The organism is Enterovibrio qingdaonensis (assembly GCF_028683135.1).
Lineage (GTDB): Bacteria > Pseudomonadota > Gammaproteobacteria > Enterobacterales > Vibrionaceae > Enterovibrio > Enterovibrio qingdaonensis.
This window is the reverse complement of the sequence record NZ_JAJUBB010000009.1, coordinates 57,672-115,342: the sequence shown is the minus strand read 5'-3', so window position 1 is coordinate 115,342 and position 57,671 is coordinate 57,672. Positions and strand designations below refer to the sequence as shown.

Below are 57,671 nucleotides of genomic sequence, written 5' to 3'. Positions count from 1 at the left end.
CAATGTTTGTTCGTTTTCGAACGTTGCCCACTCCCATGCTTCTTGATCTGCAAGTACTGCTCTCAGAAGCTGGTTGTTTAACGCATGACCTGACTTATAAGCGCGCATTTCACCAATAATGTTGTGTCCACACATGTATAGGTCACCAATGGCATCCAATACTTTATGCTTCACCAATTCATTGTCGTAACGCAGGCCTTCTTCATTCAGGATGCGGTAATCGTCCAACACAATTGCACAGTCAAAGCTGCCGCCAAGGCACAGATTACGTGATTGAAGATATTCAATATCACGCATAAAGCCAAAAGTACGTGCGCGGCTGATATCTTTGATAAACGACTTCGATGAGAAGTCTAACACCAGATTCTGCTGCTCTGATTCAATCGCTGGGTGATTAAAGTCGATAGCGAAATCCAAGCGGAAACCGTCGTAAGGTAACAACTCAGCCCACTTGTCGCCGTCTTCGATGCGAACAGGTTTCTTAATACGAACAAAACGTTTTGCCGCATTAAGAGTCTCAATCCCCGCAGATTGCAGCAGATAAATAAATGGACTAGCACTGCCGTCCATAATTGGAATTTCTGGTGCATCAACTTCAACGATGACGTTGTCGATACCCATACCCGCAAGCGCAGCATTTAAGTGCTCAACGGTAGAGATACGAACGCCTTCGTCGTTTACCAATGCAGTACACAGCATAGTATCGCGAACAGAAGCTGGATCCGCAGGGAAGTCAACTGGCGGATTGAGGTCTGTACGGCGATAGATTACGCCAGTGTTAGCAGCTGCCGGGCGCAGGATCAACGTGACCTTACGGCCAGAGTGCAAGCCGACTCCGGTCGTTTGAACAATAGTTTTTAATGTTCGTTGTCTAATCATCTGCCATTCCCAACTAAAATTTTTTGCGCCCCAAATCACCCATTACGGTGTCACAAAGGGCAAAACGGGCAGCATGATAACATGCTGCTGCTCACAAACCAAGCACCGCCTAGATTAGTCCGCCTGCTTACGCAGGAAGGCTGGGATATCTAAGTAGTCTTGTTCTTGCTTCGGCTTAGGCGCAACGTTCGTCTGTGGCTGAGCTACCTGTTCTGCTGGGCGTCCAGCCGGCACATTCGTTGCCGCCTTAGGTGCTTCTTGCAAAGGTTGTGCCTTATTTTCCACTGGTGCTGGCTTTTGAGAACCAGGAACCAGGGTAATATCCGGCTTACGCTCATTACCAATACCAGTCGCTACAATCGTCACTCGCAACTCTTCAGACATCTCTGGGTCCATAGACGTTCCGATAACAACTGTCGCATTGTCAGACGCAAACGCTTTTATAGTGTTACCCACAGTTTCGAATTCATCCAGTCTCATATCGAAACCAGCTGTAATATTTACGAGAACACCACGTGCACCTGCCAGATCAATGTCTTCCAACAGTGGGCTGGAGATCGCCATTTCTGCCGCTTCTTCAGCACGATCTTCGCCAGTTGCTACACCGCTACCCATCATCGCGTGACCCATTTCAGACATCACAGTACGGACGTCCGCAAAGTCGACGTTGATAAGGCCAGGGCGAGTGATCAGCTCAGCAATACCCTGAACAGCGTTACGCAATACGTCATTCGCCTTAGCAAATGCGTCTAGCAGCGTAATGCCGCGACCCAGAACCTTCAGCAACTTCTCGTTCGGGATAGTGATCAGGGAATCAACATGCTTAGAAAGCTCTTCGATACCCTGCTCAGCAAATACCATGCGCTTCTTACCTTCGAAGCTAAATGGTTTGGTAACCACCGCCACAGTAAGAATACCCAGCTCTTTCGCAATCTCAGCGATAACAGGAGCTGCACCAGTACCGGTACCACCGCCCATACCCGCTGCGATAAATACCATATCGGCACCTTCGAGCTCAGCTTTAATTGCTTCGCGATCTTCCATCGCAGATTCGCGACCTACTTGTGGGTTTGCACCCGCACCTAGGCCTTTGGTGATATCACCACCGATTTGAATAACAGTGCTAACTGCCGTCTTACGCAGAGCTTGAGCGTCAGTGTTGACGGTGATGAATTCCACCCCTTCAATTGACTCTCGTACCATGTGTTCGACTGCATTACCACCGCCGCCGCCAACACCAACGACTTTAATTACCGCATCGTTGGACATTTCCATCATCGGTTCAAACATGTGTTCTCTCCGTCTTTCCTGTTCGCATCAGGTTTAAAATTCTTTCTTGATCCAGCCACTAAGCTTACTGAACATTCCGGATACAGTGCGCTTAGGTTCTGGCTCGCTCGTTTCGTTTAATAGGTTATCTTTGCCATAATGCAGCAAACCAACCGCAGTCGCATGGATAGGTGTATTGACATAATCTGTCAGCCCCGTGACGCCCTCTGGGAGTCCCACACGAACTTGGTTCTGGAATACGCGCTCAGCACATTCCACTAACCCTTGCATTTGTGCCGCACCACCAGTCAGGACAACACCTGCCGCTAATTGGTGCTTAACGCCTTGTGCACGTAGGCGTTCCTGAACTCGCTCCAGCTCTTGTTGAACTAACCCCAACAATTCACTGCAGCGCGGCTCAATAACTTCCGCCAACGTCTGTCGTTGTAAGCTTCGCGAAGGGCGACCACCTACACTTGGGACATTGACTTTTGCATCTTTGTTAACCAGTTCACTCAGTGCGCAGCCATGTCTGACCTTGATCTTCTCTGCATCACTTAATGGCGTGCCAAAGGCATACGCGATATCACTGGTAACGACATTGCCGGCATAAGGAATAACCGCTGCGTGACGAAGCGCGCCTCCTGTCCATACTGCAATGTCCATGGTTCCGCCGCCGATATCGACGACACAAACACCTAATTCTCTCTCATCGGCAGTTATAACTGCATGGCTAGCAGCCAGCCCAGAGAAAATCAACTGATCAACTTTCAGGCCACAACGTTCAACCGCTTTTTCTATATTTCTGGCGGTATCATTGTGACACGTAATCAGGTGAACACTGGCCTCCATTCGGACACCCGACAATCCTACAGGGTTTTTGATCCCCTCTTGATAGTCGATCTTGTACTCTTGTGGAATTACATGGAGTACGCGTTGCTCATCACTGATTTTCACGGATTTCGCCGTGTGGATCACCATATCTACGTCGTCTTGCGTGACTTCTTCGTCAGAGATGGTACCCATGCCTCGTTCGGTTTGGCAGTGAATATGCTTGCCCGACAGCGATAAAAATACTGAGCGTATCTTGTAATCTGACATCAATTCAGCGTCATTTATCGCACGCTGAACCGATTTCACGACAGACTCGAGATCGTTCACACCACCTTTATCCATCCCCTGAGATGGAGTGGTGCCAACGCCCAAAATATTGACGGCGCCGTCTGGCAGTACTTCACTGACGACCACCGACACTTTAGAAGTACCGATGTCCAACCCTACAATCAAAGGTCTGTCAGTTGTCTGTTTCATCCCACCTACTCTCAGGTTTACTCTTTACTGGCTTGATCAGGAGCTTTCCAGCCCACCGCAGCACCAGTGTCATAGCGCAAATCCACGTATTGAATTGTTCGACCTGTTGCGTCAATGTCTTTAATCAACCCAACAAACCGCTTTAATCTTTCATTTCTGGACTCTCGCCCTAACTCGATACGAACACCATCTCGAGTGACTATTCGCCACGATCGGCGTTCATTGAGCGCGAGTGCAGCGATTTTGTACTCTGTCGGGGCCAAGATATCTCTAAGCTCCCGCCAAACTTCTAATACTTCTTCTTCACTACCTTCAGGGCCGTGAAGCGACACCAAGTGCTGTTCTTTCACGTCCTCAGGGTTGGCACCAAAGACAACACCATGGGAGTCTAAAAGCCGCGACCCATTCCAGACCGCCTCAGGATGGTATTCAGTCACATCAACTTTCAATGTATCTGGCCATTGCTTTCGAATCGCAACGTTCGCAACCCAAGGCAGAGATGCAACGGCACCATGAATGGTGTCTACATCCTGCAACATAAAACTCTTCAACGTACCTAGAGTTAATACTGCGTTTCTGACGTCTGAGGGCGTCACATGTTGTAAGTCACCCTGTACAACAATCTGGGACAGAGGGAGCTGTTGCTCATCCCCCATCCACGTCAGCACTCGGAGCATTGACCAAAAGATAGCTAGAATGACAAATACCAAAAACACCAGCCCCCCCCAATGCGATTTCAACATTGAAGGTTGAGCCGGTAATTCTTCTGCCGTCATTTGCGTCATATCTGGCAATTGCCTCGCTCTTGATGGGCAACCTGCCGCTTTGCTCATTCCAAAGCCGACCGATTATAACGGTCAGTTTGACAGGTCACCAACCCTTCTTAACACAGAAGTGATGAAGCTGAGATCAAATACATGCAAAACCACCAAAAACAGGTTAAAAGTTAGACATCAACCAGTTAAGGTGTGCTGCAAGCCCACTCTGATTTCTAGCTTTGCTCACTCAATGCTTTTCTATCCAATTTCAATTCCGCCAGTTTTCTGGCCACTTTTCCTATGTCACCAGCACCTTGAGTCAACACCAAATCACCTGGTTGAATCACGGCTTCAAGTGCCGCAGGTAGTGCGTCCACATCAGGCACAAAAATCGGATCAATTTTTCCACGGCTGCGAATAGTGCGACATAAGCTGCGACCATCCGCACCCGCGATTGGTACTTCACCCGCTGAATACACATCCAGCATCAGCAGCACATCAACATGCTCAAGCACATTGGCAAAATCATCATACAAATCACGTGTACGACTGTATCGGTGCGGTTGGAATACCATAACCAAACGGTTATCAGGCCAACCTGCGCGAGCCGCCTGAATGGTTACGTCGACTTCACTTGGGTGATGTCCGTAATCATCCACCAGCAACACTTCACCATCATCAACGGGGAACAGGCCCAGTTGGTCAAAGCGACGGCCAGTACCTTCAAAACTTGCTAGTGCACGCAAAATGGCATCGTCTTCAACACCATCTTCTGTTGCAACAGCAACTGCCGCTGTTGCGTTCAGGGCGTTATGACGGCCAGGTATATTAAGTTCGATGTGCAGCTCAGGCTTATCTTTACGCAAAATAGTGAAGATGCCTTTCTGGCCTTCTTGGCGGTAGTCTTTCAACTGAACATCAGCATCATCAGCAAAACCATAGGTAATTACCTGACGACAGATTGTGGGGATAAGCTCTCGCACCACAGGATCGTCAATACACATCACCGCCTGACCATAGAAAGGCAGTTTGTGTAGAAAATCGATAAAGGTCTGCTTCAATTTGCCAAAGTCGCCGCCATACGTATCCATATGATCAGCTTCAATGTTGGTCACAATCGCTACCATCGGTTGAAGATGAAGGAACGATGCATCGCTCTCATCAGCTTCCGCGATCAGGTAACGGCTGCACCCCAAACGCGCATTGGTACCTGCACTTTTCACCAAGCCGCCATTGACGAAAGTAGGATCTAATCCTGCTTCTTGATAAATCAATGTAGCCAGTGCGGTTGTCGTGGTTTTACCATGCGTTCCCGCAACGGCGATTCCATGACGGTAGCGCATCAATTCAGCCAGCATTTCCGCACGGCGAACGACAGGTGTGCGCGCAGACTTAGCGGCGACAAGCTCTGGGTTGTCTTGCTTTATCGCTGTGGACACCACAACAACGCTTGCGCCATCGACGTTTGCTTCAGCGTGCCCAATGAAAACCTTGGCGCCTTTGCTTTCTAAACGTTGAGTGACGGCATTCTCAGACAAATCTGAGCCTGTAACTTCGTAGCCTTCATTCAGCAGAACTTCAGCAATACCACACATACCAGCCCCGCCGATCCCCACAAAGTGGATACGCTTCACACGACGCATTTCTGGCACCATGGTGCGAATTTTTTCTAACTGATGACTATCAAACTTGCCCATCACTCTCTTCTCTTAATTTGCGACTTCTTTGATGACATCTGCCACGCGCACTGCGGCATCTTTGATGCCCGCTTTTCGTGCTGCTTCTGACATCGCAGTCAAAGACGTTGAATTTTGTTTTTCTAGAATCTCTGCCAGCTTTTGTGCTGTCAGGTCTGGCTGTTCCAGCATCACGGCGGCACCGTTATCTACCAGGTGCTCTGCATTCAGTGCTTGTTGACGATCTTTGTGCATGAAAGGCACGAAGATCGCGGGAACGCCCGCCACAGACACTTCTGAAACTGTGAGTGCGCCCGAACGACAAATCAGCATATCTGCCCATTGGTAAGCAGCCGCGACATCATCGATAAACTCTGTCACCTCGACGCAATCTACACCAGCTGATTGATATCTCGCCTGCGTATCATCTTTTGCGCCTTTGCCCGCTTGGTGTCTGACAACAATCGGACGTTTTACCAATGCAATGGCTTCCGGCACGGTATGGTTCAGAATTCTCGCCCCTTGGCTTCCGCCCATCACCAATACCTTTAGTGGCTCGCCATCTTGATAAGCGGGAGCCTGTGGCAGTTCACACACATCTTTTCGAACTGGGTTACCCACCACTTCTTTATCTGCAAATGCACCAGGGAATGCCTGCAACACGCGTTTGGCAATCTTTGCCAACCAACTGTTGGTCAAACCTGCCACGGCATTCTGTTCGTGCAACACGACAGGGACGCCACATAACCATGCAGCTAATCCACCAGGGCCACTGACGTACCCACCCATACCGAGCACAGCGTCGGGTTTCCACTGCTTGATGTATTTTCTCGCTTGAATGACGGCGTTCAATATCATCCAAGGGGCAAGCAGTTTACGCGCAAACCCTGCACCACGCAGCCCTTTTACATGAATAAAATCGATCTCAATACCATGTTTTGGCACGAGTTCCGCTTCCATACGGTCTGCAGTACCCAGCCAGCGAATTTCCCAGCCTTGTTGCTGTAGCTCTTGTGCAACAGCAAGCCCTGGAAAAACATGGCCACCGGTTCCGCCAGCCATGACAAGGAGTCTTTTATTCTTTTGTTCTTTTTCGTTTTTCATGAGACACAATTCGCTGATGCGCTTGCGCGGTTTCTAATCGATATTCATGATCGATTCTCAACAGAAGCGCAACCGCAGTAGACATAACAAACAAACTTGAACCGCCGTAACTTACAAGCGGCAATGTCAGACCTTTCGTCGGCATGATACCTGCGGCGGCACCGACATTGACCAAGGCCTGAAACGCAAACCAAATACCGATACCAAACGCAAGATAGCCACCAAATAGCTGATCATTCTCAAGGCATCGTTTGCCGATAAAAAGCGCACGGAATACCAGTGCAAACACCATTAATAGAACCAGAGTTACGCCGATCAAACCTAACTCTTCGGCCAAAACGGCAACAACAAAGTCGGTATGCGCTTCTGGCAGGTATTCCAATTTCTGAATGGAATTACCTAGCCCCTGCCCAAACCAATCACCACGACCAAATGCCATAAGAGATTGCGTTAGCTGATAGCCTTTACCAAAAGGGTCATCCCACGGGTCTAAGAATGAGGTCACACGCGCTACGCGGTATGGCTCTGCTAGAATCAGTGCGCCCACTAACCCCAGCCCAGTTGCGAGCAACGCACCGAATTGCCACAACTTAGCACCCGCAATAAACAGCATGCCGACGGTTGTCACAAACATCACAATGACCGACCCCAGATCCGGCTGAGCCAGAAGCAAGACTGCTATCACCACCAGCACGGCAAGCGGCTTAAAAAAGCCACGGAAGCTTTCTCGTACTTCACCCTGACGACGCACCAAGTAACCAGAGATGAATAAGAATAGAGAGAGTTTTGCCACTTCTGCTGGCTGGAGGTTAATCACGCCCAATGGTAGCCAACGCACCGCGCCATTCACCGAACGGCCCACAAACAGAACGGCAAACAACAGAAACAAAGAGACAAGTAGCATTGGGATGCTTAATTGCTGCCAGCGTGACAGCGGAATTTGCATCGCGAATCCCGCGAGAATGATCGCGCCAAACAGGTAAATTCCCTGTCGCATTGCAAAGTAGAACGGCTGATCAACCAAGCGTGTCGACACGGGTATTGATGCTGACGACACCATTATCAGGCCGACCATCATCAACCCAAAAGAGAGCCATACCAGTTGACGGTCATACAAAGCGGTTGGCGCAGGCTTCGTCGCCCAACGCCAGACATTGATGTCTTCCCACTTGATTCCCATCATCCTGAGATACTCTCCTCTGAATGACGTGCAGTGATTTCTCGTGCATAACCTGCAAAGGTGTCGCCGCGCACCATGAAATTGGGGAACTGGTCAAAGCTCGCACACGCAGGAGAAAGCAACACCATATCTCCTTCCTTCGACGTTTCGGCAGCGATATCCATGGCTTGCTGCATGGTCTCAACAACAATCGGTTCAGCGACTAACGCTGTAAACGCATGTCCGTCGCGACCATAGCAATAAAGTGCAACATCAAGCTTATCCAATACGGGCTTAAGCGAGGAAAACTCCGCGCCTTTGCCGTCACCGCCGACAAGTAAATGTAATTTACCCGCAAGTTGCAGGCCATCAAGCGCGGCTAGGGTACTTGCAGGGTTGGTGGCTTTCGAGTCATTCACCCAAAGCACGCCATCGTGTTTAATTACTTGCTGACAGCGATGAGGTAAGCCCGTGTATTCACGCATTGCTGCACGTTGTGCATTGCGAGAAATGCCAGCAGCATCAGCCAATGCCATGGCAGCGAGACAGTTTGCAACGTTATGGCGGCCAACTAGGGCAATCTCAGAAACTGCCATCACTTGCTCACCGTTTGCAGTCAGCCACTCTTCACCATCACGGCGAGTGAGTGTGTAGTCACCTTCAGCAAAACCAAAGCTTATCGCTTTTACTGAAGTTTGAGCTTTCGTTTGCAGATCATCGTGGTTCCAGACCGCCAATTGGGTCTGTTCGAATATACGCAGTTTTGCTTGGCGGTAGTCTTCCATTCCGTCGTAACGATCCATGTGATCTTCAGACAGGTTCAGAAATACCGCCGCCACCATGTCCAGCGATGAGGTGGTTTCCAATTGGAAGCTGGAAAGTTCAAGGACATACAGATCATGGTCATTCGCTAACATGTCCAGTGCAGCAAAGCCAATGTTGCCACCAACACCGACATTAACGCCGTCAGCTTTTGCCATTTCACCAACAAGGCTCGTTACCGTACTCTTGCCGTTTGAACCAGTAATACCGATGACGGGTTTAGAGACATCACGAGCGAACAGTTCTATGTCACCGACAATCTCAATACCTTGCTCTGATGCTGCACGAAGTTCAGGAGTGGCAAGCGCAACCCCCGGACTGGCAACAATCTGGTCAGCAGTTAGTAACCACTCCATATTCCAGCCGCCAGCATGCAGGGCAACGTTTGCAGGAAGCTGTTCAGCACCCGGCGGGTTAGTACGGGTATCAATCACACGGATGGTCGCGCCGTCGGCTTTTTTTACAAGGTGCTTAACGACGGAGAGCCCGGTCATACCGAGCCCTATTACCACAATGTTTTTTGTTGCGGCTACCGTGTTCATCTAGCGCACCTTCAAGGTAGCCAGTCCGGCAAGAACCAGCATCAGCGTAATGATCCAGAATCGCACGATAACGCGCGGCTCCGGCCAACCTTTTAACTCATAGTGATGGTGTATCGGAGCCATGCGGAAAATACGTTGTCCGCGTAGCTTGTAAGAACCTACCTGCAGAATCACTGACAGGGTTTCCATTACGAATACACCACCCATGATCACTAGCAAAAACTCCTGACGCACCAGCACAGCAATCGTGCCCAGTGCTCCGCCAAGTGCCAGCGAGCCTACATCGCCCATAAAGACTTGAGCCGGATAAGTATTGAACCAGAGGAAACCAAGACCAGCCCCCACAATGGCTGCACAGACGACCACCAGCTCATCCGCGTCTTTGATGTACGGGATGTGCAGGTACTCAGCGAAGTTCACGTTACCCGTTGCCCATGCGATAAACGCAAAACCGCTGGCAACCATCACGGTAGGCATAATGGCAAGGCCATCTAGTCCGTCCGTGAGGTTAACGGCATTACTGGTACCGACAATGACAAAATAAGTGAAGACGACGTAGAACAAACCAAGTTGCGGCATCACGTCTTTAAAGAAAGGAACGACAAGTTGCGTGGCTGCGGTATCTTTACCGTGTGCATACAGCGCAAACGCCACAATCAGCGCAATGGCTGACTGCCAGAAGTACTTCCAGCGCGCGATGAGACCATCCGTGTTCTTTCGGACCACTTTACGGTAATCATCGACAAAGCCGATTGCACCATAGCCCAAGGTCACGAATAGCACCGCCCAAACGTAAGGGTTCGATAAATCCGCCCAAAGCAATACGGTCACAGTGATCGCAGTCAGGATCATAATGCCGCCCATGGTAGGCGTACCGCGCTTGCTGAAATGAGATTCAGGACCTTCGTTACGAACAACTTGACCAATTTGCAGCATTTGAAGGCGTGCAATAAGGCGAGGGCCCATCCAAAGGGAAAGTAAAAGTGCGGTTAGGACACTCAAGATCGCACGAAACGTCAGGTAATCGAACAGACGGAAGAAGGAAAACTGTTGCGTCAGAAGATCTGATAGCCAATCTAGCATTTTGCTGCCTCCTCGATGGCTGATACCACTTCCCACATTTTCATTCCGTTGGCACCTTTGACCAGCACGGATACTTCAGGTTTTGTTTTCATGAGTTCTACTACATGCGCAATGAGCGCGTCTTTTTGCTCGAAATGTTGACCACCACACTGCGCACTAATCACAGTGCTGGCCGGTCCATGAGTAATAACAGTCTGAATGGATGCATTAGCAAGGTGATCTGCCACTTCTTGATGCACAGAGGCAGAGTGTTCCCCCATCTCGGCCATATCAGCAAGCACAATCACTTTTTCACCGTCAAAACCGTCTAGTAGATCAACTGCAGCCTTCATTGCCGCCAGACTGGCGTTATAGCTGTCATCAATCAATCGTAGGTTTGGACGAGGGAAACTAATGGCACCACGCCCTTTAACAGGTGCCACGGATGCCAGCCCTTCCATAACGTCATCGGCGGTAATTCCGTCGATATTCATCGCAGTCATCGCCGCCAATACCGCATTCGCGACGTTGTGTTCACCAGGAAGACTTAGCGAAACAGGAAACTCACCATCTGGCGTTACCAGCGTAAATGCATAGCAGCCAGACTCAAGCTGTTGAATATTCTTTGCATGAAAATCAGCAGGCACGTCGCTCACCGTCATGGTCTGAACACGCTTATCCGCCAATACCGATGTCCATGCATCGCCACCGTTGCTGTCCAAATTCACAATGGCGATGGAACCTGGAGCAAGTCCTTCGTATATTTCGCCTTTCGCCTTTGCCACACCCGCTAAAGAGCCGAACCCTTCAAGGTGCGCTGCGGCTAAGTTTGTTACCAACGCAATGTCTGGTTTCACAAGTTGTGTGGTATATGCAATTTCGCCAATATGATTCGCACCTAGCTCCATCACAGCGAAATCATCCGATGGCTGTAAACGAAGCAGCGTCAGAGGCACACCGATATCGTTATTAAAATTGCCTGCGGTATAAAGGGTTTGTCCTTTGCGCGACAAAATGGCGGCTAGCATTTCTTTGACAGTGGTTTTGCCACAGCTGCCAGTAAGGGCAATGGTCTTCACATTACACTGCGATTTTACCCACGCACCGAGTTGTCCGAGTGCGAACGTGGTGTTTTCCACCACTAATTGAGGCAAGTCGATGTCTACAGGCTTAGAAATAAGCACTGCGGATGCACCATTGTTTTTCGCTGTTTCGACGAAATCATGCGCATCAAAACGCTCGCCAACTAACGCCACAAACAAAGCACCGTCACCCAACGTCCTTGTGTCCGTTGAAACGGCATCAATCGTGACATCTTTACCGACAAGATCTGCCTTTAATACGTCGCGCAATGTCGTTAATGAAACTGGAATCATACCTCTCCCTCCAGCAGTGCTTGTACGGTTTCACGATCTGAATAGTGAACCGTGCCGGAAGCAAGAACCTGATAATCTTCATGCCCTTTACCTGCGACCAATATCACATCGTTTGTCGATGCATTCTCAAAGGCATAACGGCAAGCTTCAGCGCGATCATGCAAGACGATGGCGTCATTCGGATGCGCCATTCCTTTCAGCATGTCCTCAACGATGGTCACTGGAGATTCTGAACGCGGATTATCATCAGTCAAAATAGCGTTGTCCGAAAGGCGTTCAGCAATTTCAGCCATCATTGGGCGTTTGCCGCTATCGCGATCGCCACCACAACCGAAAATGCACCAAAGTTTTGAGTCACAATGGCGGCGCAATGCAAGAAGAGCCTTCTCTAGCGCATCGGGGGTGTGAGCATAATCCACCACCATCATAGGTTTGTCAGGGTGATGAAAAACTTCCATACGACCAATAACGGCTTGAAGTTGTGATGCCGAAGCTATCAATGCTTCTTTGTCGTACCCCAACCCCAGTAGGGTTGCTAGGCTCAATAGCAGGTTCATGACATTAAACTCACCGACAAGCGGTGCTGTAAATTGCCCTGTCCCCCAATCAGAATCAAACGCGATGCTCACGCCACTGGTCGCATAGTCAACGTGAGTCAACCAAAGCTTACGTCCCTGATGTGAAGCTACATCGGCTGCGGACATCGACACCGCAATGGCTTCTGGCATGCTGCGTAACCACTCTGCACCAACACTGTCGTCTGCATTGATCACGGACACAGGCGTTCCATAATGGGTAAATAGGCGCAGTTTTGCTTCGGCGTAGGCTTCCATGGTGCCGTGATAATCAAGATGGTCACGACTAAGGTTGGTAAAAATGGCTGCGTCGAATGCAACCGCTTTCACGCGATCTTGAACTAAACCGTGGGAAGAAACTTCCATTGCAACATGAGAGGCACCTGCCGCATGAAATCGCGCAAGCTGCTCTTGAATGTCCACTGCGCTCCCTGTGGTATTAAGAGCGGGTTCAAGAGACGCTAAAAATCCGTTGCCCGTGGTGCCCATCACTGCCGCTTTACCATCAAGCAAATCAATCCACTGCGCCACAAGCTGGCTGATGGTTGTTTTACCGTTCGTCCCGGTCACACCAATCACGGTCATTGCCTGGCTCGGTTGCTGAAAATAGCGCGCAGATATTTCAGAAAGCGTGGATTTCAAATGCGGAAACGCAATAACAGGCACATTGCCATGTATTTCAACTCCGAACTTACCATTGGTATCGCCATCGTCGGCAATAACGGCAGCAGCACCAGCTGCAATCGCGTCAGGAATAAATCGACGCGCATCTAATGCGTGCCCTTGGATGGCCACGAAAACATCTCCAGTCTGAATATGGCGATTGTCCAATTTCAGGCCTGAGATAACGACATCCTGCTCAAGGTGATACCAGGGTGCCAATAGATTTTTAAGACTTGTATTCGGCATCAGTTCTGCCTGTTTGTATTAGCAAGTTGTAACTGGGACTGCTCCGCATCCGGTGCAATATTCAAAATCTGTAACGCGCTTTTCATCACTTCAGAAAAGACGGGGGCCGCAACTTGGCCGCCGTAATATTTGTCACCTTGTGGTTCGTTGATCACAACCACCAAGGCAATACGTGGATCGCTAATAGGCGCAATTCCCGCTGTGTATCCAATGTATTCATCACCGTAGCCACCCGCCACAGCGACTTTCGCCGTACCTGTCTTTGCACCGACTCGATATCCTGGCACTGCAGCACGATGGGCACTGCCACCTTTTTCGGTCACAGACTCCAACATATCGAGCAGCTTGCGTGTATTTTCACGTGAAGCAACTTGCTTGCCCGGTACAACCGCTTCTGTTTTCAAAATGGAAAGTGGTCGGTTGATCCCAAGGCTACCCAGAGTGGCGTAAGCACGCGCTAACTGCGCAGGCGTAATCGATAATCCGTAACCAAAGGCCAGCGTCGCACGCTCAAAGTCAGACCAACGTCGACGGTTGGGATATAAACCAAAAGACTCGCCAATCAGGTTTACACCCGTGGCATCACCAATGCCAAAACTGCTGTAAAGCCCCAACAACGCATCAACTGGCATAGATAGAGACAACTTACTTACGCCAATGTTGCTGGATTTTTTGAGAATTTTCCGAAGGTCTGCTTTGCCAACCTTAGAGACATCACGAACACGTGCACCACCAATCGACATAATGCCGTTGCCGGTATCAATAATCGTGTGTTCATCAGCGACGCCGTTTTCCAATGCAGCAAGTACAACGAGAGGCTTAATGGTAGAACCGGGTTCAAACACATCAGTGATGGCGCGGTTACGCATTTTGAAACTTTTAAGATCCGAGCGATTATTCGGGTTGTAGGACGGCGCGTTAACCATTGCAAGCACTTCGCCGGTCCGCACATCCACCATGACCAGTGAGCCTGAGGTAGCACGGTAATCAGCGACAGCTTGTTTTATCGCACGGTATGAAATCGCCTGCAGACGCTGATCAATACTCAGCTCTAGCGGTTTCCCTTCTTCTTTCGCTTCCAAAGAGATATTTTCAACAACTCGGCCATATCGGTCTTTTCGAACAGTACGTCGTCCAGGCTCACCACTGAGCCAACCGTCGTAACCGCGCTCGATGCCTTCCAAGCCGCGTCCGTCGATACCTGTCACGCCAACTAAGTGAGCACTAACCTCACCGGTAGGATAAAAACGACGAGATTCATCGTTAAGGCCAATCCCCGGCAGTTTTAGGCTTTTTACGTACTCAGACATAGCTGGGCCGACTTGTCGCTGAAGGTAGATAAAGCGCTTTTTCTTGTTCTTTTCTATGCGAGCCAGCATCTCTTTGCGGTCGAGACCGAGTACATCTGCCAAGGCGTACCAGCGATCTGTTTCCGCCAATCCGCCGTTTTTAAACACAGTAACGGGGTCAACGTAAACAGCTTGAACAGGCACGCTAACCGCTAAGGGTTCACCATTTCGATCAGAGATCATGCCACGGGCAGATGGGAGGGCTTTGACTCGGACTGAACGCAAATCGCCTTCGTAACGAAGGCGATCAGGTTCGATCACTTGAATGTAGGCAGCACGAGCGATGAGGCCGAAAAGTGCCAAAGAAATAAAGATACAAACCGTAACGAAGCGCCATTTGATAAACGTTGGCACCTGCTTTATCGCCCGAGGATTTTTAGGTTTGTTTTTTCCCTTAAACACTATTGGCTCACTATGATTTCACGTTTGTTGTCGGGACGAATCATATCTTGATCCCGCCTCGCCATTTCTTCGACGCGGCTATGCTCCGACAGGGCATGCTCTTCCAAAATTTGGTTTCGCCACTCAACATCAAGGCGCTCGCGTTCAATAAGCAGCCTGTCTTGCAATGCAATAACAGACCGCGTTTGCTGAGTGATATAAACGACCGCAAGGGCAGATAACAACACCAGAACCAATAAAATCAGCGGGGCTCGACCAATGGAGGTCAAATCCCGAATAATCTGTTTAGTTAGCCCTGGCGTCTGATCCATTAGTCACCCAGTTTTTCTGCAACACGCAGTACTGAGCTGCGAGAACGCGTATTATCAGTCACTTCCAAATCGCTTGGCTTTAACGCTTTGCCGACAGGCTTCATATTGGCACTGCCAAGTGCACGAATTTGATCTTCAGTCAGCGGCACACCACGAGGCACGTCTGGCCCCTTGCTTTGTTTGCGGATAAAACGCTTAACTAAACGATCTTCCAGTGAGTGGAAGCTGATGATAGAAAGACGACCACCAGGAGCCAACACATTCAGTGCCCCTTGCATCGCCGTTTCAATTTCTTCCAGTTCACTGTTGATATAGATACGAATCGCTTGGAAACTGCGGGTCGCTGGGTGTTTTTTCTTGTCACGAGACGGGGATGCATTGGCGATAAGATTTGCCAACTGCAAGGTACGCGTCAACGGCTCTTTGGTCTCGTCTTCACGGTGAGCAACAATGGCACGCGCGATGCGCTTCGCAAATCGCTCTTCACCAAACTCTCGTAATACCCACGAGATATCATCAGCATCGGCTTCCATCAGCCATTGAGACGCTGGAATGCCTGATGTTGGATCCATACGCATATCTAACGGGCCGTCACGCATGAAGCTGAAACCGCGCTCTGGGTCATCAAGTTGAGGGGATGACACACCAAGATCAAGCAATACGCCATCAATCTTGCCGCTTAAGCCGCGCTCTTCGATGTATTCTTGGACGCCCGAAAATGGGCCGTGGATGATATTGAATCTTGGGTCATTGATCTTGGCGGCTTCTGCAATTGCTTGTGGGTCGCGGTCAATACCGTATAAACGGCCATTTTCGCCCAATCGAGACAAAATTTCGCGCGAGTGACCACCACGGCCAAAGGTGCCATCAACGTAAATGCCATCGGGTTTAAGGGCTAAGCCTTCGATAGATTCATGGAGAAGGACGGAAATGTGTGAGAACTGCTCTGACATAATCTTGGGTACCTATAGCGAGAAGTTACTGAGCCGTTCGCTCAATGCTTCTGCTGATTCCGCTTGAAGTTGAATATCTTGATCGATCTGTTGCTGCCATTTATCGCTGTTCCACAATTCAAATTTATTTAATTGTCCAACTAACATGGCTTTCCCACTCAGCCCCGCGTAATCGCGCAACGTTGGAGAAATCAAAAGTCGACCTTGTCCGTCCATCTCACACTCAAAGGCGTGACCCAAAAGCAATCTCTGCAATCGACGCTCTGCCGGGTTGAGGCTAGATAGGCGGGAAAGTTTGGCTTCAATGCGCTCCCATTCGGGCAATGGATAAACAAGCAGGCATGGTAACTGATGATCAATGGTGCATACAAACACGCCATCACACAGCGCATCGAGTTCTTCTCGATATCGCTTTGGTAATGCCACTCGACCTTTGGTGTCGAGTGAGATCGCGCTGACGCCCCTCAACATGCCACTGACTCCCCCTTTATCCCAAAATTAACCACTTTCTTCCACTATTTCCCACTTAGAAGTGTACGTAGCAGGCAAAAAGAAAGTCAAGCTAGGCAAAGAGATGATAATGCTCACAATTTCGTGAACAGCATTCTAGATCAAAGGCTTGCCCGCCAATTATCGGCGCTGTTTTTTTAACCAAACGCCATTCTTTTTAAGAATGGCTCTCGGCATACCAGAAAAACTTCTTAGAAAAGTCGGAGAGGGAGACCAAAAAAGTCGTTGTGGTATGCCCCAAATAAAGAAGGCGAGCAAAATGCTCGCCTTCTTCAAGGTGTTTGGTGAGTTGGCCTATAAGCCGGGTTCTGTACCGTAAAACGGTGGTAACCATTCGTCTAGGCCTGCAATCGCTCACAGGCTCAAGCAACCTACCCGTTCCCAACGCGGGCCGCGCCAAAGGGAACCTATTTGGTCTTGCTCCGGGTGGAGTTTACCGTGCCACGAACTGTTGCCAGTCGCGCGGTGCGCTCTTACCGCACCCTTTCACCCTTACCTGATCTCCGAAGAGCCATCGGCGGTTTGCTCTCTGTTGCACTGGTCGTAGGCTTGCGCCCCCCAGGCGTTACCTGGCACCCTGCCCTGTGGAGCCCGGACTTTCCTCCCCCTCGTCAGTCTCCCAAAGGACATCAACGAAGCAGCGGTTACCCGGCCAACTCAGGCGGCGGATTATATAGAACTCCCCGCCAGGGATCCAGCGCAAACTCGAGATCTTATTGATCTAAACTCTCTAAGCCCCACTTATACAGCGCATTTTTTTTGACACCGTATAATTCCGCAGCAATTGCTGCTGCTTTTTTCAGCGGCAACTCTTTTGATAGCAGCGTGACAGCTTTTGTCGCTTCAGGTGGCAGATCGTCTTTTTCAGCACGATGCCCAGCAATCAGCAGCACCATTTCACCACGAACACGGTTGCTGTCTTCGTTAAGCCAAGGGATCAACTCTCCCAGTGGAGCACCATGAATAGTCTCATAGGTTTTCGTTAACTCACGCGCCAGTACAACTTGGCGGTCTTCGCCTAGCACTGCCAGCATATCTTCCAGTGTATCGAGTATGCGGTGCGGTGATTCATAAAAAATCATGGTGCGCGGGTCGCTGGCAACTTCCATGAACTTATCACGGCGACCTTTGCTTTTTGGCGGAAGAAACCCTTCAAAACTGAAACGATCGGAGGGAAGCCCCGAGGCACTCAATGCTGTAATAACGGCGCAAGGCCCTGGAAGTGGTACAACTTTTACACCCGCCTGACGACAACGCGTCACAAGGTGGTACCCTGGATCCGATATCAACGGCGTGCCCGCATCAGAAACCAACGCAATAGTCTGCCCACTGACCAATTTTTCGATCAACATATCCGCTTTTTGTTGCTCGTTATGGTCGTGCAAAGCAAAAGTTCGGGTCGTGATGCCAAAATGGGACAACAGTCTACCCGTATGACGGGTATCCTCGGCAGCGATGATGTCAACATGCTGCAAAATCTCTAGCGCACGTTGAGTGATATCACCAAGGTTTCCGATCGGTGTCGGTACGATATATAAAGTTGAGACGTCAACCATGGTTGAAGTTTCATCAGTCATTTGTTTCACAACCCTTCGGCGATTAATATAGAGGGCAACAAGTTACGGACAGAAGATGTTCATGCGTAAAATAACCCATAAGTGCAAAAGTGTATCACGACTTCTCTCACCAATCGCGCTGGCTTTGGTGCTTTCTGCATGTCAGACAACGCCTCCAGCGGAGCAAGGTCCTCAGTATGACATCACCGCACCTGCTCGAGAGTCATCAACCTACTATCTGCTTCAGGCAGAAACGTCGACAGGCGAAGAGAAAGCAGACTGGTTTTTGCTTGCGCTGAAAGCGTTAATCGAAGAAAACCAATTTGCGCAGGCAGATGTATTGGTTGGTCGATTAGCCAAGCTTCCGCTAACGCCGCTTCAATTGTCTGAGTGGCAACTCAACCGTGCTGTGTTGTTAGAGAAAAAAGGCCAGCCGCAAGCGGCGTTAGACAGCCTGAATTTTCAGCCAACCTGGCAACTGCCCGCCACTCAATACCAGCGTTACTACCAACTAAAAGGCGCACTCTACGAGCAGCTTGGCAATCAGCCGGGTGCTGTTTTTGCGTGGGCTGAAGCGTCTCCGTACCTAACCGATACCTATGACAAGCAAAAAAATTGGGACAAGGTCTGGAAAAGTTTAATTCAAATGCCGCTGCCTGATCTCAATGCCTTGTCTAAGGCAGGAAATGAAACGCTGACTGGTTGGATTGATCTTGTCACGCAATTACGCCGCAATGCCGGTCACCCGGCACGTCAACAAGAAGCATTAAATGAATGGTTGGCTGCAAACCCTGAACATCCAGCAAACCGTTATTTGCCAACAGACCTAGCCACATTGCAGGCTATGGAAATACTTCGCCCTGAACGTATTGGCGTGTTGCTTCCTTTGAGTGATAAATTCGCCGCGCAGGGTGAAGCCATCCGTAACGGCTTTGTCCAAGGTTTGCTTGATGACGCATCGGGTGAAAAAGCGCCAGCAGTAACGTTTTACGATACAAACGCATCCTCAATGACTGACATCGTTGCCAAAATGCAAGCAGAAGGCATTCAATTCGTCATTGGTCCACTACAAAAAGATAAAGTCGACGCCTTCTTGGCTGACAGCCAAAATAGCTTCCCAACGCTGGCTCTGAACATCCCAAATGGTGAGCACGGCGAGCCTAACGCTTGCTTCTTTACTTTGTCACCAGAGCAAGAAGCGCAGCAAGCTGCCATTCACATTGCACAGAATGGACAGAAGTACCCCCTTGTAATTGCGCCAAGCAATGGTTTTGGTAAACGTGTAAGTGATGCGTTTTCAAAAGAATGGGAAGCATTGACTGGCGAGCCTGCCGAAGTTGAGTACTTCAAAAACCGCGCTGCAATGCAAAAAACGGTACAACGCGTCTTTGGCCTTACTGAAAGTCAGGCCCGCATACAACAAATGAAGCAGCTGACAGGTCTAGATCTTGAAGCTGAACAACGTAGCCGCCGAGACGTTGATGCCGTTTATCTTGTTGCAAATGCCGGTGAGTTAACGCTACTCAAGCCGTTTATTGAAGTCGCTATCAATCCTGATGTGCAGCCGCCAAAACTGTACGCCAGCTCCCGCAGCAACAACCGCGTTAAAGGCGTAGGCGAAATTGGCGAACTACGCGGTATCGAATTTAGTGATGTGCCGCTATTGATTGAGCCAAACCACCCAGCGTCTGAGCGCTTCCACCACCTATGGCCTGATTTAGACAACGGCATGACCAGACTGTACGCCTTGGGTATGGATGCTTATGCCTTGATTGAAGCACTGCCACAAATGCAGGTGTTACCTGAGTACCGTTTTGAAGGCCAATCTGGCGAACTGACGCTGGGCGATTACTGTACCGTTAACCGCACAGTATCTTGGGCGAAATTTGGAGACCAGGGGATTGTTTCTGTTAAATAAGAAACAGTCTGGCGATCACTATGAACAACAAGCCTGCCGCTTTCTCAAGCGGCAGGGTCTTTTGTTTATCGACAAAAATGTTCGCTTTAAATTGGGTGAGCTTGACCTCGTCATGCGAGACGGAACATGCCTCGTCTTTATTGAAGTCAAATTTCGTCAAAGCCAGAAATTTGGCGGTGCCGCTATTACCGTGAATCACAAAAAACAACAAAGAATGCTGAAATCCGCCTACCTCTGGTTATCACAAAAAGGACTTTCGGCAACACAAACCGAGTTTCGATTTGATGTCGTCGCTTTTGAAGGCGAGGTAAACTCGGTAAACTGGATCAAAAATATATTTATTGAAGGGTAATCAATGCTAGACAGCATCAAAGAGAGCTTTACCGAAAGCATTCAAACACAAATCGCTGCCGCGGAGGCACTGCCAGAACAAATATCAAAGGCGGCTATGGTGATGGTTCAGTGTTTGCTCAATGGCAATAAGATCCTTTGTTGCGGCAACGGTGGCTCAGCAGCCAATGCTCAGCACTTTGCCTCCTGTTTGCTAAACCGCTTCGAAACTGAACGTCCGAGTCTGCCTGCGCTTGCGCTAACCGCGGATACCGTGACACTGACTGCAGTTGCAAACGATTACCACCACGACGAAGTTTTTTCCAAACAAGTACGTGCATTCGGCCAAGGCGGAGACGTTTTACTTGCTTTGTCGACCAGTGGTAACAGTAAAGACATCATTAAGGCCATGGAGGCTGCCGTAACGCGAGACATGACCATTGTTGCCTTCACAGGTAAAGATGGTGGTGAAATGGCTGGCCTATTGGGTGAGCAAGATGTTGAGATCCGAATTCCTTCTCAACGCACTGCGCGTATACAAGAAGTGCATCTTATTACTCTGCACACCTTGTGTGACCTGATTGACCAGTATCTGTTCCCTACTCACGGAGAATAGCGTATGAAAAGAGCACTTATACTAGCTGCAGTATTGGGGTTGAGTGCTTGTTCAACGTTCTATGAACAGGATACTCGAACAGCCAAGGCTGAGCTCAATGATACACACCTGAGTATGCAAGTAGCCGGTATCGTCAACAAGCCACCATTTCAAGGAGATACCCGAATTAATGCGGTATCTTATGACGGTAAACTACTGCTTATTGGGCAAGCAAAAACGGAAGCACTGAAAAACACATTGGTTCAAAAGATCAGAGAAGTAAACGGCGTGGAAACGATTTACGATCAAATCCGAATTAAGCCGCCGCTTTCTCTTGGGGCAGTCAGCAACGACACATGGCTGACAACGAAAGTGAAATCCGCCCTGATCGGGAGTAAAAAACTCAATAATGTGAATATCAAAGTGATCACAGAAGACAGCGAAGTTTTCTTACTGGGGTATGTGACGCACGAGCAAGCCAATGAAGCGACTGAAATTGCTAGAAATATACGCGGTGTAAAGCAAGTTATTAAAGGCTTTCAGTACTATCAGCCCCAACAAACCGAAACTGCTCAGTGATGTATTTCATGGGCACAAAAAAGCAGCCATCAGGCTGCTTTTTTATTTCACTACGGTAAGGGTCGGTCTGCCCTTAGGCCTAATCGGAGCTTCATCAGGTACATCATCAACCTCGGCAGTCTCTTCCACTGTATCTAGTACAGGCTCATCAGACTGATCTTCAATGATCTCAATACCCTCAAGCTCAGCTTCATAAGCAGGCTCAGACTCGAACATGGTTCCCGCGCCATTTTCACGTGCATAAATCGCGACAACAGCGTAAAGCGGAACCGTCACTGTCATTGGGCGACCGCCAAAGCGCGCATTAAAGCGTACTTCGTCATTACCCAGTTCAAGGTTACCCACCGCACGTGGCGCAATGTTCAATACGATCTGACCATCCTGAACGTACTCAAAAGGCACGACCACGTTAGGCAACATCGCATCAACCACCAAATGAGGCGTCAAATCGTTATCCAGCAACCAGTCGTGAAACGCCCGCAGCAAGTACGGGCGACGTGGCGTCAGATTGATATCATCCATTACTGAGCCAAACGCATTTCACGTTCTGCTTCAGTCAGTGAAGCCAAGAATGAATCACGTTCAAATACGCGAGCCATGTAGGTTTTCACTTCTTTAGCACCAGGGCCACTCAGCTCAATACCCATAACAGGCAAACGCCACAGCAAAGGCGCAAGATAGCAATCTACCAAGCTGAATTCTTCACTCATGAAGAACGGATATTCAGCGAATACCGGTGCCAGAGCCAGCAGCTCCTCACGCAATTGACGACGTGCACAGTCAGCTTCTTCCGCATTGCCTTTTTCAATTTTCTCAGCAAGCGTGTACCAGTTGCGCTCGATGCGATACATCATCAGGCGGCTGTTGCCACGAGCAACTGGGTATACTGGCATCAACGGTGGGTGCGGAAAACGCTCATCTAGGTATTCCATGATGATGTTCGCGTTGTACAACGCAAGCTCACGATCAACCAGCGTAGGAACCGAATTGTACGGATTCAGGTCCAGTAAATCCTCTGGCAGGTTGTTTGGATCAACAAGCTCAATCTCATAAGTCACACCTTTCTCAGCAAGAACGATGCGCACTTGATGGCTATACATGTCTGATGCGTCTGAATACAACGTCATCACCGAGCGTTTATTGGCAGCAACAGCCATTAACCCCTCCAGAATATTTCATCTATAGAAAAAACAATGGGAGCACCTGCCCCCATTGTGGATCAGCAACTCACTAGATTAACCGATCAGTGAACGTCGCGCCAATACTCTTTCTTCAGCAAAATGGCAAGAATCAAGAAAATCACGATGAAACCAATGACCCAATAGCCCATTTGCTGACGCTCAAGCTTGTTAGGCTCGCCAGAATATTCCAAGAAGTTAACCAAGTCTCGAACGGCTTCATCATATTCTTCAGGACTTAATTCGCCATTCCCTAAAGATTCGATGCCCATAAACTCTTCAACGTATTCACCATCAACCAATACCGTTTTGTATTGTTTAACTGGCGTACCTTGGAGCTCTTCCAACACATGCGGCATACCCACACTTGGGAAGACCGAGTTATTCACACCAAACGGACGAGAGTCGTCTTGATAAAACGAACGCAAATAGGTGTAAATCCAATCGCTTCCACGAACACGTGCCACCAGCGTCAAGTCAGGTGCCGGGCCACCAAAGAAGGTCGCGCCGTCTTCAGATGTCATGGCATTTTTCACCAAATCACCGATCTTGGCATTACTGTCAAAAACCAGATTTTCCAGCATCAATTCTTTCGGGATCTCTAAGTCTTCAGAAATCCGCTCATAGCGTTGATATTGGGTCGCATGACAACCGAAACAGTAGTTCATGAACAACTTAGCACCGTTTTGTAGTGATGCCTTGTCTGACAAATCATTGTTTGCCGCATCCAACGGAACACTTGAGCCCGCTGCCATCGCCAGAGAAGGCAGCAGGGCAAACAGCATTACAATCCACTTCTTCATTTGTAATTCACCCTCTCTGGTAATGGTTTCGTTGCTTCGTTTTTGCTGTAGAAGAACAAGAATACGAAGAACATGAAGTAACCAAAGCTAAATACTCGAGCAAACCAAGTGTAAAGCTCGGTTGCAGGCAAAGCACCTAACACGCCTAGAGCAATGAAAGAGATAGTGAATTGAACAATATTCGCCAAGTGAATTTTGCTACGGTAGCGGTAAGAACGCACCTTACAGCGATCAAGCCATGGCAACAGGAAGAGCACCACGATAGCGAGGCCCATCAAGACAACACCAGCGAGTTTATCCGGAACTGCACGCAAGATGGCGTAGAACGGTGTGAAGTACCATACAGGTGCAATGTGTTCAGGCGTCTTCAGCGGGTTTGCTGCTTCAAAGTTTGGTGGCTCAAGGAAGTAGCCGCCCATCTCTGGATTAAAGAAAATCACGTAGGCAAACAAAATACCGAATAAACCTACACCCACCAGATCCTTCACTGTCCCATAAGGATGGAATGGCACAGAATCAATGATGTCGTACTTTTTGGTGTAGTACTTATGGAACGGGAATTGGGTCTGATAGTTTTCGCCTTTGGTGCCTTTTGGCAACTTGGTCTCGATGCCATCTGGGTTATTAGACCCGACCTCATGCAATGCCAGTATGTGCAGCACAACCAATAAAAGAAGCACGATGGGCAGCGCAACAACATGCAATGCAAAGAAACGGTTCAGCGTTGCACCCGACAGGACGTAGTCACCACGGATCCAAAGCGTCAAGTCTTCACCGATAAACGGGATCGCACCGAACAACGAAATGATTACCTGAGCACCCCAGTAAGACATCTGTCCCCAAGGCAGCAAGTAACCCATAAACGCTTCAGCCATCAGCACGAGGAAAATCAGCATGCCGAAGATCCACAGCAGCTCGCGTGGTTTCTGGTAAGAACCGTAAATCAGGCCACGGAACATGTGGAGGTAGACAACCACAAAGAATGCAGACGCACCGGTAGAGTGCATGTAACGCAGCAACCAACCGTACTCTACATCACGCATGATGTACTCAATAGAAGCAAACGCCCCTTCTGCAGAAGGGTTGTAGCTCATGGTTAACCAAATACCCGTTAAAAGCTGGTTTACCAGTACCAACATGGCTAATGAGCCAAATAGGTACCAGAAGTTAAAGTTTTTAGGCATTGGGTATTCTGACAAATGCTTTTTATATGCATTCATCACAGGTAGGCGTTTCTCAAACCAGTTCAACAAGTTTTCCATTACGCAGCCCCCTCATCAGCACCCACCAAAATACGATTATCGTTGAGATACGTATAAGGAGGGACAACCAGATTAAGTGGCGCAGGAACACTTTGGAACACACGACCTGCCATATCAAACTTGGAACCATGACAAGGGCAGAAAAAGCCTGATGTGACACCTTCTACCTGCTCACCAAAACTGTCCGGCAGATAGGTTGGAGAGCAACCCAGATGCGTACAAAGTCCAACCGCGACGAAAAGCTCTGGCTTAATCGAACGATAGGTATTTTTAATATATTCAGGCTGCTGCGGTTCTACAGACTCAGGGTCACGCAGTTTGTCGGCAATCTCATCTAATTGCGCGAGAGACTCCTGTCCACGGCGAACAATCCAAACAGGCTTACCTTGCCATATGACCCGAACCAACTGGCCTTCTTCAATTTTACTAATATCGACTTCGACCGGAGCACCGGCAGCCTTAGCTTTGGCGCTCGGGTTCCATGACTTTACAAACGGTACAGCGACTGCCACTGCACCTACACCGCCTACCACTGCGGTAGACAAAGTCAGGAAACGACGTCGGCCGGAATTAACTGGCGCATTGCTCATCCAACATTCTCCCATGTGCTCCCGCATGGATTTTTATAACTGTCCTTATGCGTCCCTGGAGCGTACGGCTAACTCAAAAAGAATTTTAATTTACGTAAAACTCTCGCCGATTATCCAATAATAACCTACGAATACGTCGATTAAATGATAAGGAAAACCCCACTTTCTGACAAGATAAAGCTACCTTTTTGTAACAAATGTGAGGTACACACCGTTTTTTTTAACCAAAAGCCTAAAAGGAATGTATTTCTTCAAAGTGCCAATTACGCGGAGATAAGGAAGGGATAGGAGTGAGATGAGTAGAAAAAGTGGTGAAAAAGGCAATAAAAAAGCCTGGCAAATTGCCAGGCTTTTTCGTGACCAGAATTCCCGGATAAACCGGAAGCGAATTAACGCTTAGAGAATTGTGGACGACGACGTGCTTTGCGAAGACCAACTTTCTTACGCTCAACTTTACGCGCGTCACGAGTGACGAAGCCAGCTGCACGCAGAGTAGGACGCAGAGTCTCATCGTATTGCATCAGCGCACGAGTGATACCGTGACGGATTGCACCCGCTTGACCAGAGATGCCACCACCAGAAACAGTGATGTACAGGTCCAGTTTCTCAGTCATTTCTACCAGCTCAAGAGGTTGTTGAACAACCATGCGAGCGGTTGGGCGACCGAAGTACTGCTCCAGTGAACGCTTGTTGATTACGATGTTACCGTTGCCCGGCTTGATGAACACGCGAGCTGCGGAGCTTTTGCGACGACCAGTGCCGTAGTATTGTTCTGCCATTGTTAAATCCTCTTAGATGTCCAGTACTTGCGGCTGTTGTGCCGCGTGCTTGTGCTGTGCGCCCGCGTAAACTTTCAGTTTACGGAACATTGCACGACCTAGAGGACCGCGTGGCAGCATACCTTTAACAGCCAATTCAATGATCATTTCTGGTTTCTTCGCGATCAGCTTGTCGAAGCTGATTGACTTGATGCCGCCCATGTAACCTGAGTGGTGATGGTACATCTTGTCAGTAGTTTTTGCGCCAGTTACAGTAACTTTTTCCGCATTGATAACTACGATGTAGTCACCAGTGTCAACGTGCGGAGTGTACTCCGGCTTATGCTTACCACGTAGACGAGATGCGATTTCAGTCGCGATACGACCCAGAGTTTTACCTTCTGCGTCAACAATGTACCAGTCGCGTTTTACAGTTTCTGGTTTAGCAACGAAAGTTTTCATGCTAATAATTACCCGATAAATTTAGATTTCACTTAAGGAGCTGCTGCTCCCACTGTTAAGAGTTCATTCAGCACCCCTTCGAGTGGTGTACCCTCGGCATACGCCTTTCAACAGTAACGGTGGGTCGCAGGATTATAAGGAAGGGTGGAGAAAAAATCACCTTTTTTTCAAAAAAAGTCCCGATTTTTTCTCCGACTGATGAATATCAACACTATCAATAAGCTTCATCGACTACGGAAGATGTTCAAGTGCCAGATAATCGTGACTTTGCATCTCTTTAAGCCGTGAGCAGCAACGTTTGAACTCAAACATCAAACGTCCGTCCGTATACAGAGAACTAAGAGAAACCTCTGCCGAAATGATGAGTTTTACGTGCCTTTCGTAGAATTCATCGACCATGGCGATAAATCGGCGTGCCGCATCATCTTTAGACGCCCCCATTTGAGGAACATTCGCCAATAAAACAGTGTGGTATAACCGGGCTATTTCAATGTAATCAGATTGGCTTCTTGGTCCATCACACAAGGTCGTGAAATCAAAATGGACAATGCCTTCAGCTTCACGCTCAGCCCTGAGGGTACGATGATTGATCTCAATATCCCTCCCTTCAAAGCATGGTTCGGTGGCTAACTTATAAAAGTAATCTTTTAAATTGCTGTCAGCTGCTTCATCGAGGGGGAAATGAAATATTTCCGCCTGCTCAAGGGTTCTCAACCGATAATCGGTTCCAGCATCAACATTAACAATCTCACAATGCTGGTTAATGAGTGCGATAGCGGGAAGGAAGCGCGCACGTTGTAAACCATTGCGGTAAAGATCGTCGGGCACAATGTTTGAGGTAGCCACAAGGCAAATACCACGCTCAAACAAGGCTTCGAGCAAGGTACCCAAAATCATCGCGTCTGTAATGTCCGATACAAAAAACTCGTCAAAACATAATATGTCTGCTTCCAGAGCTAATTTATCGGCAATTTTTTGCAATGGGTCCTGCTGACCATCAAGTAGCTTGAGCTCATGATGAATACGATGCATAAATCGATGAAAATGCATCCGCAGCTTTTTATCAAACGGTAGGCTTTCAAAGAAGGTATCAACAAGGTAGGTTTTTCCTCGTCCTACCCCACCCCAGAAGTACAACCCTCTCTCAGGATTGATACTTTTGCTTTTTTTTCTAAACAATGACCGTAAAAAGCCTTCCGGCTTAATTGCACTCTGTTGCCGTGCAACCAGTCGATGATAAAGATCTTCTAACGCTAGCACCGCCTGCTTTTGCGATGCATCCTCAAGAAAATCTGGACGTTGCAGATCTTTTTCATATTGCTCTATCGGTGTCATTCCTTGAACCCAACTCTTACTCTTGGCAACTATGTTCTCAAAATCAATAGTACCACGCGTATCTTTTGCCATGTATAGTAAAAACCGAGCATTCAGGAGTATGCAATTTCTTTCCATTCGACGCGTTGCGTGCAAAAAATTGCAATACATCCAAACCGTTAGATAAAGTTAAGGAGCACTTATGGCTTGGATCAACACGCTTGTTTTTGTGATCATCGGCATTGTTATCGGCTTCATCGTCGCCCGCCTCACAATGCGCGATAACGCTCAACAAAAAGACTTAAAAAAAGAGTTAGAAAAATCACGCTACGAGCTAGAGCAATACCGCCAAGAGCTTGTTGACCATTTCGCCCAAAGTGCCGAGTTGCTCGATAACATTTCTCGCGACTACAGTAAGCTGTATCAACATATGGCTTCAACGTCGGCCGAGCTCATGCCAAACCTGCCTGAACAAGACAATCCATTTGCTAAGCGCATCAGCAAAATCTCAGAAGTAACGGAAGAGTCTAACTCCCAAGAGCAGCCAAGAGATTACTCAGATGGCGCTTCGGGATTGCTAAAAAATGCTGAGCAAACAAGTAAAGCAAGTTAACTGGATCACACTTTCAGCACATTGAGGTATTGAACTTTTTTACACAACCCCCACTCTTAACTCGTACCGATTGTGGGGAGTGTGTTTATGAGAAAAACGTCTTTATCTACGCTAAGTGCGCTAGCTCTTGCAGTTAGCACAACGATTACCGCTTTACCGGCAACTGCAGCACTGCCCAGTGCCATTGCCGGTGAAAGTCTACCTAGCTTGGCTCCTATGCTTGAAACCGTCAGTCCGGCTGTGGTCAGCATTGCAGTTGAAGGAAGCCATACGTCTACCCAACGCATTCCTGAGTCATTCCGCTTTTTCTTTGGTCCTGATTTTCCGGCAGAGCAAGTCAAAGAACGCCCTTTTCGCGGTTTAGGTTCTGGCGTCATTATTGATGCTGACAAAGGTTATATCGTGACGAACCATCATGTTATTGACGGTGCCGATAAAATTCTTGTTCAACTTCATGATGGACGAGAATACGATGCTGAGCTTATCGGCAGTGACAGCATGTCCGATGTCGCTTTACTCAAACTTGAAAAAGCCGACAATCTAACTGAAATAAAACTGGCAGATTCAGACAACCTGCGTGTTGGGGATTTTGCTATTGCCATTGGCAACCCTTTTGGCCTGGGTCAAACAGTCACATCGGGCATTATTTCAGCACTGGGTCGCAGCGGCCTGAATCTCGAAAATTTTGAAAACTTCATTCAAACCGATGCCGCAATTAACAGCGGTAACTCCGGTGGTGCGCTCGTTAACCTCAATGGGGAATTAGTCGGTATTAACACCGCAATCTTGGGGCCAAATGGCGGTAACATTGGTATCGGCTTTGCCATTCCAGTCAACATGACGAAAAACCTCGTTGATCAGATACTCGAGTTCGGTGAAGTGAAGCGCGGTGTACTGGGTGTGCAAGGTGGTGAACTTACCAATGAGCTAGCTGAGGCGTTTGGCTATGAGACCAATCACGGTGCATTTGTCAGCCAAGTGGTTCCGGACTCTGCGGCAGAAACGGCTGGCATTCAAGCCGGCGACATTATCGTTTCTGTGAATGGCAAAGACATTCGCACATTTGGCGAACTGCGTGCGAAGATTGCAACACTGGGTGCAGGTAAAGATGTAAACCTTGGCATCATCCGTGATGGCAAGAAAAAAACAGTTACCGCCAAACTTAAAGAAGCGACACTGGCGAAAGCCAACGCTGAAACATTGCATGAAGCACTAAAAGGCGCAGAGTTAGAGAACTATTCTGAAGGCAAAGTAAAAGGGGTTCGCGTCTCCAGCGTGGAGAAAGACTCAATTGCTGCTCGTTATGGTTTGAAGCAAGGCGACGTTATCGTTGGTTTGAATAGAAACAAGGTAAAAAACCTTGGCGACCTGCGAAAAGAGCTCGAAAACAAACCGAGTGCTCTGGCGTTAAACATCCTTCGCAATGACTCGTCGATGTATTTAGTTATTCGTTGATTTAACACAGATCACATCAGGAACCTGAATCATTTTTGGGTTCCTGATCTGCCCTTTCTTCTCCTACTCTTGTTGCAATTTCAATGCTATGCTTTGCACCTTGGAATTTAGTCGGTGTAGGGAATGACCATGCTGTCACTTTTAACGCGTTCAGCAGTTTACGGCGTAATTGTCGCTGGTATTCTGTTGTTTGCCGTTCCCTCACTTCGCACCAATCAATTGTTCCCTGACGTCGCGCTCGTTCAATTTGAGACGAATGAATCACTCCTTTCTTACAACTATGCCGTTCGTCGTGCCTCACCCGCCGTTGTAAATATTTACACACGCAGATACAGCAACGAAAATAGGCTTCAACTTAACGCGGAAGGGCTCGGCTCTGGCGTCATTATGAGTGATAAAGGGTACATCGTGACGAACTATCACGTTGTCGCTCGTGCAGATCAAATCATCGTTGCCTTGCAAGATGGTCGCATCAGTACCGCTCAACTTGTTGGCAAGGATCTTCGTACCGATCTTGCCGTCGTGAAGGTCGAGCTCGAAGATCTTCCCGTTATTCCGTTTAATGACAGTTATGATCCTTCGGTTGGAGACATCGTTCTCGCGATAGGCAACCCTTACAACTTGGGTCAAACGACCACCTTCGGGATAATCTCCGCAACAGGCCGTCCGGGCATGAGCTTCAATCAACGCCAAGATTTCCTTCAAACAGACGCAGCCATTAACCGAGGAAACTCAGGCGGTGCACTGGTTAATAGTCGAGGTGAGCTAGTAGGCATCAATACCGCCTCGTTCCAACAAGCGACTGACATCGACACTTACGGCATATCGTTTGCGATACCTTACTCACTGACCGTGAAAATCATGCAGAAGCTCATTGCAGATGGGCGTGTTATTCGTGGTTACCTTGGTGTTGAAGGTCGAGAAGTCAATCAAGTCATGGCGCGACTGCTCGATGCAGAACAAGTCCGTGGGGTACTTATTGCAGGTCTTGCTCCAAATGGTCCAGCGGAAAAGTCAGGAATTAAGGTGAATGACCTGATTGTCGAGATTGACGGAAAACCGATCAATAGTTTCAGGTATGCGCTTGATATTGTTGCAGATACGCGCCCTGGTACAGAAGTACCTTTTAAGCTCATTCGTGATGGCAAACCGATCGAAGTCATGGTGACTATCGGTGAAGATCCCGCCCGATAAAATCACAATCTAACAGATACAAAAAAAGGTCACCTAGGTGACCTTTTTTCATCGAGTGATCGCCTTATTCGCTAAAGCGTTCAATGTGCACACCCAGACCTCTTAACTTGTCTTCGATATGCTCATATCCGCGATCGATATGATAAATACGATCAACGATGGTCTCACCTTTCGCAATCGCACCTGCAATCACCAAGCTCGCTGACGCGCGAAGGTCTGTCGCCATGACTTGTGCGCCGCTCAGGCCATCACAGTCACCACAAACAACAGTATTACCTTCAATCTCAGCATGTGCACCCATGCGCTGAAGCTCAGGCACATGCATGAAGCGGTTTTCGAAGATCGTTTCTGTGATGATGCCAGTGCCTTTCGCCATAAGATTTAGCAAGGTGAACTGCGCCTGCATATCCGTTGGAAAACCAGGGTGCGGAGCGGTGCGGATATTGACGGCTTTTAGCTCGCGATCTGTCATATCCAACGAAATCCAATCCTCGCCGGTTTCAACCAACGCACCTGCATCTTCTAGCTTCGCTAGCACTGATTCCATCAGTTTTGCAGAGGTGTTTCGGCACATCACTTTACCGCCAGACACCGCTGCAGCAACAAGAAATGTTCCTGTTTCAATGCGATCAGCCACAACTTCGTGATAACCACCACCAAGACGCTCAACACCTTCAATGGTGATGCTATCAGAACCTGCACCTGACACTTTCGCGCCCAGCATGTTCAGGAATTTCGCACAGTCGACAATTTCAGGTTCACGCGCTGCGTTTTCAATGACTGTCGTACCTTCAGCCAACGTTGCTGCACACATGATAGTCACGGTGGCACCTACGCTCACTTTGTCCATGACAATGTGCGCACCTTTCAGGCGGCCATCTACATGCGCTTTAACGTAACCTTCATCAAGTGTGATTGTCGCGCCAAGTTGCTCCAGACCATGGATATGAAGATCCACAGGTCGTGCACCAATCGCACAGCCGCCAGGCAAAGAAACCTGTCCTTTACCAAAGCGCGCTACCAAAGGACCCAACGCCCAAATGGATGCACGCATGGTTTTCACCAAATCATAAGGTGCGCAAAACTCAGTGATTTCACTGGCATCCACATGCACAGAGCCGTTACGCGACACCGTTGCACCCAGACGGCTTAAAAGCTCCATCGTGGTATCGATATCACGAAGTTTTGGAACGTTCGCAACTTCTACTGGCTCTTCAGCGAGCAGTGCAGCGAACAGAATTGGAAGGGCGGCGTTTTTTGCACCTGAAATAGTGACATCACCACGCAGTGGGCCACCACCGTGGACACGGAATTTTTGCATGCTGTTCCTCGTGGACTTATAGCGGTTGCATCAGTTTTTTATCGCGTGCCCACTCTGCTGGGGTCAACGCTTTGATGCTCAAGGCGTGTATGGCATTTGTTCTGATGTGCTCCATCAGAGGTCCATAGATTGTTTGCTGCTTTTTCACACGCGACATGCCGTCAAACAATTCACCCACTGCAACCACTTCAAAATGACTACCATCACCTTTCACATGAATCTCGTCCAGTGATAAGGCATCTTCAAGAATTGCTTTAATTTCTGTAGGTTCCACAATCATTCCTCTTGAGCTGACAAAGTAAGGTCAGCGAAAAGACTTTCTACATTGCTCAGTTGCAGCAACACCCTCAATTGCTCGGGGATATTACATAGAACCAGCGTTTGCTTGTTCTCATTGAGCAGTTGTTGCAAGTGCAACAACATGGCCATGCCTGCTGAATCAACGCGCTTCAACGCAGCTAAATCCAGCGTGACAGACTCCCCCTTGGGAAGCCAGTTGGCACGGTCTATCCAAAATGGAGGCACTGTGTCACGATCAAGCTCTCCTGACAAGCAGTAATGTCCATTTGTGTGTCGCTCTATGGATAGTGGCGCACTCACGACGCTTTCTCTTCTTTTGTGATGGGTGCTTTAGCTCGCTGAACCATCTCTTTAGCGACGGTTTCTATCCCATTCTTTTTGCGGAGTTGTGCACTCCACTCACTTGCCGTCGTGTCGAGCATACTTACACCTTCTACAACAACATCGAAGCCTTGCCATTCGCCCGTTTTTCCATTTTTACGCAATTTAAAATCGAGACGAATAGGCGGTCGGGCACTGTCGACAATATCGACACGAACTGAAACGACCTTCCTTTTAGCATCAATGGCTTTTTCAGGCTCAACAGTCACTTCTTGGTCAGTGTATTGCGTCAAAATTCGCGCATAGGATGCCACCAAGTAATCATAAAACGCGGCGGTGAACTCATCTCGCTGTTCTTTGCTCGCTTTATTAGCGCGTGGGCCCAATACCTTCAGTGCCGCTAGGCGCACGTTGATGTGGGGCATCAACTCTTCAATCACAACCTGACGCAATAGCTCAGGGTTGGCTTGATACACATCTTTATCCGCTTTAAGACGGCTAAAAGCGCTCTCTGCAACACCATTGATCAAGTTATAAGGATTCATTGCATCAACATTGGCAGCCGATACTAATGAGCTAACAAGCATACTGAACAGCGCAATCGCGGTTGCTATCCACTTTTTCATTTTGATCACTCCTCCGAACCGCCCACGCTATACAGGAACTGACCAATAAGGTCCTCTAGCACCATTGCTGAGCGGGTGTCTTCCAGTAAGTCGCCATTTTTAAGCAACATAATGTCCTCATCGATAAAACCGGGACGGATGCCAATAAATTGCTCACCAATCAGGCCAGAGGTCAAAATGGCAGCTGAGCTGGTTTCTGGAAAGTAGCCATATTTGCTGTCAATTTCCATTGTCACGGTCGGGATGTAATCGGGTGCGGTTAAGGAGATATCAGTCACTCGACCCACAACCACGCCCCCTATCTTGACTGGAGATCGTATTTTTAACCCACCGATGTTATCGAAATGCGCTTCCAGCGTGTAATGGTCAGCACGGGTAAAACTCTTGACATCTGCCACTTGGAATATCAGCAACAAAACGGCCGCAATGCCTGCGAGGACGAAAGTACCAACCCAAAATTCAGTTTTTTTGTTTTGTTGCATTGTTAGCTCCCAAACATCAGTGCTGTAAGGACAAAGTCCAGTCCTAGCACTGCTAAAGAAGAGTGCACGACGGTTCTCGTTGTGGCACGGCTTATCCCTTCAGAGGTAGGGATAGCATCGTAACCGTTAAATAAAGCAATCCAGGTGACAGTAATCGCGAACACCAGACATTTTACGAATGATTGGCCAATGTCATAGCCAAGCTCTACTGATGATTGCATCGCTGACCAGTAACTGCCGTAATCAATCCCTTTCCAGTCGACACCTACTAGCTGTCCACCCCAAATGCCGACCAACATAAATATCATGGCAAGCAAAGGCATCGAAATAACGCCAGCCCAGAACCTCGGCGCAATAACGCGACGAAGGGGATCGACAGCCATCATCTCCAAACTTGAGATTTGCTCTGTGGCTTTCATCAAACCAATTTCAGCGGTAAGCGCAGAACCTGCCCGCCCTGCGAACAATAATGCTGTTACCACGGGGCCAAGTTCTCGCAAGAGCGATAGCGCCACCATCTGGCCCAAGGCCCCTTCCGCCCCAAAGTCGGCGAGGACTAAGTAACCTTGCAGGCTCAGTACCATCCCGATGAATAGGCCGGAAACCATGATAATCGCCAGCGATCGCACACCCACTGAATACAGTTGTGTGACAAACAACGGGAACATTTTTTTAGGTTGTGGCTTACCAATCAGGGCACCGAGCAAAATAAACGTTGCTCGCCCCATCGCTCGCGACACCGCCATGGTGCGAGCCCCTAACGCTTGAACCATGTTCACTATCACGAAAACAGCTCCTGAGTAATGTCCTTCGCGGGATAACGAAAAGGCACCGGGCCGTCCGCATCACCTTTAAGAAATTGAATAACTCGCGGGTCTGCATTTTCACGCAAAGATTGCGGCGACCCTGAGGCAATGATCTTCCCATCGGCCAGCAGATATACATGGTCTGCGATACTCATGACCTCCGGCACATCGTGAGAAACGACGATTGAGGTTAAACCCAGTGCTTGGTTCAAATTGCGGATAAGGGAAACCAATACACCCATGGTAATAGGGTCTTGTCCAACAAAGGGCTCATCATACATGATGAGTTCTGGGTCCAGCGCAATCGCCCTTGCCAGTGCTGCGCGTCGAGCCATTCCCCCTGAAAGGCTACTTGGCATCAGATTCGCCGCTCCCCGCAGCCCTACCGCTTCCAGTTTGAGTAGAACGACGGTTTTGATCAATGATTCAGAAAGTTCGGTATGCTCGCGAAGAGGAAACGCAACGTTGTCAAACACAGTCATATCCGTGAACAGTGCACCTGACTGGAAAAGCATACTCATGCGCTTGCGCACATCATAAAGTCGAGCACGGGACAGCGTGGGAATATTCTGTCCACCAAAAAGTACTTCACCGGAGTCTGGTTGCAATTGCCCCCCTATTAGACGGAGCAAGGTCGTTTTACCAATACCCGAGGGGCCCATAATGGCCGTCACTTTACCAACAGGCACGGTGAGACTGACGTTGTCAAAGATCATCCTTTCTTCTCGAGAGAAAGTCAGTTGGTTTACCTCAACCAGGTTACCATTGCTCATCGAATGCCTTTAGCGTTGATTTTCTTGAATATTAAGTGACTGATCATAGAGCGACTAACAGGCCAAAACAAGTAATTGCACGGTATTCATTTGCAAAGTTTCGGTTAAGATACGTTCAGAATTCCAGCATGCATTGTCTTTTATTAAATACAGTCCCTACTAACGCATATTTCAACCCTTATCTCTTTAGAATGCAGCACTAACCCAGTCTTATTTTTGGTGTTTCTGATAATTCTGCCAATTCTCTTTGGGTTAGATTGTGCGTGTTTAAGGAATGTCACGTCTTAACATCAAGAGATAACGCCGTTTTTCTTCACATTTACCCCAATAGCGGTCAAAATTGCCCTTTTAACGATTTCGCCCTATCGATTTCAGAAGGTATTTAAATGTTTGAAGCGACCGCCATACTAGTAGTAGGCCTATGTTTGTTGGTATGGAGTGCCGACAGGTTGGTTTACGGTGCAGCCGCAATTGCCCGCAATGTAGGTATCTCTCCTCTTGTCATTGGAATGACAATTCTTGCGATGGGCAGCTCTGCCCCTGAAATGGTGGTGTCGGCAACGGCAGCCTTGAGCGGGAAAACCGACACCGCTGTCGGCAACGTACTGGGCTCAAACATTGCCAATATCGCACTCATATTAGGTGTGACAGCACTGATCAAACCGCTATCTATCAGTTCTGGCATTCTGCGCCGCGAACTCCCACTCATGATGGGCGTCACCATCGTTGCGGGTGTGATTTTATGGGATAACTACCTCGGCTTTTGGGAAGGTATTGCACTTGCAGTGATGTTTGCTGCCTTCCTGCTTCTGATGATGAAATTCGGTAGAGAGAGTGGCGAAGAAGACCCAATGCTTGTTGAGCAAGAGGCCGAAATTCCAAAAGGCGTCAGTAACATGTCCGCTGCAATCTGGGTGGTTGTCGGCCTGGTGCTACTCATTTTCAGTGCTGACATGGTTGTTGACTCTGCCATTGTCATTGCAAAAGCCTTCGGCATGAGCGATCTGGTTATTGGTTTGACAATCGTTGCTGTTGGTACCAGCCTTCCTGAACTCGCGGCCTCAGTCGCTGGTGTAATGAAAGGTGAGGATGATCTGGCCGTTGGTAACATCATTGGCTCTAACATTTTTAACATTCTTGCGGTTATGGGCCTACCAGGCCTGCTTGCACCTTCAGAACTAAACCCACTGGCAATGGATCGTGACTTCTATGTCATGCTAGCCATGTCAGTGTTACTGTTCCTCTTTGCTGTTGGCAAAGCTCGCACCATTAATCGCTGGGAAGGTATTGCACTGCTCACGTGCTTTGTCGGCTATCAAGGCTATTTGCTATCTCACGTGGCCGCTTAAAACGGATACATTATGACTGAGTTTGATTTTCGCCAAGCTGGCATTACTACACTGCGCACTGAGCTTGATGCCATTGCGCAGCTAGAGCAATACATCAATGACGACTTCTCTGAAGCATGCCGATTAATCCTTAATGCGAAAGGCAAAGTCGTTGTGATGGGAATGGGCAAGTCTGGCCATATCGGGAATAAAATTGCTGCAACGCTGGCAAGCACAGGCACTCCCGCCTTTTTTGTTCACCCTGGAGAAGCCAGTCACGGCGACTTGGGGATGATTGAAAAAGGCGACGTCGTTTTAGCGATTTCAAACTCAGGTGAGGCGTCAGAGATCATTACTCTGTTGCCTGTTGTAAAGCGTCGCGGCATTACATTGATCACCATGACCAGCAATGCAGCCTCCACCATGGCGCGTCTGGCACAGGTTAACCTTTGCATTAAAGTGCCTAAAGAAGCCTGTCCGATTGGACTTGCACCAACCTCTAGCACCACAGCGACACTGGTGATGGGTGATGCACTTGCTGTGGCTCTGATGCAGGCAAAAGGCTTTACGGCTGATGACTTTGCCCTTTCTCACCCAGGCGGAGCACTCGGCCGCAAGCTACTGCTACGCATAGCCGACATCATGCACTCTGGTGATGCGCTGCCAAAAGTGTCTCCGACAAACACAATCCGCGACGCATTACTTGAAATGTCAGCCAAGGGGCTAGGCATGACCGCCGTGGTGGAAAGCGATGACACCCTGAAAGGCATCTTCACAGACGGAGACCTGCGCCGCTTGCTTGACCAACGCATCGACCTTCATAGCACGCCAATCGGTGATGTGATGGGGAAAAACCCAACGACGGTCAGTGCTGAATTGCTTGCAGCTGAAGGCCTAAAAACCCTCGAAGAGAAAAAAATCAATGGGCTGCTTGTTGCAGAGAATGGCAAACTCATTGGCGCATTGAATATGCACGATTTACTGAAAGCTGGGGTCATGTAATGACATCAACAACAGAAACCCTCTACGGTCCTGTCGAGACTGTTTTATTTGAACGCGCAGCCAATATTAAGCTGCTGATCTGCGATGTCGATGGCGTCTTCTCCGATGGACGCATCTACATGGGCAATGATGGCGAAGAACTGAAAGCGTTTCATACCCGTGATGGTTATGGCGTAAAGTCGTTGATGAATGCGGGCGTTGAAATCGCCATTATCACCGGCAGAAAGTCGGCCATTGTTGAGCGTCGAATGTCAGCATTGGGCATCACACATATTTATCAGGGGCAAGATGACAAAGCCTCTGCTTACCAAGATTTAGTGAAAAAGCTCGCGATTCCGGCTGAGCAAACCGCGTATATTGGTGACGATCTTATCGATTGGGCGGTCATGGCACATGTCGGGTTGTCCGTTTGTGTCAATGATGGGCATCCGCTGCTGGCACAACGTGCAGATCTTGTCACCCGCACGCCGGGTGGGTATGGTGCAGTACGCGAAATTTGTGATTTGATCCTAGAAGCTCGTGGTGAACTCGATGCACACAAGGGGCTGAGTATATGATATTCCGACATCTCGGTGTCGTTCTTCTGCTCGTGATATGCGGCTATGTAGGATATTACCTGCTTAGCCAGCACTATTGGCAGGAAGACATTCAGGTTGCACCGGATGCAGAAAAACCATTGTTTACATCGGAGAATGTATCGTCAACCAATTACAATCAGGATGGCATTCGCGACTATTTGCTGAAATCGGCTTACCTGGAACATTATCAAAAGCTGGATGAAACCCACTTCAATGAGCCTGTATTGTGGACATACAAAGACGGCATAGATGAAGAATGGCGAGTCAGCTCAGACTTTGCGGTTTTAGACAGTAAGCAAATTCTAGTGATGACAGGTCGCGTCAGGATCTTTAACCTGTTACCTGATGCACAAATCAAAGTCGTCACCACTGACGAATTGACGCTGGACTTAAAAACGCGTGATTTTTGGTCTGATAAAGAAACCGAAATTACCGGCGTCGGTCTTCAAACACGCGGCGAGCGCGTTAAAGGGAACTTTGGCACCCATCAGATGGAACTGATAGAACAAGTGAAGAGCAGGTATGAACCAGAAAAGAAATAGCATCTTTGCCATCGTAATGATGTTGCTGTCCGGCAGTGCCCTCGCTCTGTCTTCAGACTCCGAGCAGCCAATTTATATTGACTCAGACTCACAAAATTTAGACATGAAAACCAATACGGTGATTTTCACTGGCAATGTTTTCCTCCGCCAAGGCTCTATTCGCCTGAAAGCGGAAAAAGTGGTTGTGACCCGTCCGACTGGCACTGAAGGCTCTGAAATTATTGATGCCTATGGAAAGCCCGCGACGTTCCAACAAACGATGGATGATGGCAAGAAAATTGACGGTAAAGCTTTCGATTTGCGTTATGAAGTCGGTAAGAGTTTCCTGACCATGACGAAAGACGCAGTCTTAATGCAAGAAGGCGGTAACCAGATTGAAGGTCAGAAGATCACCTACAACATCGACAAGCAGTTGCTGAACGCCGAAAGCGATAATAGCAGTCGCGTAACAACGATTTTGCAGCCACAAACAAAACAAGAAAAGAACTAACGCCTCATGGCCATACTGACCGCTAAAAACCTTGCAAAAAGCTACAACGGACGCAAAGTCGTTACCGACGTGAGCTTGGAAGTTAAGTCTGGAGAAATCGTGGGGCTTCTTGGTCCCAACGGTGCAGGAAAAACCACCTCTTTCTACATGATCGTCGGCTTGGTTGCCCGTGATGAAGGCACCATTCACATTGATGATACCGACATCAGTATTCAACCCATGCACAACCGCTCTCGTATGGGTATTGGCTACCTACCGCAGGAAGCATCCATTTTTCGTAAGCTCAGTGTCTATGACAATTTGATGGCCGTATTGCAAACACGCAAAGAACTGTCAAAAGCGGAGAGGCAAGACAAAGCTGAGGACTTGCTCGACGAGTTCAACATCCAACATATCCGTAATAGTATGGGTATGGCATTGTCAGGTGGCGAACGTCGCCGTGTTGAAATTGCGCGTGCGCTGGCAGCGAATCCGAAATTCATCCTTCTTGATGAACCGTTCGCGGGTGTTGACCCAATCTCTGTTATCGATATCAAGAAAATTATCGAGCATCTGCGAGACAGAGGTTTAGGTGTGTTAATTACCGATCACAACGTACGTGAGACACTTAGTGTTTGTGAGCACGCCTATATTGTTAGCCAGGGACACTTGATCGCACATGGCACTCCTGATGAAGTGCTAAACGATGAGCATGTAAAACGAGTCTATCTCGGGGACCAGTTCAGGCTATAGTTAAGGAATACGGTTGGCGTATTTACTTTCAGATCATGCACTGACAAAAGAAATAAAGGTGCCACAATAACTATGAAACCCTCGCTCCAGCTTAAGCTTGGCCAACAACTTGCCATGACGCCGCAACTGCAACAGGCTATTCGCCTGCTACAGTTGTCGACGCTGGATTTGCAGCAGGAAATTCAGGAAGCACTCGAAGCTAATCCTCTTCTCGAGCAGGATGACTCATCCGACAACAATATCGACGGTGATAGCGCACAAGAGTTTGAAAACGGCGACGGCCTCACCGTCTCTGCTGAAAGCTCTGATTCACTCGATAGTTCAGACGCATTGGGCCAACAAGAAATGCCTGATGACCTTCCCGTTGATACCACGTGGGATGATGTCTACAGTGCCAACACTGGCAGCACAGGTATTGCTCTTGGTGATGACATCCCAGTCTACCAAGGTGAAACCACTGAAACACTGCATGACTATTTAGTGTGGCAGGTTCAACTTACCCCGTTTACCGAAGTGGATTTGGCCATCGCGACAGCCATCATTGATGCGGTCGATGACAAAGGCTATCTCACGGTTTCTTGCGAAGATATCCTTGAAAGCTTGGGCGCAGAAGACGAAGAAGTGGAATTGGATGAAGTCGAAGCTGTACTCAAGCGGGTTCAGCAATTCGATCCTCTCGGCGTTGCCTCCCGTTCTCTGCAAGAGTGTTTACTTCTCCAGTTAGCCGCATTTGCAGAAGACACGCCGTGGCTCTCTGAAGCTCGCATGGTACTTCGCGATCATATGAACTCGCTGGCAAACCGCGACTTCCGCCAAATCATGAAAGAAACCAAACTCAGAGAGCCTGACCTTAAAGAAGTCATGCGCCTGATTCATGGCTTGGAACCTCGGCCAGGCAACCTCATTGTCACCAATGAAGCAGAGTATGTCATTCCTGACGTATCCGTCTTCAAAGATCGTGGAAAATGGGTCGTACAAATTAACCCTGACAGCGTGCCGCGTTTAAAAGTAAATCAGCAATATGCTGCACTCACTAAAAACGGGTGTAGTGCTGCGGACAGTCAATTTATCCGCAGCCATCTACAAGATGCTAAGTGGTTAATCAAAAGCCTAGAAAGCCGCAACGAAACGCTTTTGAAAGTCGCGCGTTGTATCGTTGAGCATCAACAAGACTTCTTCGAGTATGGTGAAGAAGCGATGAAGCCAATGGTACTTAATGACATCGCACTTGCTGTGGACATGCACGAATCCACCATCTCACGCGTAACGACACAAAAATATATGCATACCCCGCGGGGTATCTTTGAATTGAAATACTTCTTCTCTAGCCATGTCAGTACCGACAATGGTGGCGAATGCAGCTCTACGGCAATCCGGGCGCTGGTGAAAAAGTTGGTCGCCGCAGAAAACCCGGCGAAACCTCTCAGCGACAGTAAGATTGCCACATTGCTGGCGGAGCAAGGGATCCAGGTAGCTCGCAGGACGATTGCAAAATATCGTGAGTCTCTGGGGATCGCACCGTCAAATCAGCGCAAGCGCCTTATCTAGGCGTCTTAACCAGAAGGAAGATGTTTATGCAAATCAATCTGACCGGTCACCACGTCGAAGTTACAGACTCTCTCCGTGAATATGTGATGACGAAGTTTGATAAACTTGAGCGTTTCTTTGATCACATCAATAACGTTTACGTTGTGCTTAATGTCGAAAAGTTGCAGCAAATCGCCGAGGCGACATTGCATGTCAATAATGGCGAAATTCACGCGAAAGCCGATTCAGAAAACATGTATGCGGCGATAGACGCACTCACTGATAAGCTGATAAAGCAATTAACTAAACACAAAGAAAAGATGAACCACCATTAATCATGGAACTTAAAGACGTACTTAAGTTGGACTGCACGAAAAGTGCAGTCCTTTGTTCAAGTAAGAAACGTGCACTTGAATTGATCAGCGAGCTCGCTGCCAACGAGTTAGATCAAAACCCCCAGAAACTGTTCGAGTGCATGCTTGGCAGGGAAAAAATGGGCAGTACCGGTATTGGCAATGGTATTGCCATTCCTCACGGTCGCATTTTCAATAGCGATCACGCTGTTGGGGTTCTGATTCAATGCGCTGAACCCGTTGAATTCGATGCTATCGATAATCAACCTGTCGACTTGCTATTTGCCCTGTTCGTCCCTGATGAGCAATGCAAAGAGCACCTCACCACCTTGTCTCTCATTGCACAAAAACTCGGTGACAAGCATGTCTGTCGTCAATTGCGTAATGCCAGCTCAGACCAAGAGCTTTATGACATTATTACCGGATAGAGAATCGCATTCATGCAATTGAAAATCGTCAGCGGACGCTCAGGCTCAGGGAAGTCCGTTGCACTCCGTGTTTTGGAAGACATGGGCTACTACTGTGTCGACAATCTTCCTGTTACTTTGCTGCCCCAGTTTGTCGCCGAACAAATTGGTGATGATTCGCAGATCGCTGTCAGCATTGATATTCGCAACATGCCCGATGACCCTGACGAGATATCACACACATTGGCAAAACTTCCGAAAGATCTGGATATTGACCTGTTCTTTCTCGATGCCGATGACAAAGAGTTAGTTAAACGCTTCAGTGAAACACGTCGCTTGCATCCCCTTTCTCGTAACAATCTGACGCTTGAACAAGCGATCGAGCAGGAAAAACACCTTTTGACGCCGCTTAAAGAGCGCGCAGATAAAGTTATCAATACATCCAATCATTCCGTTCACGATCTTAGTGAAGCCGTGCGCTCTTTGGTGCTGGGCCGCAGTAATCGGGATTTGGTGATGGTGTTTGAATCCTTTGGTTTTAAACATGGCTTGCCCTCAGACGCGGACTACGTTTTTGATGTGCGCTTTTTGCCAAACCCACATTGGGAACCTGCACTTCGTCCTCTCACAGGACTGGATGAGCCCGTTAAAATGTTTCTTGCCTCAGAACAAGATGTCGCGATGCTCATCGCTCAAATAAAAAGCTTTCTTGAATCTTGGCTTCCTGCTTTGGAAAAAAACAATCGCAGCTATCTAACCGTCGCGATTGGTTGCACGGGTGGTCAGCATCGCTCCGTATATATTGCGCAATTTTTGGCAGACTATTTTGCGGCCAATGGGCAACAGGTTCAGATCCGCCATCGCACACTTGAAGGGAACATATGAGCCAACTTAGCAAAGACGTCCTGATCCGAAATCGATTAGGTTTGCATGCTCGTGCTGCTATTAAATTGGTTGAACTGGCACAAAGCTTTGACGCGGAAGTGACAATTTCCAAGGATGATCAAACTGTTACCGCAGATAGTGTCATGGCTATTTTGCTGCTGGACTCTAGCCAAGGTGAGCAAATTCAGATAACCGCAAATGGAGAGCAGGCAGAGCAGGCACTCCATGCAGTCACCTCCTTGATAGAAGCGGGATTCGACGAAGAAAGCTAAGCCCCTCGCGCATATTCTCATCACCCTTATTCATCTTTCTTCTGCGGGTAATTGTCCAAAGACAGTGCCCGCAGATTACGTTAATATTCATGTCATTGCGTTACCCGTCGTCAAACGGACAATTCCATGGCAGAGAATTACGAAGTAGAACAGCCTAGCCAAACGCACCAAACGTTGCAGGAAGTTAGTCGCGCCCTTGAAAACGGTATGTTCGTCCATGTCCGCCGCATGCTCGAGGACATGGAACCGGAAGACATTGCCCACCTTCTCGAGGCTTCCCCCCCAAAGAGCCGTTTGGTTCTCTGGCAGTTAACCGATCCTGAAGAACAGGGCGAGATCCTCGAAGAACTGTCAGAAGACGTTAAAGACGGGATCATGGTTCACATGCAGCCGGATCAGCTTGCAGCTGCAACGGAAGGCATGGACACCGATGACGTTGCTTACCTGCTGCGAAGCTTGCCAGAACAAGTCTCGCAAGACGTCCTGTCCCAGATGGATGCGCAGGATCGTGCACGCGTAGAACAGGCACTGGCATACCCAGAAGATACTGCCGGCGGTATGATGAATACCGACGTGGTGACCATACGCTCAGACGTTACTGTCGACGTGGTTCTGCGCTACCTACGTATGAAAGGTGAGCTACCTGAAGCAACCGATGCCCTGTACGTGGTTGATGAAAACAGCCGCCTCATCGGTGAGCTCCCTATCACCGTGCTATTGACCACCCAACCCGATACTGAAGTATTGGAAATCATGGAAGACGTGGATGATGCAATTCCCGTCGATATGGAAGACAGCGATGTCGCCAGTATCTTTGAACGTCGTAACTGGGTATCTGCCCCTGTTGTCGATGAGGAGCATCACCTTGTAGGTCGTATCACCATCGATGACGTGGTCGATATTATCCGTGAAGATGCTGAACACTCGATGATGAGTATGGCGGGTCTGGATGACGAAGAAGACACCTTCGCACCCGTACTAAAATCAGCGCGTAGCCGTAGCATATGGCTGGGCTGTAATGTGCTTGCCGCACTCGCCGCTGCCTCGGTTTCAAACTTGTTTGAAGCGACGCTTCAACAAATGGCAGCCATCGCCGTTTTGATGACCATCGTCCCCTCCATGGGTGGTGTTGCAGGTAACCAAACCGTCGCACTGGTTATCCGCGGCCTTGCCGTGGGCCATATCGGTGACTCGAACACTCGCTGGCTACTCAGTAAAGAGGCCCTAGTCGGCCTACTCAACGGTGTAGTTTGGGCGAGTATCATTGGTGGTATTGTGGTGCTTTGGAAAGGCGACTTCATGCTAGGCGGCATTATCGCCGCAGCCATGCTGACAAATCTTTTTGTCGCAGGTGTCGCGGGTGTAACCGTGCCAATATTGCTGAAAAAGATGAAAGTCGATCCTGCTCTTGCAGGCGGTATGGCACTGACCACCATCACCGACATGGTTGGTCTCTCCGTCTTCCTCGGACTGGCTACCCTCTTCCTCGTATAACGAAAAAAGGCTTTCTCTCGAAAGCCTTTTTCTATTTGGAGCAGGTCATCTACTCGCCTATTTTTGCTAAGCCAATTTTGTTGTAGCTAGGCCTCAAGCTTTTGAACCCATGAAGTATATGGCTGCAATCGCTAAGCCATTTGTGCCCTGGCGAGGCAGCAAGTATTTTTGTCCCTGGGAGCTTAGTAGGCTAAGTGACTAGGGCAAAAATATGCAGTAAACGACGCCAGGGTGCAAAGGGCGACGCGATTTACTCGCCGCCAACCTTCATTGATTCAATAAGCACCGATCCCATCTGGATCTGACTACGGTATTCCGTGTCTGCACCTACTGCGACGATTTGCTTATACATTTCTGCAAGATTACCAGCAATGGTGAATTCGCTAACTGGGTATTTGATTTCGCCGTTTTCTACCCAGAAACCGGCTGCACCACGTGAGTAGTCGCCTGTGACGATATTCACGCCTTGTCCCATTAGCTCTGTAACCAGAACACCAGTTCCCAGCTCTTTTAGCATTTGCTCGAAAGATTGGCCGGTATTGCCTACAAACCAGTTATGAATTCCACCAGCATGTCCTGTTGGCTGCATACCCAGTTTACGCGCGGCATAGCTGGTTGCTAAGTAAGTCTGCAAAACACCGTCTTTGATGATATCAAGATCTTTGGTGACCACGCCTTCGCTATCAAAGGGAGCACTTGCCATGCCTTTTAGAAGGTGTGGACGCTCATAAACAGAGAACCACTCAGGCAAAATCTGATCACCTAGCTTGTCTAGCAAAAAGGATGACTTGCGATACAAGTTAGAGCCGCTGATCCCCATCACCAAATGACCAAGTAGGCCTGTCGCGACATCTGCAGCAAACATGACCGGTACTTGGCAGGTTTTCATGCGCTGCGGTTCGATACGCATAATGGTGCGCTTCGCCGCTTCAATACCAACTTGTTCTGGTGTCCAAAGCTCTTTCTTATCACGGGCTACGGTGTAGCTGTAGTCACGCTCCATGCCTTTGCTGTCTTCGGCAATCACACTACAACTGATGCTGTGACGACTAGATGCGTAACTTCCCAGCATGCCATGGCTGTTTCCGTATACCCTGACACCGTAGTGGCTGTCGTAGCTTGCACCATCACTAAATTTAATGCGCTCATCGTATTCCAACGCTGCTCGCTCTGCTGCAATTGCCTTTTCGGCGGCATGGTCAGGCTCTGGCTCATCGGGATAGAACAGATCTAAATCAGGGTAGTCATACGCCATTAGCTCTGCGGGAGCGGGACCGGAAAACGGGTCTTCTGAGGTGTAATTAGCGATATCCAGTGCCGCTTCAACCGTCTCGGCAATCGCTTTCTCTGACAGATCTGACGTTGATGCACTGCCTTTGCGCTGGCCGCGATAAACGGTAATGCCTAGGGCACCATCGCTATTGAATTCAACGCTTTCAACTTCGCACATGCGCGTTGCGACACTAATACCTGTCGTTTTCGTAATCGCGACTTCCGCAGCATCGGCTTTTTTACTTGCCATCTCCAGTGCGCGCTTGACTGCGACTTCGAGCTCGGCACGCTGCTGAGCAACTTGTTGTTTCACGTCCATAAACTCATCACATCATGTATGTTGATTCTAAGCATACCACTCTCATCACGCCGCTGACGTAAAAAACTCAGGCAAACACGATATTTGCTGGGAGAAATCCCCCCTTTTGATAGGCGGCGCATATGTTCACTTGAAATCGCATCGCATGTGCTTGGATCGCGCACTATTTCGTGATCTTTCGATTTCGGTATACACTACGCCGTTAAAGTAAGCGATAACCTCGGGATAGAATATGGGCCGCAAGAACAAAAGAGAGCCTTGGGAAGAGGAAGAAGAAATCATCTGGGTTAGCCGATCCGAGATGAAGCGTGACATGGAAGCACTGCAAAAGCTGGGTGAAGAGCTGGTTGCTCTTAAACCGGGTGTTTTGGCTAAGTTTCCTCTGGACGAAAGTCTTCACGACGCAATCATTGATGCACAGCGCTTTGAAAAAGAAGCCCGTCGCCGTCAGCTTCAGCTGATTGGCAAGATGATGCGATCTCGCGATCCAGAGCCAATTCAAGCGGCACTTGACCTGTTAAATAACAAACACAGTCAACAGTCCATTGAGTTGAAAAAAATCGAGAAAATGCGTGATCGTGTTGTTGCTGATGGCGACAAGGCTATCAACGACGTTGTTGCTGCACATCCTAGTGCCGATCGCCAAAAGCTGCGCCAACTGGCGCGCCAGGCGAAAAAAGAGCTAGAAAGCAACAAGCCGCCTAAAGCATCTCGCGAAATTTTCCAGATTCTGAAAGCCCTTAAAGCAGAAGACGCGGAATAAAAAAAGCCGGAACTGAGTTCCGGCTTTTTTGTGTTTATCTGGCAGCTTATCGCTTTACTACTCGGTACCACCAACGGTCATCGCATCCAGTTTAAGTGTTGGCTGACCCACACCTACCGCGACGCTCTGACCTGCTTTACCACAAACACCAACGCCACGATCTAGCTTCAGATCGTTACCCACCATTGAAACTTGCTGCATGGCTTCGATACCACTTCCGATAAGCGTTGCGCCTTTCACTGGCGTCGTCACTTTACCGTTTTCAATCAGGTACGCTTCACTGGTTGAAAACACAAATTTCCCAGAGGTAATGTCTACCTGACCGCCACCAAAGTTTGGCGCATACAGGCCATACTCAACACTGCTGATGATATCTTCCGGCGTACTTTCACCGGCCAACATATAGGTGTTAGTCATACGTGGCATTGGCAAGTGCGCATAAGATTCACGACGGCCATTACCCGTTGGCGCAACACCCATAAGGTGTGCATTGTGCTTGTCTTGCATGTAGCCTTTTAAGATACCGTTCTCAATGAGTACGTTATATTGGCCAGGCACACCTTCATCATCGATATTTAACGAGCCGCGGCGATCTTGCAGCGTACCGTCATCCACAATGGTACAAAGTGGTGAGGTCACTTGCTCACCTAGCTGGCCAGTAAACACGGAAGATTCTTTTCGGTTAAAGTCACCTTCAAGCCCATGCCCTACTGCTTCATGCAGCAATACTCCCGGCCAACCCGCTCCTAATACTACGGGCATGGTGCCCGCTGGAGCCCCTTTCGCGTGAAGGTTCACTAACGCTTGGCGAACCGCTTCATCGGCATAATGCATGGCCACGGTTTTACCGTCTTCGTCAGAAACAAAATACTCATAGCCAAAGCGGCCACCGCCACCTGCCGCACCGCGTTCACGCTTGCCATCTTTCTCAACAAGCACGCTCACAGACAAGCGCACCAGTGGGCGGACATCCGCTGCATATGTGCCATCAGTCGCAGCGATTAATACCTGCTCGTAAACACCACTTATGCTCGCAGATACTTCTTGGATCAATGGCTCTTTCGCACGGATATACGCATCAACTTCTTGCAATAGGGCGATTTTTTCCTGCTTAGACATGCTATGTAGCGGATCAGTCGCCTGATAAATCATTGGGTACGCGGAGGTAGAGAACGCAGAAACCTTGAGCTTGCCACCTTTATCCGCGATACCACGCGCCGCGGTGGCACTTTGCATCAATGCCTCAGCATTGATTTGATCAGAATATGCAAAGCCAGTTTTCTCGCCCGTGATCGCACGAACACCAACACCGCGGTCAATATTAAATGAGCCATCCTTGATGATGCTGTCTTCCAAGACAAGCGACTCGTGCCAGCATGACTGGAAATACACATCACCGTAATCGATATTTCTTGCCGCCAAATGCTCCAGCGTTTGGCTAATTTGACTTTTGCTGATCCCAGATAGGTGCAGCATCGTTTCTTCGACGTGTTCCAGACTCATGAATAAACTGCTCTTTAGCACTGAAAATAGATAGCCCCGCAACGAATAACGTGGCAGGGTCATTGATGATTTGAGACTGCGCTATTTCATCGCGCATTGCAACCTAGCATGTTGCAATACAGGCATTTTGCTGCGTATCGCACTGTTAGTTGCAAGGTCAATGTCGGCCCACGCGGTACCGATATGGTCGTTTAGCGTGCAAGCTACTTGACCCCACGGGTCGATAATCATCGAATGCCCATAGGTTTCGCGTCCACCCTCATGTGCGCCACACTGTGCTGATGCCAACACCCAGCACTGCGTTTCAATAGCACGAGCACGAAGCAGCACTTCCCAGTGCGCACTGCCCGTCACCTTGGTAAAGGCAGCAGGGACAACAATAATATCCGCTCCGCGTTGACGCAAAGCTGCATACAGTTGCGGAAAACGAATGTCATAGCAGATAGACAAGCCCAAAGTACCAAATGGTGTATCCACCAAGGCCATGTTCTCGCCCGCTTTGAAGGTATCAGACTCGCGATAGCTGCGGTGGTTATCAGCGATATCCACATCGAACATGTGCAACTTTTCATAAGAGGCGCGCAAGTTGCCCGCTGCGTCATAAACCAAGCACGTAGTGCTGAGCGTTCCGTCATTATTGCGGATAGGAAAAGATCCGATCACTAGCCAGATGCCGAGTTCAAACGCGAGCTGAGAAAGCTTCTTTTGGAGCGGGCCATGCCCAAGATCTTCCGCGTATCTTTCGTAATCTTCCTTTTTCCCGAATACCAATGTGTTTTCAGGTGTGACAACAAGACGTGCACCTTGTGCACGTAATTGCTTTAACTGTCCTTCAAGTACATCGAGGTTGTCTTCCGCGATTGCACCTGAATTCATTTGTACGACACCAAATTTTGTCATTGTGGTTTGCTCCCTTGCTGTTCGGTCCGCAGACGCTCGGTAGCCTGCTCAGGTAACGTCACCTCTCCTGTTATACGTGAGAGTTCCCTGACAACGGGATCATCAATCGCCCCGGTTACCTGATACCTGACTTGGGTAAACGCATCTACAACTGGCGAAATCACCGTGGTGACAGCGAGTACATAGAGTGCGGTTTGTGGCGTAACAGCAAAAGCGGTGAACACAGGAATGCCAGATGTTAAATCCGGGACAAAGCGGACATCAGCATTTACCTGATTTTCCACCAAATTTGCTATCCCTTTAATAAACATATCACCTGCCAGCGCATTCATCTGAATATTATCAGTGACGACGACCCCGTTCGTGATTGCTGCACTTCCACTTATCTCATCAAAAGCAAGACCGTCTTCAAATACCCCAGTGAAATCAAGCTGCATTTTTCTCAAAATCGAATCAAGACTAAACAAGCCGAGCAAACGTCCTGCGCCGCCAACACCACTGACATAACCATCTTTCAGCTTGGTATCAACGCTACCATTTAACGTCGCAAGGTTGATCGACCAAGGCGTACCGTTAAAATTAAGGTCAGCCTTCGTCATAAATTTCGCATCTTGAATCCCGCCTGAGACAGCAAAGCGTCCCATCAAGTCGCTGCTGTTGTTCCCTTGAATATCGAATTTAATCCGACTCTCGTTCAACCCTTTTTCTGTAATCGCCCACTTTCCGTTCGCCGTAAATCGCGTATCACCGCTACCTATCGACATTTTTGAAAGCGTCAATGTGTTGTTTGATTTAAGTAATTGGGCTTCGACTCGCCCTAAACGGTATCCCTGAACCCACAATTCATTAATCACGAGATCGGTCGACGGGATATTCGCCATTACACCTTTGTCTGCCTTGCTGGCAAAGCTGGTGTCTCGCGTTGGTTCCACATCACCGTCCGCATCGTCTTCAAGATCGACGTTAAGGAAAAGGTGTTCGATAGAAACTGTAAGCCGCTTGTGTCCATCCCACCAAGCATCACCGGCCAGCTCTTCACTTCCCACCAAGATATGGAAACCGTCGCTCTTCTGTCTCGCTGCCATAGAGAAGTTATTAAAGGTCAGCTCACCAGCGAGCATTTTCTTGGCTTTCACATTAACGCGAGATGGCTCTGGGACAATGACAGGAAACGGTTTGTCGTGTTTGCTATCAGCTTCTAACAGCCGATCGATAACGCCTTTCCAAGCAGCCATATCCAGTGTTGATACATCAATACTGACGGCGTTACCCAGCAACGGGTGCAACGAAAGCTCTCCCTCTCCCACAACCAAACGGCTGCGAAGCACTTCAGGCAACTCTCCTTGAATATCGACATCCGCTTGATACTTCACATTTGGCAATGTGACCTGACCGACCAAACGCTCACCATTTCCTGATGCCCTCAAGGTGCCTTTGCTTTTCTGTAAAACCAGATTATCGAGCGGTGCAGGCAGGTGAACGCGCATGTTCGCCAAATCGGCGTCCAACTTAACGTCATAGGTAAAGCCGATGTCTTTGAGTGCGATTCCCACGTCCAAATCCCATCGAGATTCACCTTCCACCAAATCTAAGTCTGAAAGGTCAAGTGCCGCTTTCAACTTATCAGCCTGCCAGTTACCTTTGATATCAATATCAACCAGATAATTGTCAGACTCCGTCTCCCCGTTGAAACCCACACTGATAGGCTGCTCTAAAACAACCGCATCAAAGCCCTTTGACCACACAATGTCGTTGTGAAATTCAATGGTGCCACCCACCTTGTTCAAGGTCATTTCAGGGCTCACAATCGAAACGACATTGTCTTTTAAGCGCACGGATCCTTTCGCGTCGACATCATCACCATTAAGCGGAATATTGAGGTCAATACTGCCCGTGACTTTGCCGTCGACCTGAACATGCGTTAATGCCGCCCCTACAGAGTCAACAAGCGGCGTCGCCAGCATGTACTCATGCAGCTCATCACCTGTTGCCTGAATATCAGCGTTAATAAGCAGTTTTGAGTAATCTTCGCTGAATGAAGGTATTTGCCCTTTCACATTATATCCACGCGCTTTCATCAAGCGGACGTTGGAGGCATCCAAGAACATTGAATCATTCTGGAAAAGTAGATCTAAGCGAAGATCGGTCAGTGTCGGCCACTGTGTGTCGAAACTAAACTGACCATTTTTCAGAGGGACATACGCTTGGAATACACCTTCATTTTTCAGGTAAGGGAACGTATCAAAGTCGCCAAACCAGACCAATTTGGCATGTTCAGCTTGCCCGCCACGAATCGCAGAGGAAAGGTAATCCGTCAGTTCAAAGCCAAGTGCCAATGTCGGTAAATACCGCCACGTTTCGCCTGCGTCGTTCGCGTTGGCTTCCGCATAGAATGCCAGCCATGGCTCACCATCATGAGGAAGGTCCAATCGGAACTCACCGATGACATTGATATGCGGCGCAGCGACAGCTACATGATCCGACCAAATCACGGTACGTGTATCGTTGTAGTCCCAGTAAATCGAGACATCACCGCGTTTGATATTCAGCGGTGCTTGGAAGAAATTTCCATAAGGCAAGATGTCATCTTTCATCGATAACACGGCCTTACCTTGGGTGCCCACACCCAAAATCTGCGCATTTAACTTGTGAACTTCAGGCAGGTAGGTCCAATGGTTAAACGCTAAATGGCGAACAGATGCCGAGTAAGCAACCTCTTCTCCTTGTTTTTTCGCAACACGAAGATCACGCACAGTGCCTGCAGGTGCTAATTGTTGGAGTGCATTTTCTACACCATCCGGCAGTGCCACTATTTCTGTCAACGGTGTCAGAAGCTTGATGTCCAGCTCATCGACATTCAATTTCCAGTCATCACCCGTAACACTCAGCTTTACATGCGGTTCAGGCCAGTGCTTTTCACCGGTTTTAATGGCAAAACCGTTAGTAGCAAGGTGCCATTCGTCTTTGCTGTCACGCGTAAGAAACACCTGTCCTTGAGGGATGGATACGCTTCGTGTCCGCCCTTGAGATTCAATCGCTGCAGATTTAGGTCCCCACGCAACGGCGGTATCAGAGATATTAAGCAGGGCTTTTCTCGGTAAACCTTGTTCTACCGTCAGCCAAGCTTCTCCCCCCACTGTCGCGCTAAAAAGCTTAAACTCGGGGTTAACGTAGCTGCTCACCCACTCTTGGAGAGAGACGTCATCCGCCTTGACATAAAATTCACCATCAAGAGACGTTAAACCGCGACTTTCGGTAAATACACCTCGTATATCGACTTGGCTAAGCGACGTACCTTCAACACTTACAACACCTTGAACATGATGTTGACCAGCCTGGTTATCCCAAATCAGCGACTCAATAGCGATCGTTTTTCGTTCGTCAGACGCTGACATCACCACCAGCTTGGCATCATGAACAGAGAAGTGACCCAAGCCGACTAAAAACAGTTGCTCCAACTGTTTCTTAAGCCCGGTTTCTTCCTTGTCGTTTCGAGCAGGTAGTTGCGTTAAATCAAGACGCAAACCATCAATGCTGACGTTTGAGAATGTCGGCTCCCACGTGGTTAACGTACGCCAGAGATCGATCTGAATATCGATGCTGTCAGCCGTTAATACCGTGTGATGACGAGACGCTGTCGACAACGACAAGTCGTGAAGTGTTAAGGAAGGAACCAGATTACGCCAGTGGCCTTTGAATGAGCCAAAGTCTACAGAGAAACCGCTGACCTCATTCGCCCACTTTTGCATGGGAGCTTTGGCCGTATCTAAGTTAGGCAGTAACAGGCGCATTGCGCCTGTTACAACTGCAGTAAGCAATAACAGGCTTACCAGCGTCCATTTAATAATTGTCGCTACTCGACGCGTAAATCTCACTATCAACAGCAGCTACTCATTACATCATGACAACGTCGAACTGCTCTTGCGTGTAGAGCGGCTCAACATGCACTTTCACTTGCTTGCCGATAAACACTTCAAGCTCTGCAACAGCATGAGACTCTTCGCCTTCCAGAGCCTCACCAACCGCAGGCGATGCGTATACCACAAACTTGTCGGCATCATAGGCGCGGTTAACTCGGGTGATTTCACGCAGAATTTCGTAGCACACGGTCTCAATGGTTTTCACCGTACCTCGGCCTTCACAACTTGGGCATTGACCACAAAGCACATGCTCGATGCTCTCTCTGGTGCGCTTGCGCGTCATTTCTACCAGACCTAACTGCGTGAAGCCGTTGATGTTGGTCTTAACGCGATCGCGCGCCAACGCCAATTCTAGAGACTGAATAACACGCTGGCGGTGCTCATCTGCACTCATATCTATAAAGTCGATAATGATAATGCCGCCAAGGTTACGCAGGCGAAGCTGGCGAGCAATAGCGCGTGTCGCTTCGATGTTGGTATTGAAAATCGTTTCTTCGAGGTTACGACGGCCAACGAATGCCCCCGTGTTGATATCGATCGTCGTCATCGCCTCAGTTTGGTCGATGATGAGATAACCACCTGATTTCAATTCCACTTTACGATCCAATGAACGCTGAATTTCGTTCTCGGTGTCGTACATATCAAAAATCGGCTGCTCACCCGTGTAGAGCTCAATGCGGTCGCTTAACTCTGGCACGAACTCTTCGGTAAATTCGCGCAGTGCTTCCATTCCGGTTCTTGAATCAATACGAATGATATTGAGCTCTGTACCCACAAAATCACGCAGAATGCGCTGCGCCAAACCCAATTCACCATAGAGCATGGACTTTGATGGGCGCTTAGAGCGGCGCTCAATCACCTTATTCCAAAGGCGTTTAAGAAACGCGGCATCATGTGCCATCTCTTCATCCGACGCGCCTTCCGCCGCCGTACGGATAATAAACCCGCCTAAGTCATCGCAATAATCACCCACAATTTTCTTCAGACGATCACGCTCCTTTTCGCTTTCAATACGCTGAGACACCCCAACATGAGATGCCCCCGGCATAAAGACCAAATAGCGTGATGGCAACGTAATATCTGTCGTTAGGCGCGCACCTTTGGTACCCAGAGGATCCTTAACAACTTGAACGACGATATCTTGGCCTTGGCGAACGAGCTCGGAAATATCACGAACTTGGAACTGCTGTTTTTCGTTTTCCGCCACACACTCAGTGTGCGGAACGATATCAGACGCATGCAAAAATGCGGCTTTGTCCAAGCCGATATCAACAAACGCCGCTTGCATACCCGGTAGGACTCGGCTGACCTTACCTTTGTAAATATTGCCCACGATCCCACGTTTGGCTTCTCGTTCAATGTGCACTTCTTGAAGGTTTCCACCTTCAATCATGGCGACGCGCGTTTCCGTCGGCGTTACATTAATTAGCAACTCTGTATTCATAGGTTTTCACCGCTTAATTTTTTAAATTCGTTAAACAGAGCGTCTGTTTCATAAAGAGGTAAGCCAACCACAGCATGGTAACTACCTTCAATGCGAGTAACGAAACGGCCTCCGAGACCTTGGATAGCGTAGCTTCCGGCCTTGTCACAAGGTTCACCGCTTTCCCAATAAGCATCTATCTCGTCTAAAGACAGCGACTTAAACCATACATCTGTTGTGACAAGCGTCGTCAGGGATTGGTTCCTGTCAGCCAGTGTAACTGCGGTCATTACCTGATGTTGGCGTCCGGACAATAGCGAAAGCATTTGACGGGAATGTTCAATGTTTTCTGGTTTTTCCATGACCTGTCCATCGCAAACAACGATGGTGTCAGAGCCCAGAACGGGAAGAGATTGTGGTGCGACTTGTACACCTGCCATGGCCTTATCAAAGGACAAACGGCGGACATAGTCCACCGCTTCTTCTTGAGCTTGGCGTTGTTCTTCAACATCGACGCGCAATACGTCGAAACGAAGGTTCAATTGTTCAAGCAGTGCCTTCCTGCGGGGAGAGGCAGATGCGAGATAAAGTTGAAGATCTGCCATTGGCTCACCACTTTATTTAATCGAAAACTGACGACGAACCCGTCGTAACAGCAAAAATAACCAAGGCCACAGTAAGAAGTTAAGCACACCGGACCAAAGAAGTGTCGGGTCAAACTTCACATCTGAGACTAAATATTCCGCCCAAAACTCGAGGACTTTACCGGCAAGTGTCAGCAAGGACAGGATTGCCGCCTGCTGCCACAGTGACATATTGCGCAGCATTTGGAAGTTTAATGCCACAATATACACCACCACAGACATCATCAGTCCGCGTACACCCAGCGTCGATCCCAGCATCAAATCCCACAACAAGCCCAGTACCAGTGCGGTACCGACATTGACGCGGTGAGGAAGTGCTAACACCCAGTAAAATGCGACAAGCAAAACCCATGATGGCCTAAATGGCGCAAGTTCCCCTGGCCAAGGTGCCGCCTGCAATATAAGAGCGACAATAAATGACAGCCAAATAAGTGCGTGGCCACGCAAAGTTGAATTAGCCATCCGTCTTCTCTTGTTGTTCTACAGGTGCTTCACTTGCCGGCGTCGCTTTCGATGGTACTTCCGCCTTAGGAGCGTCAGTCTCAATCGCGTCTGGTGCCGGTGCTTCGTGTTTATCAACGTTAGTCGGCCAAACCAGCAACAGATAACGTAAACGGTCAAACTGCACTTCTGGTTTCGCATCTACTTGTGCAAACGGACGCTTGTTATCAAATGAAAATGACGTGACCTTGGCAACGGGATACCCTTCAGGAAAAACGCCCCCTAGTCCAGACGTCACCAACATATCACCGGGCTCTATGTCCGCACTGCTTGGAATATTTTCTAATTGAATATTATCGGTTTGACCACGCCCTGCGGCGATCACGCGCACATCATTTCTGACCACCTGTACAGGGATTGCATGTGTCGGGTCGGTGATCAATAAAACGCGACTGTTGTGTGCACCAACGTAAGAAACTTGTCCCACGATCCCGCGTTCATTAATCACGGGTTGACCTTCATAAACGCCGTTTGTTCGGCCTTTATCGATCATGACTTGGTGTTTGTAAGGATCGGAATCCACCGCCATCACTTCCGCCACCATTTTGCGTTCATCGCGCACAAATGGGGAGCCCAGCAATTCTCTCAAGCGCTGATTTTCCTGTTCCATTTG

At 48.7% G+C, this 57,671-nt stretch carries 59 protein-coding genes and 1 other RNA gene (2 of these 60 cut by a window edge); 20 read left to right on the top strand and 40 right to left on the bottom strand.

Annotation, left to right across the window (positions count from 1 at the left end):
* The 17 genes from lpxC to rsmI form a co-directional block, all read right to left on the bottom strand.
* Window positions 1–879, bottom strand: partial view of a UDP-3-O-acyl-N-acetylglucosamine deacetylase gene (lpxC, locus tag LRP49_RS13915; RefSeq protein ID WP_078750876.1) — the 5' portion only. 39 nt of this gene lie to the left of the window's left edge; only the first 879 of its 918 coding nucleotides appear in the window; its start codon is at window positions 877–879; its stop codon lies beyond the left edge, outside the window.
* A gap of 114 nt (window positions 880–993) precedes the next feature.
* Window positions 994–2,169, bottom strand: coding sequence for a cell division protein FtsZ (ftsZ, locus tag LRP49_RS13910; protein ID WP_274142908.1), 1,176 nt, complete (start codon window positions 2,167–2,169; stop codon window positions 994–996).
* Window positions 2,170–2,202: 33 nt separating this feature from the next.
* On the bottom strand, window positions 2,203–3,459 hold the full coding sequence (gene ftsA, locus LRP49_RS13905; protein ID WP_274142907.1) for a cell division protein FtsA: 1,257 nt from the start codon (window positions 3,457–3,459) through the stop codon (window positions 2,203–2,205).
* 17 nt (window positions 3,460–3,476) lie between these two features.
* A complete protein-coding gene (locus tag LRP49_RS13900; RefSeq protein WP_337992951.1) occupies window positions 3,477–4,244 on the bottom strand; it encodes a cell division protein FtsQ/DivIB in 768 nt (255 codons plus the stop codon).
* A 206-nt stretch (window positions 4,245–4,450) separates the two neighbouring features.
* Window positions 4,451–5,914: a UDP-N-acetylmuramate--L-alanine ligase gene (murC, locus tag LRP49_RS13895; protein ID WP_274142905.1), complete on the bottom strand. Its 1,464-nt coding sequence runs from the start codon at window positions 5,912–5,914 to the stop codon at window positions 4,451–4,453.
* 12 nt (window positions 5,915–5,926) lie between these two features.
* Complete coding sequence (gene murG, locus LRP49_RS13890; RefSeq protein WP_274142904.1) at window positions 5,927–6,997, bottom strand: undecaprenyldiphospho-muramoylpentapeptide beta-N-acetylglucosaminyltransferase; 1,071 nt, start codon at window positions 6,995–6,997, stop codon at window positions 5,927–5,929.
* Window positions 6,969–8,180 carry a cell division protein FtsW gene (gene ftsW / locus LRP49_RS13885; RefSeq protein ID WP_274142903.1) on the bottom strand — a complete coding sequence of 404 codons (1,212 nt, stop codon included), beginning with the start codon at window positions 8,178–8,180 and terminating at the stop codon, window positions 6,969–6,971. The genes murG and ftsW overlap by 29 nt, the downstream gene beginning before the upstream one ends.
* Window positions 8,177–9,520, bottom strand: a complete 1,344-nt coding sequence (murD, locus tag LRP49_RS13880; protein WP_274142902.1) for a UDP-N-acetylmuramoyl-L-alanine--D-glutamate ligase — start codon at window positions 9,518–9,520, stop codon at window positions 8,177–8,179. Before murD ends, ftsW begins: the two co-directional genes overlap by 4 nt.
* Window positions 9,521–10,603, bottom strand: coding sequence for a phospho-N-acetylmuramoyl-pentapeptide-transferase (gene mraY / locus LRP49_RS13875; protein ID WP_274142901.1), 1,083 nt, complete (start codon window positions 10,601–10,603; stop codon window positions 9,521–9,523). It lies immediately after the preceding gene.
* On the bottom strand, window positions 10,597–11,958 hold the full coding sequence (locus LRP49_RS13870) for a UDP-N-acetylmuramoyl-tripeptide--D-alanyl-D-alanine ligase (protein WP_274142900.1): 1,362 nt from the start codon (window positions 11,956–11,958) through the stop codon (window positions 10,597–10,599). Before LRP49_RS13870 ends, mraY begins: the two co-directional genes overlap by 7 nt.
* Window positions 11,955–13,442, bottom strand: coding sequence for a UDP-N-acetylmuramoyl-L-alanyl-D-glutamate--2,6-diaminopimelate ligase (murE, locus tag LRP49_RS13865; protein ID WP_274142899.1), 1,488 nt, complete (start codon window positions 13,440–13,442; stop codon window positions 11,955–11,957). The genes LRP49_RS13870 and murE overlap by 4 nt, the downstream gene beginning before the upstream one ends.
* The gene (ftsI, locus tag LRP49_RS13860) at window positions 13,442–15,193 is read right to left on the bottom strand and encodes a peptidoglycan glycosyltransferase FtsI (protein ID WP_274142898.1); all 1,752 of its coding nucleotides are present in this window, start codon (window positions 15,191–15,193) and stop codon (window positions 13,442–13,444) included. Before ftsI ends, murE begins: the two co-directional genes overlap by 1 nt.
* Window positions 15,193–15,504, bottom strand: coding sequence for a cell division protein FtsL (ftsL, locus tag LRP49_RS13855; protein ID WP_274142897.1), 312 nt, complete (start codon window positions 15,502–15,504; stop codon window positions 15,193–15,195). The genes ftsI and ftsL overlap by 1 nt, the downstream gene beginning before the upstream one ends.
* A complete protein-coding gene (rsmH, locus tag LRP49_RS13850) occupies window positions 15,504–16,457 on the bottom strand; it encodes a 16S rRNA (cytosine(1402)-N(4))-methyltransferase RsmH (protein ID WP_274142896.1) in 954 nt (317 codons plus the stop codon). The genes ftsL and rsmH overlap by 1 nt, the downstream gene beginning before the upstream one ends.
* 12 nt (window positions 16,458–16,469) lie before the next feature.
* The gene (gene mraZ, locus LRP49_RS13845; protein WP_274142895.1) at window positions 16,470–16,928 is read right to left on the bottom strand and encodes a division/cell wall cluster transcriptional repressor MraZ; all 459 of its coding nucleotides are present in this window, start codon (window positions 16,926–16,928) and stop codon (window positions 16,470–16,472) included.
* Between the two features lie 320 nt (window positions 16,929–17,248).
* An RNA gene (rnpB, locus tag LRP49_RS13840) (RNase P RNA component class A) lies at window positions 17,249–17,627 on the bottom strand.
* A gap of 53 nt (window positions 17,628–17,680) precedes the next feature.
* On the bottom strand, window positions 17,681–18,544 hold the full coding sequence (gene rsmI / locus LRP49_RS13835; protein ID WP_274142894.1) for a 16S rRNA (cytidine(1402)-2'-O)-methyltransferase: 864 nt from the start codon (window positions 18,542–18,544) through the stop codon (window positions 17,681–17,683).
* 55 nt (window positions 18,545–18,599) lie between these two features.
* Between rsmI and LRP49_RS13830 the strand changes: the two genes are divergently transcribed.
* From LRP49_RS13830 to LRP49_RS13815, 4 genes are read left to right on the top strand one after another with little or no spacing between them, the layout of a single operon-like run.
* Window positions 18,600–20,441: a penicillin-binding protein activator gene (locus tag LRP49_RS13830; protein ID WP_337992950.1), complete on the top strand. Its 1,842-nt coding sequence runs from the start codon at window positions 18,600–18,602 to the stop codon at window positions 20,439–20,441.
* Window positions 20,425–20,793 (top strand): YraN family protein, encoded by a 369-nt coding sequence (locus LRP49_RS13825; RefSeq protein ID WP_274142892.1) that lies wholly within the window; start codon window positions 20,425–20,427, stop codon window positions 20,791–20,793. The genes LRP49_RS13830 and LRP49_RS13825 overlap by 17 nt, the downstream gene beginning before the upstream one ends.
* A 3-nt stretch (window positions 20,794–20,796) precedes the next feature.
* Window positions 20,797–21,387, top strand: coding sequence for a phosphoheptose isomerase (locus LRP49_RS13820; RefSeq protein ID WP_274142891.1), 591 nt, complete (start codon window positions 20,797–20,799; stop codon window positions 21,385–21,387).
* A gap of 3 nt (window positions 21,388–21,390) precedes the next feature.
* The gene (locus LRP49_RS13815; RefSeq protein ID WP_274142890.1) at window positions 21,391–21,945 is read left to right on the top strand and encodes a BON domain-containing protein; all 555 of its coding nucleotides are present in this window, start codon (window positions 21,391–21,393) and stop codon (window positions 21,943–21,945) included.
* A 42-nt stretch (window positions 21,946–21,987) separates the two neighbouring features.
* Here the strand turns inward: LRP49_RS13815 and sspB are convergent, their stop codons facing one another.
* From sspB to zapE, 8 genes are all read right to left on the bottom strand, one after another.
* On the bottom strand, window positions 21,988–22,467 hold the full coding sequence (gene sspB, locus LRP49_RS13810) for a ClpXP protease specificity-enhancing factor (protein ID WP_274142889.1): 480 nt from the start codon (window positions 22,465–22,467) through the stop codon (window positions 21,988–21,990).
* Window positions 22,467–23,102 carry a stringent starvation protein SspA gene (gene sspA, locus LRP49_RS13805; protein WP_274142888.1) on the bottom strand — a complete coding sequence of 212 codons (636 nt, stop codon included), beginning with the start codon at window positions 23,100–23,102 and terminating at the stop codon, window positions 22,467–22,469. The genes sspB and sspA overlap by 1 nt, the downstream gene beginning before the upstream one ends.
* 86 nt (window positions 23,103–23,188) lie before the next feature.
* A complete protein-coding gene (locus LRP49_RS13800) occupies window positions 23,189–23,926 on the bottom strand; it encodes a cytochrome c1 (RefSeq protein WP_274142887.1) in 738 nt (245 codons plus the stop codon).
* Window positions 23,923–25,188: a cytochrome b gene (locus tag LRP49_RS13795; protein ID WP_274142886.1), complete on the bottom strand. Its 1,266-nt coding sequence runs from the start codon at window positions 25,186–25,188 to the stop codon at window positions 23,923–23,925. The genes LRP49_RS13800 and LRP49_RS13795 overlap by 4 nt, the downstream gene beginning before the upstream one ends.
* Window positions 25,188–25,778, bottom strand: coding sequence for a ubiquinol-cytochrome c reductase iron-sulfur subunit (gene petA, locus LRP49_RS13790; protein ID WP_274142885.1), 591 nt, complete (start codon window positions 25,776–25,778; stop codon window positions 25,188–25,190). Before petA ends, LRP49_RS13795 begins: the two co-directional genes overlap by 1 nt.
* 389 nt (window positions 25,779–26,167) lie before the next feature.
* Window positions 26,168–26,557 (bottom strand): 30S ribosomal protein S9, encoded by a 390-nt coding sequence (gene rpsI, locus LRP49_RS13785; protein ID WP_274142884.1) that lies wholly within the window; start codon window positions 26,555–26,557, stop codon window positions 26,168–26,170.
* 12 nt (window positions 26,558–26,569) lie between these two features.
* Complete coding sequence (gene rplM, locus LRP49_RS13780) at window positions 26,570–26,998, bottom strand: 50S ribosomal protein L13 (protein WP_078750796.1); 429 nt, start codon at window positions 26,996–26,998, stop codon at window positions 26,570–26,572.
* 231 nt (window positions 26,999–27,229) lie between these two features.
* Window positions 27,230–28,333, bottom strand: a complete 1,104-nt coding sequence (gene zapE / locus LRP49_RS13775; protein ID WP_274142985.1) for a cell division protein ZapE — start codon at window positions 28,331–28,333, stop codon at window positions 27,230–27,232.
* A gap of 181 nt (window positions 28,334–28,514) precedes the next feature.
* Here zapE and zapG point away from each other — a divergent pair, with 181 nt between their 5' ends.
* The 3 genes from zapG to degS all read left to right on the top strand — a co-directional run bounded on the left by zapG (window position 28,515) and on the right by degS (window position 31,574).
* Complete coding sequence (gene zapG / locus LRP49_RS13770; protein ID WP_274142883.1) at window positions 28,515–28,925, top strand: Z-ring associated protein ZapG; 411 nt, start codon at window positions 28,515–28,517, stop codon at window positions 28,923–28,925.
* Between the two features lie 87 nt (window positions 28,926–29,012).
* Window positions 29,013–30,380, top strand: coding sequence for a Do family serine endopeptidase (locus LRP49_RS13765; protein ID WP_274142882.1), 1,368 nt, complete (start codon window positions 29,013–29,015; stop codon window positions 30,378–30,380).
* Window positions 30,381–30,509: 129 nt separating this feature from the next.
* Window positions 30,510–31,574, top strand: a complete 1,065-nt coding sequence (gene degS, locus LRP49_RS13760) for an outer membrane-stress sensor serine endopeptidase DegS (RefSeq protein WP_274142881.1) — start codon at window positions 30,510–30,512, stop codon at window positions 31,572–31,574.
* 64 nt (window positions 31,575–31,638) lie between these two features.
* Here the strand turns inward: degS and murA are convergent, their stop codons facing one another.
* From murA to mlaF, 7 genes are read right to left on the bottom strand one after another with little or no spacing between them, the layout of a single operon-like run.
* Window positions 31,639–32,895 (bottom strand): UDP-N-acetylglucosamine 1-carboxyvinyltransferase, encoded by a 1,257-nt coding sequence (murA, locus tag LRP49_RS13755; RefSeq protein ID WP_274142880.1) that lies wholly within the window; start codon window positions 32,893–32,895, stop codon window positions 31,639–31,641.
* A gap of 16 nt (window positions 32,896–32,911) precedes the next feature.
* Window positions 32,912–33,175, bottom strand: coding sequence for a BolA family iron metabolism protein IbaG (gene ibaG, locus LRP49_RS13750; RefSeq protein WP_420791573.1), 264 nt, complete (start codon window positions 33,173–33,175; stop codon window positions 32,912–32,914).
* Window positions 33,172–33,495 (bottom strand): STAS domain-containing protein, encoded by a 324-nt coding sequence (locus LRP49_RS13745; RefSeq protein ID WP_274142878.1) that lies wholly within the window; start codon window positions 33,493–33,495, stop codon window positions 33,172–33,174. The genes ibaG and LRP49_RS13745 overlap by 4 nt, the downstream gene beginning before the upstream one ends.
* Window positions 33,492–34,142, bottom strand: coding sequence for an ABC transporter substrate-binding protein (locus tag LRP49_RS13740; protein WP_274142877.1), 651 nt, complete (start codon window positions 34,140–34,142; stop codon window positions 33,492–33,494). The genes LRP49_RS13745 and LRP49_RS13740 overlap by 4 nt, the downstream gene beginning before the upstream one ends.
* Window positions 34,143–34,147: 5 nt before the next feature.
* Window positions 34,148–34,624, bottom strand: a complete 477-nt coding sequence (mlaD, locus tag LRP49_RS13735; RefSeq protein ID WP_274142876.1) for an outer membrane lipid asymmetry maintenance protein MlaD — start codon at window positions 34,622–34,624, stop codon at window positions 34,148–34,150.
* Window positions 34,625–34,626: 2 nt separating this feature from the next.
* Window positions 34,627–35,397, bottom strand: a complete 771-nt coding sequence (mlaE, locus tag LRP49_RS13730) for a lipid asymmetry maintenance ABC transporter permease subunit MlaE (protein WP_274142984.1) — start codon at window positions 35,395–35,397, stop codon at window positions 34,627–34,629.
* An 8-nt stretch (window positions 35,398–35,405) separates the two neighbouring features.
* Window positions 35,406–36,203 (bottom strand): phospholipid ABC transporter ATP-binding protein MlaF, encoded by a 798-nt coding sequence (gene mlaF / locus LRP49_RS13725; protein WP_274142875.1) that lies wholly within the window; start codon window positions 36,201–36,203, stop codon window positions 35,406–35,408.
* Between the two features lie 386 nt (window positions 36,204–36,589).
* On the opposite strand from mlaF, the gene LRP49_RS13720 reads away from it, so the two are divergent.
* The 12 genes from LRP49_RS13720 to mgtE all read left to right on the top strand — a co-directional run bounded on the left by LRP49_RS13720 (window position 36,590) and on the right by mgtE (window position 45,813).
* Window positions 36,590–37,552 (top strand): calcium/sodium antiporter, encoded by a 963-nt coding sequence (locus LRP49_RS13720; RefSeq protein WP_274142874.1) that lies wholly within the window; start codon window positions 36,590–36,592, stop codon window positions 37,550–37,552.
* A 12-nt stretch (window positions 37,553–37,564) separates the two neighbouring features.
* A complete protein-coding gene (locus LRP49_RS13715; protein ID WP_274142873.1) occupies window positions 37,565–38,533 on the top strand; it encodes a KpsF/GutQ family sugar-phosphate isomerase in 969 nt (322 codons plus the stop codon).
* A complete protein-coding gene (kdsC, locus tag LRP49_RS13710) occupies window positions 38,533–39,090 on the top strand; it encodes a 3-deoxy-manno-octulosonate-8-phosphatase KdsC (protein WP_274142872.1) in 558 nt (185 codons plus the stop codon). Before LRP49_RS13715 ends, kdsC begins: the two co-directional genes overlap by 1 nt.
* Window positions 39,087–39,653: an LPS export ABC transporter periplasmic protein LptC gene (lptC, locus tag LRP49_RS13705; RefSeq protein WP_274142871.1), complete on the top strand. Its 567-nt coding sequence runs from the start codon at window positions 39,087–39,089 to the stop codon at window positions 39,651–39,653. Before kdsC ends, lptC begins: the two co-directional genes overlap by 4 nt.
* The gene (gene lptA, locus LRP49_RS13700; RefSeq protein WP_274142870.1) at window positions 39,634–40,143 is read left to right on the top strand and encodes a lipopolysaccharide transport periplasmic protein LptA; all 510 of its coding nucleotides are present in this window, start codon (window positions 39,634–39,636) and stop codon (window positions 40,141–40,143) included. Before lptC ends, lptA begins: the two co-directional genes overlap by 20 nt.
* 6 nt (window positions 40,144–40,149) lie before the next feature.
* Window positions 40,150–40,875 carry an LPS export ABC transporter ATP-binding protein gene (lptB, locus tag LRP49_RS13695; RefSeq protein ID WP_274142869.1) on the top strand — a complete coding sequence of 242 codons (726 nt, stop codon included), beginning with the start codon at window positions 40,150–40,152 and terminating at the stop codon, window positions 40,873–40,875.
* A 72-nt stretch (window positions 40,876–40,947) separates the two neighbouring features.
* A complete protein-coding gene (locus LRP49_RS13690; protein ID WP_274142868.1) occupies window positions 40,948–42,423 on the top strand; it encodes an RNA polymerase factor sigma-54 in 1,476 nt (491 codons plus the stop codon).
* Window positions 42,424–42,449: 26 nt separating this feature from the next.
* Complete coding sequence (gene hpf / locus LRP49_RS13685) at window positions 42,450–42,737, top strand: ribosome hibernation promoting factor (protein WP_274142867.1); 288 nt, start codon at window positions 42,450–42,452, stop codon at window positions 42,735–42,737.
* Between the two features lie 2 nt (window positions 42,738–42,739).
* Complete coding sequence (gene ptsN / locus LRP49_RS13680) at window positions 42,740–43,183, top strand: PTS IIA-like nitrogen regulatory protein PtsN (RefSeq protein ID WP_274142866.1); 444 nt, start codon at window positions 42,740–42,742, stop codon at window positions 43,181–43,183.
* A gap of 12 nt (window positions 43,184–43,195) precedes the next feature.
* A complete protein-coding gene (gene rapZ / locus LRP49_RS13675; RefSeq protein WP_274142865.1) occupies window positions 43,196–44,047 on the top strand; it encodes an RNase adapter RapZ in 852 nt (283 codons plus the stop codon).
* Window positions 44,044–44,319: an HPr family phosphocarrier protein gene (locus tag LRP49_RS13670; protein ID WP_274142864.1), complete on the top strand. Its 276-nt coding sequence runs from the start codon at window positions 44,044–44,046 to the stop codon at window positions 44,317–44,319. The genes rapZ and LRP49_RS13670 overlap by 4 nt, the downstream gene beginning before the upstream one ends.
* Window positions 44,320–44,445: 126 nt before the next feature.
* The gene (gene mgtE / locus LRP49_RS13665) at window positions 44,446–45,813 is read left to right on the top strand and encodes a magnesium transporter (protein ID WP_274142863.1); all 1,368 of its coding nucleotides are present in this window, start codon (window positions 44,446–44,448) and stop codon (window positions 45,811–45,813) included.
* Window positions 45,814–46,063: 250 nt separating this feature from the next.
* Here mgtE and pmbA read toward each other — a convergent pair whose 3' ends face one another.
* Window positions 46,064–47,404 (bottom strand): metalloprotease PmbA, encoded by a 1,341-nt coding sequence (pmbA, locus tag LRP49_RS13660; RefSeq protein WP_274142862.1) that lies wholly within the window; start codon window positions 47,402–47,404, stop codon window positions 46,064–46,066.
* Window positions 47,405–47,636: 232 nt separating this feature from the next.
* On the opposite strand from pmbA, the gene yjgA reads away from it, so the two are divergent.
* A complete protein-coding gene (gene yjgA / locus LRP49_RS13655; RefSeq protein WP_274142861.1) occupies window positions 47,637–48,167 on the top strand; it encodes a ribosome biogenesis factor YjgA in 531 nt (176 codons plus the stop codon).
* 57 nt (window positions 48,168–48,224) lie between these two features.
* Here the strand turns inward: yjgA and tldD are convergent, their stop codons facing one another.
* The 7 genes from tldD to mreC all read right to left on the bottom strand — a co-directional run.
* Window positions 48,225–49,670: a metalloprotease TldD gene (gene tldD / locus LRP49_RS13650; protein ID WP_274142860.1), complete on the bottom strand. Its 1,446-nt coding sequence runs from the start codon at window positions 49,668–49,670 to the stop codon at window positions 48,225–48,227.
* Between the two features lie 81 nt (window positions 49,671–49,751).
* A complete protein-coding gene (locus tag LRP49_RS13645) occupies window positions 49,752–50,570 on the bottom strand; it encodes a carbon-nitrogen hydrolase family protein (protein WP_274142859.1) in 819 nt (272 codons plus the stop codon).
* Window positions 50,567–54,445: a YhdP family protein gene (locus LRP49_RS13640; protein ID WP_274142983.1), complete on the bottom strand. Its 3,879-nt coding sequence runs from the start codon at window positions 54,443–54,445 to the stop codon at window positions 50,567–50,569. The genes LRP49_RS13645 and LRP49_RS13640 overlap by 4 nt, the downstream gene beginning before the upstream one ends.
* Window positions 54,446–54,464: 19 nt before the next feature.
* Entirely contained in the window at window positions 54,465–55,934 is a 1,470-nt protein-coding gene (gene rng, locus LRP49_RS13635) for a ribonuclease G (protein WP_274142858.1), read from the bottom strand.
* Window positions 55,931–56,518: a Maf family protein gene (locus LRP49_RS13630; RefSeq protein ID WP_274142857.1), complete on the bottom strand. Its 588-nt coding sequence runs from the start codon at window positions 56,516–56,518 to the stop codon at window positions 55,931–55,933. The genes rng and LRP49_RS13630 overlap by 4 nt, the downstream gene beginning before the upstream one ends.
* A gap of 12 nt (window positions 56,519–56,530) precedes the next feature.
* A complete protein-coding gene (gene mreD / locus LRP49_RS13625) occupies window positions 56,531–57,019 on the bottom strand; it encodes a rod shape-determining protein MreD (protein WP_274142856.1) in 489 nt (162 codons plus the stop codon).
* Window positions 57,012–57,671 carry the 3' portion of a rod shape-determining protein MreC gene (mreC, locus tag LRP49_RS13620; protein ID WP_274142855.1) on the bottom strand. Its footprint extends 285 nt past the window's final position, so the window shows 660 of its 945 coding nt (coding positions 286–945); its start codon lies beyond the right edge, outside the window — the gene reads right to left on this strand; its stop codon occupies window positions 57,012–57,014. The genes mreD and mreC overlap by 8 nt, the downstream gene beginning before the upstream one ends.

Coding starts and splice junctions, on each gene's coding strand:
- ftsZ (WP_274142908.1), bottom strand. CDS start 2,169: ATGTTTGAACCGATGATGGAAATGTCCAACGATGCGGTAATTAAAGTC.
- ftsA (WP_274142907.1), bottom strand. CDS start 3,459: ATGAAACAGACAACTGACAGACCTTTGATTGTAGGGTTGGACATCGGT.
- LRP49_RS13900 (WP_337992951.1), bottom strand. CDS start 4,244: ATGACGCAAATGACGGCAGAAGAATTACCGGCTCAACCTTCAATGTTG.
- murC (WP_274142905.1), bottom strand. CDS start 5,914: ATGGGCAAGTTTGATAGTCATCAGTTAGAAAAAATTCGCACCATGGTG.
- murG (WP_274142904.1), bottom strand. CDS start 6,997: ATGAAAAACGAAAAAGAACAAAAGAATAAAAGACTCCTTGTCATGGCT.
- ftsW (WP_274142903.1), bottom strand. CDS start 8,180: ATGATGGGAATCAAGTGGGAAGACATCAATGTCTGGCGTTGGGCGACG.
- murD (WP_274142902.1), bottom strand. CDS start 9,520: ATGAACACGGTAGCCGCAACAAAAAACATTGTGGTAATAGGGCTCGGT.
- mraY (WP_274142901.1), bottom strand. CDS start 10,603: ATGCTAGATTGGCTATCAGATCTTCTGACGCAACAGTTTTCCTTCTTC.
- LRP49_RS13870 (WP_274142900.1), bottom strand. CDS start 11,958: ATGATTCCAGTTTCATTAACGACATTGCGCGACGTATTAAAGGCAGAT.
- murE (WP_274142899.1), bottom strand. CDS start 13,442: ATGCCGAATACAAGTCTTAAAAATCTATTGGCACCCTGGTATCACCTT.
- ftsL (WP_274142897.1), bottom strand. CDS start 15,504: ATGGATCAGACGCCAGGGCTAACTAAACAGATTATTCGGGATTTGACC.
- rsmH (WP_274142896.1), bottom strand. CDS start 16,457: ATGTCAGAGCAGTTCTCACACATTTCCGTCCTTCTCCATGAATCTATC.
- mraZ (WP_274142895.1), bottom strand. CDS start 16,928: ATGTTGAGGGGCGTCAGCGCGATCTCACTCGACACCAAAGGTCGAGTG.
- rsmI (WP_274142894.1), bottom strand. CDS start 18,544: ATGACTGATGAAACTTCAACCATGGTTGACGTCTCAACTTTATATATC.
- LRP49_RS13830 (WP_337992950.1), top strand. CDS start 18,600: ATGTTCATGCGTAAAATAACCCATAAGTGCAAAAGTGTATCACGACTT.
- LRP49_RS13820 (WP_274142891.1), top strand. CDS start 20,797: ATGCTAGACAGCATCAAAGAGAGCTTTACCGAAAGCATTCAAACACAA.
- LRP49_RS13815 (WP_274142890.1), top strand. CDS start 21,391: ATGAAAAGAGCACTTATACTAGCTGCAGTATTGGGGTTGAGTGCTTGT.
- sspB (WP_274142889.1), bottom strand. CDS start 22,467: ATGGATGATATCAATCTGACGCCACGTCGCCCGTACTTGCTGCGGGCG.
- sspA (WP_274142888.1), bottom strand. CDS start 23,102: ATGGCTGTTGCTGCCAATAAACGCTCGGTGATGACGTTGTATTCAGAC.
- LRP49_RS13800 (WP_274142887.1), bottom strand. CDS start 23,926: ATGAAGAAGTGGATTGTAATGCTGTTTGCCCTGCTGCCTTCTCTGGCG.
- LRP49_RS13795 (WP_274142886.1), bottom strand. CDS start 25,188: ATGGAAAACTTGTTGAACTGGTTTGAGAAACGCCTACCTGTGATGAAT.
- petA (WP_274142885.1), bottom strand. CDS start 25,778: ATGAGCAATGCGCCAGTTAATTCCGGCCGACGTCGTTTCCTGACTTTG.
- rpsI (WP_274142884.1), bottom strand. CDS start 26,557: ATGGCAGAACAATACTACGGCACTGGTCGTCGCAAAAGCTCCGCAGCT.
- rplM (WP_078750796.1), bottom strand. CDS start 26,998: ATGAAAACTTTCGTTGCTAAACCAGAAACTGTAAAACGCGACTGGTAC.
- zapE (WP_274142985.1), bottom strand. CDS start 28,333: ATGACACCGATAGAGCAATATGAAAAAGATCTGCAACGTCCAGATTTT.
- zapG (WP_274142883.1), top strand. CDS start 28,515: ATGGCTTGGATCAACACGCTTGTTTTTGTGATCATCGGCATTGTTATC.
- LRP49_RS13765 (WP_274142882.1), top strand. CDS start 29,013: ATGAGAAAAACGTCTTTATCTACGCTAAGTGCGCTAGCTCTTGCAGTT.
- degS (WP_274142881.1), top strand. CDS start 30,510: ATGCTGTCACTTTTAACGCGTTCAGCAGTTTACGGCGTAATTGTCGCT.
- murA (WP_274142880.1), bottom strand. CDS start 32,895: ATGCAAAAATTCCGTGTCCACGGTGGTGGCCCACTGCGTGGTGATGTC.
- ibaG (WP_420791573.1), bottom strand. CDS start 33,175: ATGATTGTGGAACCTACAGAAATTAAAGCAATTCTTGAAGATGCCTTA.
- LRP49_RS13740 (WP_274142877.1), bottom strand. CDS start 34,142: ATGAAAAAGTGGATAGCAACCGCGATTGCGCTGTTCAGTATGCTTGTT.
- mlaD (WP_274142876.1), bottom strand. CDS start 34,624: ATGCAACAAAACAAAAAAACTGAATTTTGGGTTGGTACTTTCGTCCTC.
- mlaE (WP_274142984.1), bottom strand. CDS start 35,397: ATGGTTCAAGCGTTAGGGGCTCGCACCATGGCGGTGTCGCGAGCGATG.
- mlaF (WP_274142875.1), bottom strand. CDS start 36,203: ATGAGCAATGGTAACCTGGTTGAGGTAAACCAACTGACTTTCTCTCGA.
- LRP49_RS13720 (WP_274142874.1), top strand. CDS start 36,590: ATGTTTGAAGCGACCGCCATACTAGTAGTAGGCCTATGTTTGTTGGTA.
- LRP49_RS13715 (WP_274142873.1), top strand. CDS start 37,565: ATGACTGAGTTTGATTTTCGCCAAGCTGGCATTACTACACTGCGCACT.
- kdsC (WP_274142872.1), top strand. CDS start 38,533: ATGACATCAACAACAGAAACCCTCTACGGTCCTGTCGAGACTGTTTTA.
- lptC (WP_274142871.1), top strand. CDS start 39,087: ATGATATTCCGACATCTCGGTGTCGTTCTTCTGCTCGTGATATGCGGC.
- lptA (WP_274142870.1), top strand. CDS start 39,634: ATGAACCAGAAAAGAAATAGCATCTTTGCCATCGTAATGATGTTGCTG.
- lptB (WP_274142869.1), top strand. CDS start 40,150: ATGGCCATACTGACCGCTAAAAACCTTGCAAAAAGCTACAACGGACGC.
- LRP49_RS13690 (WP_274142868.1), top strand. CDS start 40,948: ATGAAACCCTCGCTCCAGCTTAAGCTTGGCCAACAACTTGCCATGACG.
- hpf (WP_274142867.1), top strand. CDS start 42,450: ATGCAAATCAATCTGACCGGTCACCACGTCGAAGTTACAGACTCTCTC.
- ptsN (WP_274142866.1), top strand. CDS start 42,740: ATGGAACTTAAAGACGTACTTAAGTTGGACTGCACGAAAAGTGCAGTC.
- rapZ (WP_274142865.1), top strand. CDS start 43,196: ATGCAATTGAAAATCGTCAGCGGACGCTCAGGCTCAGGGAAGTCCGTT.
- LRP49_RS13670 (WP_274142864.1), top strand. CDS start 44,044: ATGAGCCAACTTAGCAAAGACGTCCTGATCCGAAATCGATTAGGTTTG.
- mgtE (WP_274142863.1), top strand. CDS start 44,446: ATGGCAGAGAATTACGAAGTAGAACAGCCTAGCCAAACGCACCAAACG.
- pmbA (WP_274142862.1), bottom strand. CDS start 47,404: ATGGACGTGAAACAACAAGTTGCTCAGCAGCGTGCCGAGCTCGAAGTC.
- yjgA (WP_274142861.1), top strand. CDS start 47,637: ATGGGCCGCAAGAACAAAAGAGAGCCTTGGGAAGAGGAAGAAGAAATC.
- tldD (WP_274142860.1), bottom strand. CDS start 49,670: ATGAGTCTGGAACACGTCGAAGAAACGATGCTGCACCTATCTGGGATC.
- LRP49_RS13645 (WP_274142859.1), bottom strand. CDS start 50,570: ATGACAAAATTTGGTGTCGTACAAATGAATTCAGGTGCAATCGCGGAA.
- rng (WP_274142858.1), bottom strand. CDS start 55,934: ATGAATACAGAGTTGCTAATTAATGTAACGCCGACGGAAACGCGCGTC.
- LRP49_RS13630 (WP_274142857.1), bottom strand. CDS start 56,518: ATGGCAGATCTTCAACTTTATCTCGCATCTGCCTCTCCCCGCAGGAAG.
- mreD (WP_274142856.1), bottom strand. CDS start 57,019: ATGGCTAATTCAACTTTGCGTGGCCACGCACTTATTTGGCTGTCATTT.